This is a genomic window from Pseudomonas sp. GW821-FHT04D07 (genome assembly GCF_059420225.1).
On sequence record NZ_JBWKTH010000023.1, the window covers coordinates 55,990 to 112,402 of the forward strand.

Genomic DNA, 56,413 nt, shown 5'->3' on the forward strand with positions numbered 1-56,413 from the left:
CGTGGTCATGACCGACATTAAATGGTGCCTCATACAGCTTATTCATATTGAGTTCACTTGAAATAACTGTGGATGATTTCGATCAGTTGCTCTTTGGCATCATTCGGCTCCTTGCCGTCAGCAAAGTCCGCATCAACCAAATGCGTGCGGATATGGTCCTCCAACACCACAGTCAGGAGACCGTTCATGGCACCCCGGCAACTGGTGATTTGCTGGAGCACCTCGATGCACTCACGCTCCTCGTGCAGTGCACGCTCGATCGCTTCGAGCTGCCCACGAATACGACTGACGCGATTCAATAGCTTTTTCTTGTCCTGGATGGTGTGACTCATGATTGCACCTTGAGATCAAAATATACTATAGGGGGGTATAGTACATGTCAAATCATCCTAGCATAGGCATGCTATAGCGCTCTGATTTCCGACAGACGTAAAAAACTTGAGTGGGGTTCAGAGGGGCATTCCCGGCAACAAAGGCTGATCTGTCGACGCTGCGATTGAGGAGGGCGTAACGGAGCCGAATGGTCGAAAGCTTTTCACTTTCTGCTCTACGGCGAAGCTCAAGAAAAACGCCGCTTTCCCATTTCGGGCTGAGCGGCGTTTTTCCTTCAAAGGACGGGTTGATTGTACAAATATTGCTATCTGGAACCCTGTCCAGGTCCTGGACGATAGCCGGCGGTCATGGATTTTTGTGTCGGTCGTCGCCGATGGAGGTCCCTTCGAGGGGTGGGTGTTGAGGTGTTACATCAAGCGGATTCCCTGACATTTTCCCAAGTTTGGACGTTTTGTGGACGGAAAGCCGCTTTTTTCAGTTTTCTGGCTAGGAGTTCGATAGCAAGCAAAACGACAAAAGCCGCGCACTGCGCGGCTTTCAAGGTGGTGGGCCCACACGGACTTGAACCGTGGACCAAAGGATTATGAGTCCTCTGCTCTAACCAACTGAGCTATAGGCCCTCAGTAGGCCGCGAATTATAGCGATGGTTTCTCGCCGGTGCTATCCGAAAACTCCGAAAGCCTCATATGAAGGAAGGTCGCGGCGAATTCTTCGGCGGCCAGCGGCAGGCTGACGATGTAGCCCTGGATCTGTTCGCAACCCTCGACGGCCAGAAAATTCTGCTGCGCCTGGTTCTCCACACCCTCGGCAATCACCGTGAACTGCATGCTGCGCCCCAAGGCGATGATGGCGCGGACGATGGCCGCATCGTGGGGATCGTCCGGCAAACCGCGCACGAACGATTGGTCGATTTTCAGCACATCCAATGGCAGGCGCTTGAGGTAGCTCAGTGACGAATAGCCGGTGCCGAAGTCATCAATGGCCAGTTGCACCCCCAGGCGCTTGAGTTGGTGCAGGACCTCCAGGGCTTCCTCGGCCTGGCTCATGATGAAGTTTTCGGTGATCTCCAACTGCAGGCAGCCGGGCTCGAGCCGGTAATCCCGGAGCAACTGCTCGACCCGTGCGAGCAGGTGCGGTTGGCGCAACTGCGCGCCGGCGAGGTTGACCGAGAGTGGGCCGAAGTCGCCATGGCTCCTGTTCCAGCGCTGCATCTGTCGGCAGGCGCGCTCCAGCACCCAGTCACCAATCTGCAGGATCATGCCGTTCTCTTCGGCCAACGGAATGAAATGCTCCGGTGGTACCTCGCCCAGGGTCGGGTGTTGCCAGCGAATCAAGGCTTCGGCCCCCACCAGGTGACCGCTGGCGAGACTGATCTTCGGCTGGTAGAGCAGGTGCAGCTCCTGGCGCTCGATGGCCCGGCGCAGTTCGTGCTCCAGGGCCACGCGTTCGCTGGCCTGGGCCGTGAGGTCGCGGGTGTAGCTTTCGACCCGGTTACGGCCCTTGGCCTTGGAACGGTACATCGCCGCATCGGCGTTCTTGACCAGGGTGGCGACGTCGTTGCCGTCCTTGGGGTAGAGGCTGGTGCCGATGCTCGCACTGATGAAAAACTCGTGCTCACCGGCCTGGAACGGTGCGCTGAAGCAACCCAGCAGTTTGTTGGCCAGGTGCGTGGCGTCGCTGGCCTGCTGCAGGCCCGGCAGCAGGATGATGAACTCGTCGCCGCCCAATCGGGCCACGGTGTCGATATCCCGCAACTGCTCCTTGAGCCTGGCGGCAATGCCCTTGAGCAACAGATCACCGACCGGATGCCCGAGGCTGTCGTTGATGTGTTTGAACCGGTCGAGGTCGAGAAACAGCACCGCGCCCTGGCCGCCGTTTTCGGCCTGGTTGTTCAGGGCCGCCAGCAGGCGGTTTTCAAACAGGGTGCGGTTGGGCAGGCCGGTCAACGGGTCGTGGTGGGCCTGGTAGTCCAGGCGCGCCTGGGCATGTTTCAGGCTGGAGATATCGGCGAACACGGCAACGAAGTGGGTAGTGATGTTCTCGCGGTTACGCACGGCACTGATGGTCAGCCAACTGGGGTAGAGCTCGCCGTTCTTGCGCCGGTTGCAGATCTCGCCTTGCCAATGGCCTTCGGCGGTCAGTTGGTGCCACATGGCCGCATAGAAGGCGCTGTCATGCTGGCCGGAGGCAAGCAGGCGCGGGGTGTGGCCCAGGGCTTCGGTTTCGCTGTAGCCGGTGATTTCGCTGAAGGCCCGATTAACCGCGCTGATGTGTTGCTGGATGTCGGTGATCAGTACGCCCTCGGCGGTACTTTCGAAGACGGTGGCGGCTTGTTGCAGTTTTTCCTGCATGAGGTGGCGTTCGGTGATGTCCCGGGCGATGGTCAGCATGCAGTCCTCGCCACCGATCGGCAGTGGTCGGCTGGAGACTTCGCACAGGCGGATCTGCCCGTCGTTGCGGCGGATATGGCAGCTGAAGTCACGGACGAAACCATCGCGCTGCATCAGTTCGAGCATGTGCTTGCGTTCGTTCAGGTTGACCCAGATGCCCAGGTCAAGGGTCGAACGGTCCAGCGAGGTGGCGGCGTTGTAGCCGGTGAGGTGGCTGAAGCCGTCGTTGATCTCCAGCAGCAGGCCGTCGCTTTGCCGGCTCAGCAGCAAGCCATCGGGCGAGGCGTGGAAAGCCTTGGCGAACTTTTCTTCGGAGGTCTGCAGTTGTTGCTGGGTTTGCTTGAGCTGGCTGATGTCCCTGACCACCACCACCAGGGCCGGGGTGGTGTCGAGCTCGAAAGGCTCGGCGGAAATCAGCCCGGTAAACAATTGGCCATTGCTGCGCCTGAAGGGCATCTCCAGATTGCGGATACTGCCGCCCTGCAGACGCTGCAACAGCCCCGAGCCGACACCGTCGATGCCCCAGATGTTGAGCTCGCTGGCGGTATGCCCGATCACGTCCCTGGCGTTCAGGCCGATCTGTTCCTCGAAGGCCGTGTTGACTTCCAGCAGGTGGCCGTCGGACAGGCGGGCGATAACCAGGATGTCCGGGCACTGCCGGAAGACCGAGGCGAATTTCTGCTCGGACAGGCGCAAGGCTTCTTCGGTGCGCTTGGTTTCGCTGATGTCGATCATCAGCCCGCGTATCAGCGGCTCATGGTCATGTTCGATCAGGCTGACCAGATCGCGCACCCAGAGCGTACGACCATCGGCGCTGATCACCCGATAGTCGAGCGTGTGGTCGCGGCCTTCGATGATCTCCTTGTCACAGAAGATCTGGGCACGGGTCAGGTCGGCAGGGTGGGTGATGCTGCGCCAGAAGCCGGGGATCAGCCAATGGGCCAGCGGGTACCCGAGCAAGGCTTCGGCATGGGGCGAGACATAGGTGTAGGTGTAATCCATGCGCGCTTCCCAGGCGATGGCCGAGAGGCTCTCCACCAAGCCGCGGTAATGGTATTCGCTGCTGCGCAGTTCCTGCTCGAGGGCCTCGCGCCGGGAAATTTCCGAACTCAGGCGGCGGTTGATGCGGATGACCACGACCAGAACGCTGACCAGCAACAGGACACCGGGCAGGCCGTAGAGCAGCAGGTCGGTCCAAAATGAGGGGGCGACCAGGACGTTACCCACCCAGCGCTTCTGGATCGCCTCGGTCTCGGCGACGCTCATGTCGGCCATCACCTTGTCGAGAATCCCTACGAAGATTTTCTGATCCTGCGGCACGGCCATCGCCAATTGGTAGCGATAGGGCGTTTCGCCGCTGACGTAGAGCCCTTCGAGCTTGAGCTGGCGCAGGCTCCAGACACTGGAGGCGAGATCGCCGATGACCGCATCGACTTCGTCAGTGGCCAGGGCCTGTAGGGCCGAACTGACATTGGGCAGGGCCACGAGGTTGAGGTCCGGGTGATGGCTGCGCAGCAGCTCGTGGGGGGCGTAGTTCTCCACCACGGCGATCTTCAGGCCGTAGAGCTCTTTCATGTTATGGGGTTTGGCGCCGCCTTCGTGGGCCAGGATAACGATCGGGAAATCCAGGTAAGGACGGGTAAAGGACAGGTAGGTCTGGCGTTCCGGGGTCGACATGATGCCGGGCAGCAGGTCGACCTGGCCTGTCTTCGCCAGTTGCAGCACTTCGGTCCAGCTCACCGGCTCGATGGGGGTGAGCTTGATGTCCAGACGGTCTTCGATCAGGTGGATGTAATCGGCCGCGAGCCCCTGATAGGCGCCGCCTTCGCCTCTGAACTCAAAGGGCGGCCACGAGGCATCGACACCCAGGCGCAGTTGCGGGTGGGCTTTCAGCCAGTCACGCTCATCATCGGTAAGATTCAACGCGCCAGCCGTTGCGGTCCAGATGAGCAGCGAAAACAGAAGCAGGGCCGACAGTCTGGGCATAACGATCTCGTTATGGCTCGGAGGGATGATTCGAGTGTAGACGGGCGGCGGGCGGAGAAAAGGGAATCTGCACAAAGCAAAACCCCCGGCGAGCCGGGGGTTTTGGTGTTACTCGTCGAGGAAGGAGCGTAGATGCTCGCTTCGCGTCGGATGGCGCAGCTTGCGCAGCGCCTTGGCTTCGATCTGGCGAATCCGCTCACGGGTGACATCGAACTGCTTACCGACTTCCTCAAGGGTGTGGTCGGTGTTCATGTCGATGCCGAAGCGCATGCGCAGAACCTTGGCTTCACGGGCAGTGAGGCCAGAGAGAACTTCGCGAGTCGCTTCTTTAAGGCTCTCAACGGTGGCGACATCGATTGGCGACTGCATGGTCGAGTCTTCGATGAAGTCACCCAGATGGGAGTCTTCGTCATCACCGATCGGGGTTTCCATGGAGATCGGCTCTTTAGCGATCTTCAATACCTTGCGGATTTTGTCCTCAGGCATTTCCATGCGTTCGCCCAGCTCTTCCGGCGTCGGTTCACGACCCATTTCCTGCAACATCTGCCGGGAAATACGGTTGAGCTTGTTGATAGTCTCGATCATGTGCACCGGAATACGGATGGTGCGGGCCTGGTCGGCGATCGAGCGAGTGATCGCCTGACGGATCCACCAGGTGGCATAGGTCGAGAACTTGTAGCCACGACGGTATTCGAACTTGTCCACCGCCTTCATCAGGCCGATGTTGCCTTCCTGGATCAGGTCGAGGAATTGCAAGCCACGGTTGGTGTACTTCTTGGCGATGGAGATCACCAGACGCAAGTTCGCTTCAACCATCTCTTTCTTCGCGCGGCGGGCCTTGGCCTCGCCGATCGACATGCGACGGTTGATGTCCTTGATCTCGGCGATGGTCAGGCCGGTTTCGGTCTCGAGCGCGGTCAGCTTCTGCTGGCAACGAACGATATCGGCCTGTAAGCGACCAATGGCTTCGGCGTATTTGCTCTTGCCTTTGGCCAGGGCATCGGTCCAGCTTTCGTCGATTTCGTTGCCCGGGAACTGGCGCAGGAAGTCGGCACGCGGCATGCGCGCATCACGCACGCACAGCTGCATGATGGCGCGCTCTTGCTGACGCAGGCGATCCAGGGCACCACGAACACGCTCGACCAGGCCTTCGAATTGCTTCGGCACCAGTTTGATCGGCATGAACAGCTCGGCCAGGACCAACAGTTCGGCAATTGTCGCCTTGTTGTTGCGACCGTGCTTTTTCAGGGCCTTGCGAGTGATTTCCATCTGCTCGGCCACGGCGCCGAAGCGCTGTGCGGCAACGACAGGATCGGGACCGCTTTCGGCTTCTTCTTCGTCGTCGCTGGCTTCAGCTTCTTCGTCGTCGGTGTCGTCGTCGGCTTTCACCGCCTTGGCATCGACAGGCGGCGGTACTTCGGCGGCTGGCGGCGCAATGCCGTCGTCCGGGTCGATGTAGCCGCTCAGGACGTCGGACAGCCGACCGCCTTCGCTGGTGACGCGATTGTATTCGCTGAGGATGTGATCAACCGTGCCGGGGAAGTGCGCGATTGCGCCCATCACTTCACGGATGCCCTCTTCGATACGTTTGGCGATTTCGATTTCGCCTTCACGTGTGAGCAGCTCTACCGTACCCATTTCGCGCATGTACATGCGCACCGGGTCAGTAGTGCGACCGATGTCGGTTTCCACGGCCGCCAACGCAGCCGCTGCTTCTTCGGCAGCGGCTTCGTCGGTATCGGCTTCGGCCAACAAAAGGGCATCCGCATCCGGAGCACTCTCGAATACGTTGATCCCCATGTCGTTGATCATGCGGATGATGTCTTCCACCTGTTCCGGATCTGAAATATCCTCCGGCAGGTGGTCGTTGACCTCCGCGTAAGTCAGGTAACCCTGCTCACGACCACGGCTGATCAACTCTTTGAGGCGAGACTGCTGTTGCGCTTTTCCGGACATAACACCCTATCCACTGAAGGTCTTGGCGGGCAAAAAACAAGCCGAGGATTATACCCGAGCTATGACCTCACGCGCCAGTTGAGGTCGGGTTTGATGCAGGAAGATTGCGTTTTAGTAGATCAAGCAGCTGAATTTTGTCTTCAGCGCTCAAATCGCCCTGTCGCGACTTCCTGATGAGTTGTTCCAGCTTTCGCTCGGTTTGACGGGCTGACAAGCTGGTTATGGTGTCGAAAAACTGTTGTTCAAGGTTCTCTCCTTCAATCAGCCACTCCTTTTCCGCCAAACGGGTGAGTAATCGACCCTGGTCGGTGCCGTGCCAACGCGCAATCAGTTGAAATGAGCTTAGCCCAGGATTCTTTTGCACGGCTTCGAGCAAGGCCACGAGCAGCTGTGCATGGGTGTTTTCTTCGTCCGCGAGGTGACCAGCGGTCTCGACCTTGCCGGCCAGTTGCGGGTGATGGACCAGGGTGCGCAAGGCGGTGAGCGTCGGTGGCTCGACGGCGGCCGGGATCCGTGGGCTGCGGGGCTCGTCGCGGTCGCCGCCGCGCTTGCCGTTCCTGTCCCAGGGCTTCTTGTCCCACTTCTTGCCGCCCGCACCGGGTTTTTTCGGCGTCCACTCCTGCTGGGGCGCGTAGGCCTCCTGCTGGGGCGCATGATAGTCCGAATAATCGGGCATGGCGTCGTAGTCGATGCCCGGATCGTAGGCCGGTGGCGCTTCGCTCGGTGCGCTGTGCACCAATTGGCTGACGGTTTCGTGGGTCAGGCCGGTGATCTGGGTCAGGCGCTGACGCATCAAGGTGCGCAGGTTGGCGCCCGGTACCTTGTCGATCAGTGGCGCGGCGAGGGTCGCCATGTGCGCCTTGCCCTCCAGCGAGCGCGGGTCGGCCTCTTCGGTCAGTTGCTGGAAGAAATAATCCGCCAGCGGCTGCGCGTGCTGGTTGATCCGGGCGCGGAAGGCATCGGTGCCTTCGGCGCGAATCAGGGTGTCCGGGTCTTCGCCTTCGGGCAGGAACAGGAAGCGCGCGCGGCGGCCGTCCTGCAGGCTGCCCAGGGTTGCTTCCAGTGCGCGCCAGGCGGCATTGCGCCCGGCCTGGTCGCCGTCGAAGCAGAACAATACATTGGGTACTACGCGAAACAGGCGCTTGAGGTGTTCTTCGCTGGTGGCGGTGCCCAGGGTCGCGACGGCATTGCGCAGGCCTTGCTGGGCCAGGGCGATGACGTCCATATAGCCTTCGACGACGATGATTTCATCGAGGTTGCGGTTGTTCTTGCGCGCTTCGAACAGGCCGTAAAGTTCCTGGCCCTTGTGAAACACCGGGGTTTCCGGGGAGTTCAGGTATTTCGGCTTGTCGTCGCCCAGCACCCGGCCGCCGAAAGCGATGATCCGGCCACGGCTGTCGCGGATGGGGAACATCACGCGGTCGCGGAAACGGTCATAGCGCTTGCCGGTTTCGGCGTTCTCGATCAGCAGGCCGGCGTCGATCATGGCTTTCTGCTGCAGGGTGTCGCTGGCCAGGTGCTTGAACAGGTTGTCCCAGCCTGGCGGGGCGAAACCCAGGCCGAAATCCCGGGCGATCTCGCCGGTCAGGCCGCGGCCCTTGAGGTAGTCCACCGCCGCCTTGCGGGAGGGGTGACTTTTCAGCGCCTGGCGGTAAAAATCGGCGGCCGCGGTCAGGAGCGGGTAGAGCGGCGAATCGGTCGGCTGGCGCGGCTTGCGCGCGTGTCCGCTTTCTTCGCGGGGTATTTCCATGCCGGCGGCTTTGGCCAGGTCCTCGATCGCCTGGGGGAAATCCAGGTTGTCGTGGTCCATGAGGAAGCCGAGGGCGTTGCCGCCAGCGCCGCAGCCAAAGCAGTAGTAGAACTGCTTGTCCGGGCTGACGCTGAAGGACGGTGTCTTTTCCTTGTGGAACGGGCAGCAGGCGGTGTAGTTTTTGCCGGCTTTTTTCAGTTGCACGCGCGAACTCACCACGTCGACGATGTCGGTGCGGTTGAGTAGGTCGTCAATAAAACTTTGGGGGATTAGCCCGGCCATGGCGTTCTCATCATCGCAGAGTGCTCGATAGCTGGAACGGAAAGGGTGTGCTCGTCGTTAGCCTTGGAAGGCTCGTCAGAAAGACGCGCACCGCTGGCAAGTGCCAGGTCTGACGGGGTCAAGCAGGTTCGTCTGGGTCGCATCGGCGGCTTCGACGGTGAAGCATCAAGCGATATCCGCAAATGCCATTAGCCCGGCTGAGGGCCGGGCTTGGCAGAAGCTTGCAACGAACGTCTGTGTATTAGTACAGACGAACGGCGCGGCGCTGTTCGCGCTGAACTTTCTTGGCGTGGCGTTTGACAGCAGCTGCTGCCTTGCGCTTACGCTCCGAAGTCGGCTTCTCGTAAAATTCGCGGCTACGAACTTCAGCCAGAACACCGGCTTTTTCGCAGGAGCGCTTGAAACGACGCAGAGCTACGTCGAAGGGTTCGTTCTCTTTAACTTTGACGGCTGGCATCCAGAGCTACCTTCATTCATTACCGGGGTCAACGTCCTCAGGCAAAATCGCACTGGAGATCGTCGGTTTTTAAGGGTTGCGGATGTTAACCCCTCATGACGCGGAATGCAAAGCCTCTGATCGAAAACCGCTGGTAGGGGCCTGGAGTGACGACTATTATGCGCGCCTTCGAATCTAGCCTCTACAAGGCGCAAACCCATGCTAGTACTGGGATTAGAAACCTCCTGCGACGAAACCGGCGTCGCGCTGTACGACAGTGAGCGCGGGCTTCTCGCCGATGCGCTGTTCAGTCAGATCGACCTGCACCGCGCCTATGGTGGCGTGGTGCCGGAGCTGGCCTCCCGCGATCACGTCAAGCGCATGCTGCCGTTGATCCGCCAGGTCCTGGCCGAGGCCGACTGCGCGCCGACCGAGATCGATGCGATTGCCTACACCGCCGGTCCCGGCCTGGTCGGGGCCTTGCTGGTCGGGGCTTCGTGCGCCCAGGCCCTGGCTTTTGCCTGGGATATACCGGCCCTGGGCGTGCATCACATGGAAGGTCATTTACTGGCACCGATGCTGGAGGCACAGCCTCCGGAGTTTCCGTTCGTCGCGTTGTTGGTCTCCGGCGGGCACACCCAGCTGGTTCGCGTGGATGGCATCGGCCAATACGCGTTGCTGGGGGAAACCCTGGACGATGCGGCCGGCGAAGCCTTCGACAAGACGGCGAAGATGATGGGGCTCAATTACCCGGGGGGGCCGGAAATCGCCCGCCTGGCCGAGCAGGGCGTGGCGGGGCGTTTTGTTTTCCCGCGGCCGATGTGCGATCGCCCGGGGCTGGATTTCAGTTTCAGCGGTTTGAAAACCTTTGCCCTGAATACCTGGCAGCAGTGCAGCGGCGCTGGAGACGACGGCGAGCAAACCCGTTGCGACATCTCGCTGGCCTTCCAGCAGGCGGTGGTGGAGACTTTGACCATCAAGTGCAAGCGTGCGTTGAAGCAGGCGGGTATGAAGCGCCTGGTGATCGCCGGGGGCGTCAGTGCCAACAAGTCCCTGCGGGCTTCGCTGGAAAAAATGCTCGGCGAGATGAGGGGCGATGTGTTCTATGCCCGTCCTGAGTTCTGCACCGATAATGGCGCGATGATTGCGTTTGCCGGGTGCCAGCGTCTGCAGGCCGGGCAGAAGGAAAGCTTGGCGATCAGCGTGCAGGCACGTTGGCCGATGGAGCAGTTGTCGGCGATTTGAATGGGATCGGTGCAAGGTGGCATGTGAGCCACCTTCACGATCAGGGTCAGAAATGTCGTTCGCGCCCTGCGAAAAGGTCGCGTAGATTGCCGCGATGACGCCAGACGATCAGTCCGGTCACCACGCTCATCGGCAGCAAGGCGGCTGGCTCCTGCCAGGCCAGCAGCGGCAGGGTCAGCGGGGTGGCGATTAAGGCGGCCAGCGAGCTGGTGCGGGTGAGGTAGAAGGTCAGCAGCCAGGTCAGCAGGGCTAGCAGGGCCGCGGGGGGATACAGCCCCAGCAGCATGCCGGCGGCCGTGGCGACGCCTTTGCCGCCGCGAAAGCGGAAGTACAACGGGAACAGATGGCCGAGGACGGCGCAGAGTCCGACCCAGGCTTGCTGCTGGAGCGAGAGTCCGGCAACGCCGGCGATCAGCACCGGCAGCAGGCCTTTGCAGAGGTCGCCGAGCAAGGTCAGGATGGCCAGCTTCTTGCCGGCCAGGCGCAGCATGTTGGTCGCGCCGGCATTACCCGAGCCACTCATTCGCGGGTCGGGATTTCCCGTGAGGCGGCTGAGCAAAATGGCGAAGGACAGAGAGCCGAGCAGGTAGGCGAGGATCGCCAGTAACCAAAACATGCTAACTATTCCGGGCGGGGACGCCCTGATTCTAACGGCGCATTGCGCCCTTGTCGTGCTGCGGAGAGAAGTGCTTGGACAGAGTGTTTATCGAGGGCCTGGAAGTCGACACCGTTATCGGTGCCTATGACTGGGAGCGCGGCATCCGTCAGTGCCTGCGCCTTGATCTCAGTTTTGCCTGGGACAACCGCCCGGCGGCGGCCGGTGACGATCTGAGCCTGGCCCTCGATTATGCGAGCGTTTCCTCGCGTATCCAGCTGTTTGCCGAGCAGTCGCAGTTTCAGCTGGTGGAAACCTTCGCCGAGCGCCTGGCCCAGGTACTGATGAGCGAGTTCCAGATTCCCTGGTTGCACCTCAAACTGACCAAGCCGGGGGCCGTTGCGGCGGCCAAGGGCGTGGGCGTGGAGATCGAGCGCGGATGTCGCTAACTCAGGTTTATCTCGGGCTCGGCAGCAATATCGAGCGCGAAACTCACTTGCGTGCCGGGTTGGACGCGTTGGCTACTTTTCTGGTGGATATCCGCTGTTCGGCGGTGTTCGAAAGCCAGCCGGTGGGTATCAAGAGCGGGCCGTTCTTCAACCTGGTGGTGTCGGCGTTTACCGACCTGCCGTTGCTGGAGCTGGATCGCCGCTTGAAGTTCATCGAGGCCGACAATGGCCGCTATGCACCGGAGCGCAAGGGGCTGCCGCTGGATATCGATGTGCTGTTGTATGGTGAATGGGTCGGAAATTTCGACGGGCTGATCCTGCCGCGGGCGGAAATTCTCAAGAATGCCTTTGTGTTGTGGCCGTTGGCGTTGATTGCGCCGGATCGGCTCCATCCCGAGGCGGGGAAAACTTTCTTGACGTTGTGGGAAGAGGCGCGGATCGATCAGGTGCTGGCCCCCGTGGCGTTTGAGTGGCGTGGGGGGCAACTGACGCCCCCGGATCTGTTGTAGGGCATACGGTCAGCGCGGTCATTGTGGGAGCCAGCTTGCTGGCGATGAGGCCCGCAAGCCCTGCAGCGATTGTTCGGCCGTCATCGCCGGCAAGCCGGCTCCCACAGGATTCGTGTTTCAGCCAATACCTTTCTCCTTGTAAGCCTTGAGGGCTTTCAGGCGCTCACGTTTGAGCGCTTCACCCAATGCGGGTCCTTTGAAACCCTGCTCCAACAACGGCTGAACCGCGACCGCCTTGGCGACCGCCGCCGCCCCCCGTAAATAATCCGCCTGTGGATAAGTCCGCTCCTCCAATCCCAGGCGTCCCCGCGCATCCATCTCGCAGGCGGCGATAAATTCCTCGAAACGCTGCGGTCGTCGATAGACATCGAAACTCTGCAGCAACTCCAGCAAGGTCGAGGCCTTGAGCTCCAGGGCGCGATGACCATGGGTGTGGTATTCGCCCACCAGCAACGCCAGTTCCTGGCAGTCGCGCGGCACTTTGTAGCGTTCGTTCACCGCCTTGATCAGCTTCAGTCCCTTGAACTCGTGGGCAATGTGCTTCGGCCATTCACTTTCAGGTGTCAGCCCCTTGCCGAGGTCGTGCAGCAGGCAGGCCCAGCGCACGGTCAAGGGCTGCTGGTGGCGCGCCGCTTGCTCCAGGACGCTCAAGGTATGCACGCCGCTGTCTATTTCAGGGTGATGGGCTTCAGGTTGCGGCACTCCGAATAGCGCGTCGACCTCCGGAAACAGCACGGCGAGCGCGCCGCAGTCGCGCAGTACCTGGATGAACACCTGGGGCTGGTCTTCCATCAGTGCGCGGGAGATTTCCTTCCAGCCGCGCTCCGGCGTCAGCGCTTGCAGTTCGCCCGATTCGGCCAGTTGGCGCATCAGCGCCAGGGTTTCGGGGACCACCTTGAAACCCATGGCGGCATACCGCGCGGCAAAGCGGGCAACGCGCAGGACCCGGAGTGGATCTTCGGCAAACGCGGGGGATACGTGGCGCAAAAGACGGGCATCGAGATCGGCTTGGCCGTGGTAGGGGTCGGTCAGGTTGCCGTGCTCGTCTTCAGCCATGGCGTTGATGGTCAGGTCCCGGCGGATCAGGTCTTCTTCCAGGGTGACCTCGGGGCTGGCGTGGAAAATGAACCCGCCATAACCGCGTCCGCTCTTGCGTTCGGTCCGGGCCAGGGCGTATTCCTCGCCACTCGAGGGGTGAAGAAAAACCGGAAAGTCCGCGCCGACCGGACGAAAACCCTTGGCGAGCATGTCTTCGGCGCTGGCGCCCACCACCACCCAGTCGATATCGGTAACCGGCTGACCCAGCAGGCGATCGCGAACCGCGCCGCCGACTTTATAAATCTGCATGAAAAACCTCCGTTGGCACGACAGGATAACCTGTGGATCGCGTCAGCGGAGGTCAGGGTGCTGTTCAGAGATGAATCACGGCCAGGTCCAGTCGACCGTATTCCCCTTCGCTGTGCTCGCCCTTGGGTGGGACGTGATGGGTTTTCATGACCTGGTCGCCTTGCAGTGTCTCCAAATGAATATCGAAGCCCCAGAGGCGGTGCAGGTGCTTGAGCACTTCCTCGGTGGAGTCGCCCAGGGGTTTGCGGTCGTGTTGCTGGTGACGCAGGGTCAGCGAACGGTCGCCGCGGCGGTCGATGCTCCAGATCTGTACGTTGGGTTCGCGGTTACCCAGGTTGTACTGGGCGGCCAGGGTTTCACGGATGGTCTGGTAGCCGCCTTCGTCATGAATGGCCGGCACCAGCAGGTCGTCGCGCTGGTCGTCATCGAGGATGCTGAACAGTTTGAGGTCGCGAATCACTTTCGGTGACAGGTACTGCAGGATGAAACTCTCGTCTTTGAAGCTGCTCATGGCGAACTTGATGCTCGAGAGCCAGTCGCTGCCGGCCAGTTCCGGGAACCAGCGGCGGTCTTCTTCCGTGGGGGATTCGCAGATCCGGCGGATATCGCGGTACATGGCAAACCCCAGGGCGTAGGGGTTGATGCCGCTGTAGTAGGGGCTGTCGAAACCGGGTTGGAACACCACGCTGGTGTGGGAGGTCAGGAACTCCATCATGAAGCCGTCGGTGACCAGCCCTTCGTCGTAGAGATCGTTCATCAGGGTGTAGTGCCAGAACGTTGCCCAGCCTTCGTTCATCACCTGGGTCTGGCGTTGCGGGTAGAAGTACTGGGCGATCTTGCGCACGATCCGGACGATTTCCCGCTGCCAAGGCTCCAGCAACGGCGCGTGCTTTTCGATGAAGTAAAGGATGTTCTCCTGAGGTTCGGAGGGGAAGCGCGCGTTGTCCTTGTCGCTGAACTTGTCCGCGCCCTTGGGAATGGTGCGCCACAGGTCGTTGATCTGCTTTTGCAGGTGTTCTTCGCGGTCCTTCTGCCGCCGGCGTTCCTCTTCGGCGGAAATCGGGTAGGGCCGTTTGTAGCGGTCGACACCGTAGTTCATCAGGGCGTGGCAGGAGTCGAGCAGGTCTTCGACCGCATCGATGCCGTGGCGCTCCTCGCATTGCATGATGTACTGCTTGGCGAAGACCAGGTAGTCGATGATCGAGCTGGCATCGGTCCAGGTGCGGAACAGGTAATTGCCCTTGAAGAAGCTGTTATGGCCATAGCAGGCATGAGCCACCACCAGCGCCTGCATGCAGATGGTGTTTTCTTCCATCAGGTAGGCGATGCATGGGTCGGAGTTGATCACGATCTCGTAGGCCAGGCCCATCTGGCCGCGGCTATAGGATTTTTCCGTGCTGAGGAAGTGCTTGCCATAGGACCAGTGGTGATAACCCAGCGGCATGCCGACGGAGGCGTAGGCGTCCATCATCTGCTCGGCGGTGATGACCTCGATCTGGTTGGGGTAGGTATCCAGGGCATAACGGTTGGCGATACGGCTGATTTCGCGGTCGTAGGCCTGGATCAGTTCAAAGGTCCACTCCGATCCGGTGGAGATGGGCTGGCGCTTCTGTTGTTTCTGCTCTCTGGCGGTCATGTCACTAACCTGCGCTGGAAGAGTTCACGGAAGACCGGGTAGATATCACCGGCCGACACCAGCTGCTGCTGGGCAAACGTATCGCTGAACGCTTCGCTGATGCGCTCGTATTCGTACCACAGGGCCTGGTGTTCGCGGGGGGTGATCTCTACGTAAGTGTAGTACTGCACGAACGGCATGATCTGGTTGATCAGGATATCGCGGCAGATCGGTGAGTCATCGTTCCAGTTGTCGCCGTCGGAGGCCTGGGCGGCGTAGATGTTCCACTCGTTGGTAGGGTAGCGTTCGGCCATGATTTCCTGCATCAGCTTCAACGCACTGGAAACAATGGTGCCGCCGGTTTCCCGCGAGTAGAAGAACTCTTCTTCGTCGACTTCCCGGGCGCTGGTGTGATGGCGGATGAATACCACTTCGATCTTGTCGTAGTTCCGTTTGAGGAACAGGTACAGCAGGATGAAGAAGCGTTTGGCGATGTCCTTGGTCGCCTGAGTCATGGAGCCGGACACGTCCATCAGGCAGAACATCACCGCCTTGGAGCTGGGGTTGGGCTGCTTGATCAGCAGGTTGTACTTGAGGTCGAAGGTGTCGAGGAAGGGAATGCGATGGATGCGCGCACTGAGTTTCTCGATTTCCGCCTCGATTTCCTGGATATCGCCGAAGTTGTCCGGCTCTTCGCGTTTCAGGCGCTCCAGTTCGTCCTTGGCTTCCTTGAGTTTGGCCCGGCTGCTGCCGGACAGGGCGATCCGCCGGGCGTGGGCCGAACGCAAGGTGCGGATGATGTTGATACGTGAGGGGTTGCCCTCGTTGCTGATCCCGGCGCGGACGGTCTTGAAGGTGTCGGTGCCGGTGAGGTTGCGTTTGACCAGGTTCGGCAGCTCCAGGTCCTCGAACATGAACTCGAGAAACTCTTCCTGGGTGATCTGGAAGACAAACTCGTCCATCCCTTCGCCCGAGTTGCCGGCCTTGCCCGGGCCGCGACCGCCGCCGCCGCCGGGAGGCCGAGGGATGTGCTCGCCGCTGGTGAACTCCTTGTTGCCGGGATGAACCACGGTTTGCTTGCCGCCACGACCGTGGTGCAGCACGGGCTCATCAATGTCGCGGCCGGGGATGCTGATTTGCTCGCCGTGTTCCATGTCGGTGATGGAGCGCCGGCTCACGGCTTCCTCGACAGCCTTTTTGATATGGTCACGGTAGCGCCGCAGGAAGCGCTGACGGTTCACCGTACTCTTGTTCTTGCCATTGAGACGTCGGTCGATCACATAGCTCATGAGGAGCCCTCCGGACAGCTTCAAGTTACAAGCTTCAAGCACCAAGCTGGAAGCTTAAAGACAAGCGGTCAGCTCCTGCACCGCAAGCACGTCGGTAAACGCGCCTGCGGCTTGTCGCGTGCCGCTTGCAGCTGCCGTTACTACTGCGATTTTCTGACGCGCAGATACCACTCGGAGAGCAGTCGTACCTGTTTGTCGGTGTAGCCACGTTCGACCATGCGGGTGACGAAGTCGTTGTGCTTCTGTTGATCCTCTTTGCTGGCTTTGGCGTTGAAGCTGATGACCGGCAGCAGATCCTCGGTGTTGGAGAACATTTTCTTCTCGATCACCACCCGCAGCTTCTCGTAGCTGAGCCAGGTCGGATTCTTGCCGTTGTTGTTGGCTCGGGCGCGCAGGACGAAGTTGACGATTTCGTTGCGGAAATCCTTCGGATTGCTGATGCCCGCCGGTTTTTCGATTTTCTCCAGCTCTTCGTTCAGGGCTACGCGGTTGAGGATCTCGCCGGTTTCCGGGTCGCGGTATTCCTGGTCCTGAATCCAGAAATCCGCATACAGCACGTAGCGGTCGAAGATGTTCTGGCCGTACTCGCTGTAGGACTCCAGGTACGCGGTCTGGATTTCCTTGCCGATGAACTCGATATAGCGCGGTGCCAGGTACTCCTTGAGGAAGCGCAGGTAGCGTTCGCGGGTTTCGGCCTGGAACTGTTCCTGTTCGATCTGCTGCTCCAGTACGTAGAGCAGGTGCACCGGGTTGGCGGCAATCTCGTGAGGATCGAAGTTGAAGACTTTCGAGAGGATTTTGAAGGCAAAGCGGGTCGAGAGGCCATTCATGCCTTCGTCGACACCGGCGCTGTCGCGGTATTCCTGGATCGATTTGGCCTTCGGATCGGTGTCCTTGAGATTTTCGCCGTCATAGACCCGCATTTTCGAGTAGATGTTCGAGTTCTCCGGCTCCTTGAGGCGCGAGAGCACGGTGAACTGGGCAAGCATCTTCAGGGTGTCGGGCGCGCAGTGGGCCTTGGCCAGGGAGCTGTTGAACAAGAGTTTGTCGTAGATCTTCACTTCGTCGCTGACCCGCAGGCAATACGGGACCTTGACGATGTAGATCCGATCGATGAAGGCTTCGTTGTTCTTGTTGTTGCGGAAGGTGTGCCACTCCGATTCGTTGGAGTGGGCCAGCAGGATGCCGGTGAACGGAATCGCGCCCAGGCCTTCGGTACTGTTGTAGTTGCCTTCCTGGGTGGCGGTCAGCAGCGGGTGCAGCACCTTGATCGGTGCCTTGAACATTTCCACGAATTCCATCAGGCCCTGGTTGGCCCGGCACAGGGCGCCCGAGTAGCTGTAGGCGTCGGCGTCGTTCTGTGGAAACTCTTCGAGCTTGCGGATATCGACCTTGCCCACGAGGGCAGAGATGTCCTGGTTGTTTTCGTCGCCAGGTTCGGTCTTGGCCACGGCGATCTGGTTGAGGATCGAGGGGTAGAGCTTGACCACCCGGAACTGGCTGATGTCACCGCCGAACTCGGCCAGGCGCTTGGTGGCCCAGGGCGACATGATGGTGTTCAGATAGCGTCGGGGAATCCCGAAGTCTTCCTCCAGAATCGCGCCATCTTCGGTGGCGTTGAACAGCCCAAGGGGTGATTCGAAGACCGGCGAACCCTTGATGGCATAGAAGGGGACTTTCTCGATCAGCTGTTTCAGCTTTTCGGCCAGGGACGATTTACCGCCACCCACCGGGCCGAGCAGATAGAGGATTTGTTTCTTCTCTTCCAGGCCTTGGGCGGCGTGGCGGAAATACGAAACGATCTGGTCGATGCATTCTTCCATCCCGTGGAAGTCTTCAAAGGCCGGATAGCGCCGGATCACCTTGTTCGAGAAGATGCGCGACAACCGTGAGTTGGTGGACGTATCCAGCAGTTCGGGTTCGCCGATTGCCAGTAGCAGCCGTTCCGCTGCTGACGCGTAAGCGCTGCGATCCTTTTTGCACAGTTCGAGGTACTCCTGCAGCGTGAGTTCTTCTTGCCGTGTGGATTCGAAGCGTTGTTGGAAATGGCTGAAAATGCTCATGACGTCACCTCGCTCGATACGTGGAGCCGGTGCCGGATCAATCAGTCCAGTGCTGGCATGCAACCGCAAAAAGCCGTTGCCGTTTACCCCCCAGAACACCTTCAAAGCGACGCTCACTTTGAAAATTACTACCGATGACCCGTACGCCGGTGTACCGGCTCTCCCCTGATTTGGATGGCCTGCGCTTAAGGATAGTTCGGAATCGGCGGGGTCAAGTCAAGATGAGCAATTAGTTACACCTGACCGTTCGTCAGGAAAGGCTCTAGCCCGCGAATCCTGCGGGCTTCAGCAAAGGAAAAAAATTATTCGGAAATATCTTGAGCAATTTCTGACGGATAGGTCGTGCGCCACAGCTCAAAGCCGCCGTCCAGGCTGTAGACGTCGCTGAAGCCTTGGCTGACCAGGTAGGCGGCCGCGCTCTGGCTCGAATTGCCGTGGTAGCAGCACACCACCAACGGTGCGTCGAGGTCGGCGGCGCGAATGAAATCGGCGATGTTGAGGTTGTCCAGATGCCGGGCGCCGCTGATGTGATTCAGGGCGAAAGCCTGTGGGTCGCGGACGTCGACGACCACGGCGCCGTGCTCGCGCAGGGCCTGGGCTTGTTCGGGGGGGATACGTTTGAACTCGGTCATGATGGGCTCCATCTGGGGCAGGTAGGTCGTACAGTCTAGCGATATAGCCAGGCCCGGAAGCGCTCGGCCAGGGTCGGTGGCGGAGCGACGCCACCCAGGGCATCGCATTGGCAACCCAGGCGTTCGCCGGTGTCGACGTTCATCAGGGTCATGGCACCGCCCCAGACACAACCGGTATCGAGGGCGAAGATGCCGGGTTCGTCGCATTGGCCTTCAAGGGCGGCCCAGTGGCCGAAGATGATCTTCAGGTCCTGGGTCTTGCGCCCCTTGTAGCTGAACCAGGGGGCGTAGCCGCGGGGGGCGGTGTCGGCGCCTTCCTTGCCCTTGAGGTCGAGCTTACCGTCGGCGGTGCAGAAACGCATCCGGGTGAAATAGTTGGTGATCACCCGCAAGCGGGTCACGCCCTGCAGATCGCTATCCCATTTGTTCGGTTCGTTGCCGTACATGCCGTCGAGGAAGGGCGTCAGCAGGTTGTCGTCGCGCAAGGCGGTTTCCACTTCCGCGGCATATTTGAGCGCTTTCTTCAGCGTCCACTGGGGTGGAATGCCGGCGTGGACCAGGGCCACATTGCGCTCTGCGTCGTGGTGCAGCAGCTTCTGGCGGCGCAACCAGTCCAGCAGTTCGGCGCGATCCGGGGCGTCGAGAATCTCGCGTAGCGTATCGCTTTTTTTCAGCCGCTCGACATTGTGGCCGACGGCAAGCAGGTGCAGGTCATGGTTGCCCAGCACACAGACCAGCGACTCGCGCATGCGGTAGAGAAAACGCAGGGTCTCCAGGGATTGCGGGCCCCGGTTGACCAGGTCGCCCACCAGCCACAGTTTATCCTGGGCCGGGTCGAACCTGACGCGTTCGAGCAGGCATTTGAGCGGTTCCAGGCAGCCTTGCAGGTCGCCGACGGCATACACCGCCATCAGTGCAGGGCCCCGGGCACGGCCAGGCGGAAGGGCGCGATCACGGCGTCGAAGTGCTTGCCGTCCTCGGCCACCATCTGGTAACTGCCCTGCATGTTGCCGACTTTCGTCGTCATCACCGTGCCGCTGCTGTAGGTGTGGCTCTGGCCGGCTTCGATCAGCGGTTGCTGGCCGACGACGCCGGCGCCGCGGACTTCTTCCACATGACCGTCGCCATCGGTGATCACCCAGTGCCGCGACATCAACCTGGCAGGCAGTTCGCCGTTGTTCTGCACCGTGATGGTGTAGGCGAAGGCAAAGCGGTTCTGCTCGGGTTGCGATTGTTCTGCAAGGAAGCGGGTGACGACGCTGACGTCGACCTGATAACGAGGATCGGACATGCAAGAGGCCTTGGAAGCTGAAGCGCAAGAGACGCTGGACGAAGCCCAGTCTAGGTCAAGTCCCGGGTAGTAGGCCAGACATGCACGCTGGCCGGCTACCCGTGAGATCAATCGACGTCGGCGACGGTGACGGCCTGCTCACTGAGTTTGTCGGCCAGGCGCACGAAGGCGGCCAGGTCGAGTTGTTCCGGGCGCAGGCTGCCATCGACACCGGCGGCTTCGATCTCGGCATTGCTGAGCAGCAACTTGAGGGTGTTGCGCAAGGTTTTGCGGCGCTGGTTGAAGGCTTCGCGAACGACGCGCTCCAGCAGGCGGTGATCCTTGGCTGGGTGGGGCAGGACGGCGTGGGGCACCAGGCGCACGATGGCCGAATCGACCTTGGGTGGTGGGTTGAAGGCCCCAGGGCCGACATTGAACAGGTGTTCCACGCGGCAATGGTACTGGACCATGATCGACAGACGACCCCAGTCGCCGCCGCCAGGGCCCGCGGCCAAGCGCTCGACCACTTCCTTTTGCAGCATGAAGTGCATGTCGCGAATCAGGCTGGCGTTGTGCAGCAGGTGGAAGATCAGCGGCGTGGAGATGTTGTAGGGCAGGTTGCCGACCACCCGCAGGCTGTTGGGCGCCGGGTTCAGACTGGTGAAGTCGAACTTCAGCGCGTCGCCCTGGTGCAGGTTGAAATTCGGCCGGCTACCGAATTGCTGGTTGAGGATCGGGATCAGATCCTTGTCCAGTTCGACGACATCCAGTTGTGCGCCACTGTTGAGCAGGCCTTCGGTCAAGGCGCCCTGGCCCGGGCCGATTTCCAGCAGGCGGTCTTCGGCCTTGGCATGGATGGCGCGCAGGATGCGGTCGATCACGCCGGCGTCGTGCAGGAAGTTTTGCCCGAAGCGCTTGCGCGCCCGGTGTTGGTATTGCTCGGTCATAAACGGGTCTCGGCCATCTGGTAGGCGGTTTCCAGGGCGACTTGCAGGCTGCCGGTGTCGATGTTGCCGCTGCCGGCCAGGTCCAGGGCAGTGCCGTGGTCGACCGAAGTGCGGATGATCGGCAAGCCCAGGGTCACGTTGACTGCGGCACCGAAACCTTTGTATTTCAGCACGGGCAGGCCCTGGTCGTGGTACATCGCCAGCACCGCGTCGCAGTGCTCCAGATATTTGGGGGTAAACAGAGTGTCGGCAGGCAGCGGGCCACGCAGGTCCATGCTCTCGCCGCGCAGGCGCTCCAATGTCGGTTCGATGATGTCGATTTCTTCGTGGCCCAGGTGCCCCCCTTCGCCGGCATGGGGGTTGAGCCCGCAAACCAGGATACGCGGGTGGGCGATGCCGAACTTTTCCCGTAGGTCGCCATGCAGGATGCGGGTGACCCGCTCCAGGCGCTCCGGGGTAATCGCATCGGCGACTTGCCGCAGGGGCAGGTGGGTGGTCACCAGGGCCACGCGCAGTCCTCGGGTTGCCAGCATCATCACCACCTGGGCGGTGTGGGTCAGGTCAGCGAGGAATTCGGTGTGGCCGGAAAAGGCGATCCCGGAGTCGTTGATCACGCCTTTGTGCACCGGGGCGGTGATCATGCCGGCGAAGTCGCCGTCCAGGCAGCCTTGGCCGGCCCGGGTCAGGGTTTCCAGGACAAAGGCGGCATTGGCCTGGTTCAGTTGCCCGGCAACAACCGGGGTTGCCAGCGGGGTGTCCCAGACGTACAGGCTGCCCGCCGCTGCCGGTTGATCAGGCCATTGGCCCGGCGCCACAGGCAGCAGATCGATCGCCACACCCAGTTGCGTGGCCCGCTCACGGAGCAGGTCACGACTGGTAATGGCGATCAGGGGGTAGGGCTGGGACTGCGAGGCGAGCAGCAGGCAAAGGTCTGGACCAATGCCCGCCGGCTCGCCGGGTGTCAATGCGAAACGCCGCGGTTTCACTTTGGCGCCTGTTCCGCGCCAGGGAGCTTGATTTCAACGTAGGCTTCGTCGCGGATCTGACGCAGCCAGGTTTGCAGCTCTTCATCGTATTTGCGGTTACGCAGCACGGTCATGGCTTGTTGTTCGCGAGCCTGGGTAGTGCTGTCGGTGGCGCGACGGCCAAGGACTTCCAGTACGTGCCAGCCGTATTGGCTCTTGAACGGTTTGGACAGGACGCCTTGCGGGGTCTTTGCCATCACTTCGCGGAATTCCGGTACCAGTGCGTTCGGGTCGACCCAGTTCAGGTCGCCGCCGTTGAGCGCCGAGCCCGGGTCTTCCGAGAAGCTCTTGGCCAGGGTGGCGAAATCTTCGCCGTTGGAGATCCGCTCGTAGAGCTTCTGTGCCAGGGCTTGGGTTTCGGCTTCGCTGCGAATGGCGTTGGGTTTGATCAGGATGTGACGGACATGCACTTCGTCACGCATCTGCGTCTCGCCACCGCGCTTCTCCAGGACCTTCAGGATGATGAAACCACCTGGGGTGCGTGCCGGTTCGCTGATGTCGCCAACCGCCATGCTGTTGAGCATGCGGTCGAACGGAGGTGGCAACTGGGCCGGCTTGCGCCAGCCCATGTCGCCGCCTTCCAGGGCGTTGTCGCTGCCGGAGCGGGCAATGGCCAACTGACCGAAGTCAGCGCCTTGCTTGAGCTGCCGGTAGACGTCCTGGGCCTGGGCCGCCGCGGCCTGGATGGCTTGCGAGCTGGCGCTGTCCGGGGTCGAAATCAGGATATTGGCCAGGTGCAGCTCTTCGGAGAGCTGCATCTTGCCCAGGTCCGAGGCGAGGAAGTTCTTCACTTCCTGTTCCGACACCTGGACGCGCTCGGCGACACGGCGCTGACGCACACGGCTGATGATCATTTCCCGGCGAACCTGGTCACGGGCGTCCTCATAAGAGAGGCCGTCGTGCGTCAGGGCAGCGCGGAATTGATCGATGCTCATGTTGTTGCGCTGGGCAATGGTGCCGATGGCCTGGTTCAACTCATCATCGCTGATGCGAATACCCGAGCGTTCGCCGATCTGCAGTTGCAGGTTTTCGACGATCAAGCGGTCCAGGACCTGTTGGTCGAGGACGCTGGTGGGTGGCACGCCGCCGCCACGTTTGGCGATGGTCTGCTGAACCTCGTGGACGCGCTGGTCCAGTTGGCTCTGCATGATCACATCGTTGTCGACGATGGCCACGACGTTGTCGAGGGGCCGCACGGCGGCGTGAACCGCCGCGCTCAGGACCAGCGCGCCCAGCATCAGCGGGCGCAGACAATCAGAAAGCTTGATCTTCACGTTCACGATAACCTTGGATGCCTTTGTCGAGGAAGCTCTCGACCTTGTTGCCCATGACGCCACCCAGGCCCTTCAGGACAAACTGAAGGAAGATGCCGTGGTCGCCTCGTTCGTTTTGCGGAGCTTGTTGGCTGAACTCGTCATACTGGACCCAGTAGCGGTTGATCAGGCGCATTTTCCAGCAGCAGTTGTCGTACTCGAAGCCACCGAAGGCTTCCAGCGTACGGTTGCGGTTGTAGTCGTACTGCCAGCGGCTGATGACGTTCCACTGAGGCACGACCGGCCAGATGACCGAGAAGTCGTGCTGCTCGATCTTGTAGTAGTCCTTCACGAAGTTCGCGGTACCTGGGGTGCCGTAGTCGCCGCCGAACTGCCATTGGCCGGTGTTCTGGTTGTAGATCACCTGGTCGTTGCGATAGCGATAGCCGGCGTTGACCACCTTGTTCGGGTTGTCTTCAGGCTGGTAGTGGAACATCGCACTGCCGGAACGCGGCTGGTGGCTGACCGGATCCCAGTTGTAGTCGGCGGTTGCACGCCAGTCACGGTTGAAGTTGTAGGCGTATTCCAGGGCGTATGGCGAGACATTGGTCTTGGCGTCGGCGCGGGTCGTGAAATCAACCCCCGGCAACTGCACGGTACGATCCTTGAAGTAGTACGCCTGGCCAATACTTACGCGCTGACGTTCGAAACCGTTGTCTTCGATCCAGCGGCTGGTGACGCCCAGGGACAGCTTGTTCTCGTCACCGACGCGGTCGCTGCCGGAGAAACGGTTTTCGCGGAACAACGAGGCATAGTTGAAGCTGTATTCGCTGGTGTCGAACACGGGAATGTCTTGCTGGTTCTTCTCTGGAACATAGAGATAGAACAGGCGCGGTTCCAGGGTCTGGCGATAGTTGGTGCCGAACAGCTCGGTGTTGCGGTCGAAGTACAGGCCGCTGTCGACGCTGGCGATGGGAACGCCCCGGCTTTGTGAGCTGCTGAAGGTTCCGCCGACGTAATTCGTGCCAGCCTGGGCCGCAGCGAACTGGGCATTCACGATATCAGCCTTGCCCTGCGAACCCAGATCCAGTTCGTACTGGGTGTACTGGTACTTGAGCGACGGCGTGACAAAACCGTACGTCCAGTTGAGTGGCAGGTTGACCCCCGGCTTGAGGTTCAAACGGTCGCCGTTGGAACGGGCCAGGCCGATGACGTTGGTGTCCAGGCGTGGCGCGGTGACGCCATCCTTGTCAGCGAAGGTGCCGGTTTCCAGACTCCGCTCGAAGCGAGTGGCTTCAGTTTCGTAGGTGAAATTGAGGCCTTCCGGATGATAAGGCAGGTTGCCGTTGAAGGTGACCTGTGGCAGGCGGTTATACGGCGTGATAACGGCCACGCTCGCCAACTCATAAGCCTGCACGTTCAGCTGGGCGGTGAAGTCGTCACCGCGATAGCTCGTCGTTGCCTGTTGATTCACATAGTCGACGCTTCTGACGCCGACCTGGTTGCTCTGCAGATCCTGGAAGTAGTACGGGTCGCTGATTTTGGTGTAGTCGACGGTGGTCAGTACACGCGAATCCAGCCCGCCCTTGTGCTGCCAGTTGACCATGTAGCGATCTTTCGTAGAGTCCGATTGCAGGGCGCGATCGTTGCTCTCGTCGCTCAGGAACGCACCGCCGAACTGCCCTTCGGTGGACTTGGTCAGGTAGCGGAACTCGCCTTCGGTCAACATGCCGCGCTTGCTCATGTAGTGCGGATACAACGTGGCATCGTAGTTCGGTGCCAGGTTGAAGTAGTAAGGCGTGGTCAGGTTGAAGCCTGAAGTACTGTCGCTGGAGAAACTCGGCGGCAGGAAGCCGGACTGGCGACGATCGTCGATCGGGAAGTAGATATACGGGGTATAGAGGACTGGAATGTCCTTGACCCGCAAGGTCACGTTGGTTGCCGTACCGAAACCGGTCGCCGGGTTCAGGGTGATGTTATTACCCTTGAGCTGCCAGGCGTTGCTGCTTGGTTCGCAGCTGGTGTACGTACCGTCCTTGAGACGGATGATCGCGTTCTCGGCACGTTTGGCGTACAGCGCGCTACCGCGGATATGCGACTTGTGCATCACGTATTCGGCGTTGTCGACCTTGGACTCGCCCGTGTCCAGCTGCACTTCGGCATGGTCACCGACCAGCAGGGCGCCCTGGTCGCGAACGCGCACGTTGCCGTTCAGCTCTCCACGGTTTTCGGCCTGGTACAGGCTGGCTTCGTCGGCCTCGACCTGCATGCTGCCCTGGCGCATGACAACGTCGCCGGCCAGCGTGGCGACTTGCTTGTCTTGTTCATAACGCGAGGCTTTGGCGCCGATAAAGGTCGGTGCATCACTTTTATTCGTCGTGTCATTCATGCCAGGACGAATGGGTTCGATATAGGAACCAGAGCAATAAGGACCTGCTTCGGCCAACTGCGCGGCAGTCAGCTTGTCACGCGGGACCCAGTCGAGGTGACTGTAGTCGGCACTGCGCGACTTCAGGCCGCGACCCTTGGCCTCGGTGACCAGCACCGGTCCGGCAGCCTTCTCGCCGCTGGAACCGCTGTCCGCCGTGGCATCGCCGCCCACAGCCTCGGCATTGCCGTCATGCACGGGACGTGGCGGCAGCTGGGCCGTGGTGGTCTTGGGCGCGCAATCCCAGGAGCCGGAAGCAGAGACAGAACAGTCATACTGTTCCGCGGCGACCGCGAAGGGGGTGGCAAGAGGTTGCAGAGCCAGCAAACCGCCGGTAACCAGCAACGGGAATTTTTTACGAAACGCGGGGGATTTCAATGCCATCTTATTAGTCCGGGCTTCCTGCGTGCCATCTGCCCGCGGTGGGGGTCACACGCCTATCGATGGTCAGAAAAAGATGCTGGATAATAAAGCAACACCCGCTTGACGGCTAGCGTCGTCGGAGACCCATGTAATGCCTGATCAAGATGTACGCTTGCAACACCTGAAAGTTTGGCTGGATCGGCAGTTGGAAACGCTTTTTCTGGCCGAAGGCTGGGGCGTCATCCCCCCGGCCACGTTGACTCCGGCCAGTAGTGACGCGAGTTTTCGGCGCTATTTCCGCTGGGAGGGCGAGGGCCGTAGTCTGATCGTGATGGACGCTCCGCCACCCCGGGAAAACTGCAAACCCTTTGTGGATATCGCCCATTTGCTGGCGAAATCCGGAATTAACGTGCCGAAAATTCACGCACAGGATCTGGAAAACGGTTTTCTTTTGCTCAACGACCTGGGCAACCAGACCTATCTGGATGTGATCGACAGCGACAATGCCGATGCGTTGTTCGCCGATGCCATCGATGCCTTGCTGGCTTTCCAGCAACTGCCAATGGACAGCGAACTGCCGAGTTATGACGTGGCTTTGCTGCGCCGTGAGCTGGAGCTGTTTCCCGAGTGGTACGTGGGGCATGAGTTGGGTCGCACTTTCGATCCGGCGCAACTGGCCATGTGGCAACGGGTCAGCAGCCTGTTGATCGACAGTGCCCTGGCCCAGCCGAAAGTGCTGGTCCACCGTGACTATATGCCGCGTAACCTGATGGCCAGCGAGCCCAATCCCGGCGTGCTGGATTTCCAGGACGCGGTCTACGGGCCGGTGACCTACGACATTACCTGCCTGTTCAAGGACGCCTTCCTCAGTTGGCCCGAAGCCCGGGTGCGCGGCTGGCTGCAGGACTACTGGCAGCGGGCGGCTGACGTTGGTATCGCGGTACAGGGTGACTTCGAGGCGTTCCTCCGGGCCAGCGATCTGATGGGCGTGCAACGTCATCTGAAAGTGATCGGGATCTTTGCACGGATCTGCCATCGCGACGGTAAGCCACGTTACCTGGCGGACGTGCCACGCTTCTTCGCTTATATAGAAGCTGTGGTCGCGCGTCGGCCTGAGCTGGCCGAGCTGGGTGAGTTGCTGACCAGCCTGCGTCAGCCGGTGGGGGCCGTGCTATGAAGGCGATGATCCTGGCCGCCGGCAAAGGCGAGCGGATGCGTCCGTTGACCTTGCACACCCCCAAGCCATTGATCCGGGCCAACGGTACGCCGCTGATCGACTATCACCTGTACGCGCTGGCGGCTGCCGGTTTCAAGGAGGTGGTGATCAACCACGCCTGGCTGGGCGAGCAGATCGAGGACTACCTGGGCGACGGCTCGCGCTATGGCCTGAGCATCGTCTATTCGCCCGAGGGCGAGCCGTTGGAAACCGGTGGTGGTATTTTTCGGGCGTTGCCGCTGTTGGGGGCGGAGCCCTTCCTGGTGGTCAATGGCGATATCTGGACCGACTATGATTTTGCCGCGTTGCGTCGGCCGATCGCCGGTCTGGCGCACCTGGTCATGGTTGACAATCCGCCGCATCACCCGGCTGGGGGCGACTTCAACCTGCTCGACGGCCAACTGCATGACGGTGGGGCGCTGGGCGAGAAACTGACCTACAGCGGTATTTCGGTCCTGCACCCGAAACTGTTTGCCGCCTGCTCGGATGGCGCCTTCAAGATCGCGCCGCTGTGGCGCGAGGCAATGGCGCGGGGGTTGGTGAGTGGCGAGCATATGCGCGGACACTGGGTGGATGTCGGCACCGTGGAGCGCCTGGCGCAAGTCGAACAACTGTTGAAAGAGAGACACTGATTATGTTGTGGCCAGGGACTCTGATTGGAGCCGGGGCGGGTTTTGCCATCGCCAGTATTCCGGGGGCCATGCTGGGCGCGTTACTCGGTCAGGCGCTGGATCGGCGCTTGCAGTTGCATAGCTTTGCCCATTTGCGTGAACGCCTGGGGGGCAAGCCGGCGCTGCGCAACGACGAATTGCTGTTTGTCTTGCTGGGCCGACTGGCCAAGAGTGATGGGCAGGTGGTCGACGGACATATCCTGCAGGCGCGTGAGGAAATGCGCCAACTGGACATGCACGATGCGGCGCGACGGCGGGCGATTGCCGCGTTCAACCGCGGCAAGTCGGGGCGTGATCGCCTGCACGGCTACCTGAACCATCTGAAGGCGCAACCTCATGCCGCCGAAGGCGTTTTGCGGGCGTGCTGGCGGATGGTCTGGGCCGATGGTCGGGTCGGGGTGAAGGAGCGTGAGCTGATCATGCTCTGGGGCAAATGGCTGGGCTGGACGAGCCATCAGGTCCAAGCCCTGGCCAATGACTACGAGCCGGGGCGCAAGGTGCTGTCGAGCACGACCGGGACTTACGAGGAGGCGCTGGTGCTACTGGGCGTGGCGGCCAACAGTGAGCCCGCGCAAATCAAGCGGGCTTATCGACGCCTGCTCAGTCGCCATCATCCTGACAAGGTCGCGGGCAGTGGGGCGACGCCATTGCAAGTGCGCGAGGCCACGGAGAAAACCCGTGACCTGCACAATGCCTATGTGTTGATTCGCGAGCGAAGGGATTTTCGTTAGCTCCGGGAGAGGCCGCCGTCTTTACGGAAAAACATCGCACCTGTGGGCGCCGGCTTGCTGGCGCTGGCATTCGGATAGGCGCCGCAAGGCTCAAGGGCCTCATCGCCGCCAAGCCAGCCCACAGTGACCGCGTTGGCCGCAGTTGCGCGGCAGGGGCAAGACGGTTTCTACAGGTCTTAGAGACCGCCGACATCCTGGGGGTTCAACCAGCCGCGAATACGCCTGAACAATTGCTCCTGCCCGGCATTGCCCGGCAGGGTTTTCAGGGCAATCTGGTTGTAGCTCGAGGTTTTCTGTCGCTTGCTGGCCTGCAACCGTTCCAGCGCGGCTTTGCGATCCAGCGGCCGGTCCTGGTAGAAGAAGTCCGCCGTCGCCAGCTTCAGCCCTGGCGTGATCTGGGCCAGGCTCTGTGGGGCGGTGGTCGGCGTCTGCGCGGCCACCAGGAGCAGTCTCTGGATCTGCGGCGAGGGCTTCTCGCTCATGTAACGGGCGGCCCAGTAAGCGCCGGTGCCATGACCCAAGAGGACCACGTTGCGGGCATTTTGCTGCTTGGCGTAGGCAATGGCTGCATCGATTCGTGCGAAGATCCGGTCGGCATCGGCCTTCAACTGATCTTCAGCGGTTTGCGCGGCGGCCTGGTCGACCACCTCGGCTTCGGCGCTGGCCGCCTGTTCGATGGGCTTGGCCGTGGTGCTGGCGTCCTTGCTATTGCTGGTGGTTGCTGCCGGTGCCTTGGGCGCTTCGGCCACCCGCGGCTGGATCGCATCGCTTTGCAGGTCCGGTAGGGTCAGGCTCAGGCTGCTCCACTGGGCATCCGGGAACTTGCGCCGCAACGGACCGATTGCCTGGGGCCAGTCAGCGCTTTCGCCGGCACCGGGAATCAGGATCACGGCGCCCATGGGCGAAGGCGTGTTGGCCGGTTTCCACAAGGCCAGGAAGCTGTCGCCGCCGGCTTGCAGTTGCTGTTGTTCCTGCTGGGGCAATTGGCGCTCCAGCGCGGTCGCGTCTTCCTGGCTACGCTCGAGCAGGGGCTGGCGCTCCACCGGCTTGTCGGCGGGCTTCTGCGCCGGAGCTGGCGTCGGCTCGGCGGCCATGACGGGCGCGGTACAAGGTAGTATCAGCGACAGGCACAGCGCAGGCAGTGCCAGGCGGTAGAGAAGGGGCATCGGATTTTCCAGGCCAGAGTCATCCTGGCAGCCTAATGGGTTGGTCAGCATTTGTCAGTGTGTGAGCGTCGGATGATACGATTTTGCTGCCTGTGGGTTATCGGCTGTTTGTATTTTCCCTTGATTGCCTGGGCGGCACCTGCTGCCCATGGGCAGGGGATTGGCTTGTCCGGCGAACAGCGCGAGTGGCTCGACCAGCACCGCGAACTGCGGGTCGGCCTGGTTCTGCAGGCGCCGTATGCACAATACGACCGTCGGCTGCAGCGCTTGTCCGGGGCCAATGTGGAACTCATGGCCTGGGTTGCCAAGAGCCTCGATATCGAGCTGACCTGGCGTAACTTTCCCGATCAGGCACAACTGGAAAAAGCCTTGCACGAGGGCGAGATCGACCTGGCGCCGGGGCTGACCCAGACCCCGGCGGGGTTGCGCCTGTGGCTGTTCTCCGACCCTTACATGCGCGTACCGCAACTGGTGGTGGGTGAACGCAACGGTGCCGGCGTCGTGGAGCTGGAAAAGCTCGACAGCCACACCCGCGTGGCCGTGCGCATGCCCAGTACGGTCGCCGATTACCTGCGTAACACCTACCCCAATCTCAATCTGCAGGGCGTGCCGCTGGAGCGCCAGGCCCTGCAATTGTTGGTGAGCCAGCAGGCCCGTTATGCGGTGATCGATGAAGCGCAGCTCAGCCGCCTGTCCAATGAAGAAGAGTTCGCCGGATTGGCGGTGGTCGGCGATATCGGTTTGCCGCAGCTGTTGCGGGTCGCGACACGGCGTGACTGGCCGGAACTGGCTGCTGTCGTGGAAAAGGCCCTGCACGCCATCCCCGCACGGGATCTGGAACAATTGCATGCGCGCTGGCTGCAACCGAAGTATCCGCGCCTGGCCGAGTCGCCGGGCTTCTGGCAGAACCTCTGCCTGCTGTTGGCGGTGCTGCTGCTGGCCGGCCTGGCCATTGTCTTCTGGTTGCGTCGCCAGCAGCACAGCCTGGAGCATGAGTTGCTTGCGGCCCGGGAAGCCCTCGCCCGGCGTGAGGCGAGCGAAGAAGCCCTGCGCCTGACCCAGTTCTCCATCGACCAGAGCACGGTGGGGATTCTCTGGGTCAACTGGGACAGCCATGTCCGTTATGCCAACCGGGCGGCGGAAGAGATGCTCGGCTATCCGCCGGGCGGGTTGTTCGACCGGCCCCTGATCGACTTCGAGCCGAACCTGCACATGGACCGTTGGCTGAACCTGTGGCGGCGCGCCCGGGCCAGCGAGGACGGGCCGCAAAGCCTGGAAACCCAGTGTGTTCGCGCCGATGGCAGCATTCTGCCGGCCGATGTGTCCTTGAGCTTCCTGCGCTTTCGCGAGGGCGAATATCTGGTGGTCTACCTCAACGACGTCACCGAGCGCCGTCGCGCGCTGGCGGCGGTGCAGGAAAGCGAAGCGCGCTTGAAGGCGATCGCCGCCAATGTGCCGGGCCTGGTGTTTCGTCTGGAACGTGTACCGCTGACCGGCGCGCTGCATTTTCCCTACATCAGCGAAGGCAGCGAGAGCCTGGTCGGTTATGCCCCGGCGACCCTGCGCCGGCAGGACATCGGCTTGCGCAGCCTGGTGCATCCGGATGACCGGGCCAGCTACCACCAGATCCAGGATCGGGCGCTTGATTCAGACAGCGACTGGTCCTGGCAGGGGCGGATCATGACGCGCGAAGGTCAGCAACGCTGGGCCGAGATCAAGGCCATCACCCGTCGGCTGGAGGATGGCAGCGTGGTTTGGGACGGTATTGTCTGGGATATCAGCGAAAGCAAGCGTATCGAGTTGGAACTGGCCGCGTCCCGTGAACAGTTGCGCGAGCTGTCGGCCCATCTGGAAAGCGTTCGCGAAGAGGAAAAGGCCCGCATCGCCCGGGAAGTTCACGACGAGTTGGGTCAGATGCTGACCGTGCTCAAGCTGGAAACTTCCATGTGCGAGCTGGCTTATGCCCAGCTCGATCCCGGCTTGAATGATCGGCTCAACAGCATGAAAAAGCTGATTGCCCAGTTGTTCCAGCTGGTCCGGGATGTGGCGACGGCCTTGCGCCCGCCGATTCTCGATGCCGGGATTGCCTCGGCCATCGAGTGGCAGGCCCGGCGGTTCGAGGCGCGGACCCAGATTCCCTGCCTGGTGCAAGTGCCGGAGCATTTGCCGGCCCTCAGCGATGCGAAAGCCATTGGCCTGTTCCGTGTCCTCCAGGAAGCACTGACCAATGTCATGCGTCATGCCCAGGCGCATACTGTTGAACTGACCCTGGCTATTGAGGGCGAGGATTTATGCCTGACCATCAGTGATGATGGCGTAGGATTCGTTCCCGCGATCGGTAGGCCGACCTCCTTTGGGGTGGTTGGTATGCGTGAGCGAGTGTTGATGCTCGGCGGCACGTTGCGGCTGGAAAGCGTGGTGGGCGAGGGGACGACCCTTAGCGCACGGGTGCCGTTGGATGTGTAGGCTTTGATGGCCCCATCGCTGGCAAGCCAGCTCTCACAGTGTTCGCGTCAAATGGCGATCTTGCATACAGCCGATACCCTGTAGGAGCTGGCTTGTCGGGACGCCGCACTGCAGCGATAGCGGTTCAACTGACTCAACCTGGAGATAAATGTGATTCGCGTACTGGTAGCCGAAGACCACACGATTGTCCGCGAGGGCATCAAGCAGTTGATCGGTCTGGCCAAGGATCTGTCCGTGGTGGGTGAGGCCAGCAATGGCGAACAACTGCTTGAAGTCCTGCGCCAGACGCCTTGCGAAGTGGTCCTGCTGGATATCTCCATGCCCGGCGTCAATGGCCTGGAGGCGATCCCGCGGATTCGCGCGTTGAACAATCCACCGGCAATCCTGGTGCTATCCATGCACGACGAAGCGCAGATGGCGGCGCGTGCGCTCAAGGTCGGTGCCGCCGGCTACGCCACCAAGGACAGCGATCCGGCGTTGTTGCTGACGGCCATCCGCAAGGTCGCGGCCGGCGGTCGCTACATTGATCCGGACCTGGCCGACCGGATGGTCTTCGAAGTCGGCCTGACCGATTCGCGGCCATTGCACGCCTTGCTCTCGGAGCGTGAGTTCTCGGTCTTCGAGCGCCTGGCCCAGGGCGCCAACGTCAACGACATCGCCCAGCAACTGGCCTTGAGCAGCAAGACCATCAGCACCCACAAGGCGCGCTTGATGCAGAAACTCAACATCACTTCCCTGGCCGAACTGGTGAAATACGCGATGGAGCACAAGCTGCTCTGAGCCCGCGGACCCTCTGTAGGAGCGAGCTTGCTCGCGATGGGCGCCAAGGATAACGCGAGGTACCTGATAGATACCCCGCGGGGTCTGTACCACCATCGCGAGCAAGCTCGCTCCTACAAAAAAACCGCGCACATATCCATTTGCGACAGATTCGGGTTGTCTGCTGACCCTGTTCCGGGCCTCGCCGTTGGGAACCGCCCGCGGGCTTATCCAATCCCGCCATCCTTGTAGGGCAATCCCTACCCCAAATCTTCCAGGCGGCTGAGGTCAATCTCTCCCGCCCCCCGATTTGCGCTGCCGCGAGCCTTCACTAGGCTTAGCCCACGGCAGTCCAAAACAAAAAGGTGAGGGTATGAGCGAGGTTGATTCAAGCGCTGGGGCGAACGATGTACTGGTCAGCTTTCGTGGCGTACAAAAAAGCTACGACGGTGAGAACCTGATCGTCAAAGACCTCAACCTGGACATTCGCAAGGGCGAATTCCTGACCCTGCTCGGGCCTTCCGGCTCTGGCAAGACCACCAGCCTGATGATGCTGGCCGGGTTCGAAACCCCGACCGCTGGCGAGATCCTGCTGGCTGGCCGCTCCATCAACAATGTCCCGCCACACAAACGCGACATCGGCATGGTGTTCCAGAACTATGCCCTGTTCCCGCACATGACCGTCGCCGAGAACCTGGCGTTCCCACTGACCGTGCGCGGCTTGAGCAAGACCGACGTCAGCGAGCGGGTCAAGCGGGTACTGGGCATGGTCCAGCTCGACAAGTTCGCCCAGCGCTACCCGGCGCAGTTGTCCGGTGGCCAGCAGCAGCGGGTCGCGTTGGCCCGGGCCCTGGTGTTCGAACCCCAGCTGGTGCTGATGGACGAGCCCCTCGGTGCGCTGGACAAACAGTTGCGTGAACACATGCAGATGGAAATCAAGCACCTGCACCAGCGCCTCGGTGTGACCGTGGTCTACGTGACCCACGACCAGGGCGAAGCCCTGACCATGTCCGACCGCGTGGCGGTGTTCCACCAGGGCGAGATCCAGCAGATCGCGCCGCCACGGACCCTCTACGAAGAACCGAAGAACACCTTTGTCGCCAACTTCATCGGCGAGAACAACCGCCTCAACGGCCGCCTGCACAGTCACACCGGCGATCGCTGCGTGGTCGAGCTCGGCCGTGGTGAGAAGGTCGAGGCACTGGCGGTGAACGTCGGTAAGACCGGCGAGCCGGTGACCCTGTCGATCCGTCCGGAACGCATCAGCCTCAACGGCTCCAGCGAGTCCTGCGTGAACCGCTTCTCGGGCCGGGTGGCCGAGTTCATCTACCTGGGCGATCACGTGCGCGTGCGCCTGGAAGTCTGCGGCAAGACCGACTTTTTCGTGAAACAGCCGATTGCCGAGCTGGACCCAGCCCTGGCGGTCGGCGACGTCGTACCTATCGGCTGGCAGGTGGAGCACGTTCGCGCGCTCGATCCGTTACTGGACGCCAGCTGACCGCGGTAACCCAAGAGGCGAATCCATCGCCCCGTGCTTCACCAACCTGCACTGTGGAGAGAAGAATAAATGCTTAAATCCCTGAAATTCAGCGCCCTGACCCTTGGGCTGATGTGCGCGGCAAATGCCATGGCGGCGACCGACCTGACCGTGGTGTCCTTTGGTGGCGCGAACAAGGCCGCACAGGTCAAGGCGTTCTATGCGCCGTGGGAGGCGGCGGGCAAGGGCAAGATCGTTGCCGGCGAGTACAACGGTGAGATGGCCAAGGTCAAAGCCATGGTCGACACCAAGAGCGTGTCCTGGGACCTGGTGGAAGTCGAATCGCCCGAGCTGTCCCGCGGTTGCGACGAAGACATGTTCGAACCCCTCGACCCGGCGCTGTTCGGCAAGGGCGAAGACTACGTCAAGGGTGCGATCCAGCCTTGTGGTGTTGGCTTCTTCGTCTGGTCGACGGTTCTGGCCTACAACGCCGACAAAGTGAAAACCGCACCGACCAGTTGGGCCGATTTCTGGGACACCAAGAAATTCCCGGGCAAGCGTGGCCTGCGCAAGGGTGCCAAGTACACCCTGGAATTCGCCCTGATGGCTGACGGCGTGGCGCCGAAAGACGTCTACAAGGTGCTGGCCGGCAAGGATGGCCAGGACCGTGCGTTCAAGAAGCTCGACGAGCTGAAGCCGAATATCCAGTGGTGGGAAGCCGGCGCGCAGCCGCCGCAGTACCTCGCTTCCGGTGACGTGGTGATGAGCTCGGCCTACAACGGTCGGATCGCCGCGGTACAGAAAGAAAGCAACCTGAAAGTGGTCTGGAACGGCGGCGTCTATGACTTCGACGCCTGGGCAATTCCAAAAGGCCTGAAGGGCGAGCGTCTTGAAGCGGCGAAAAAATTCATCGCCTTCTCGGTGATGCCGCAGCAGCAGAAGGTCTACTCGGAAAACATCGCCTACGGCCCGGCCAACACCCAGGCGGTACCGTTGCTCGACAAGGCCATTCTGAAAGATATGCCGACCACCCCGGAAAACATCGCCAACCAGGTGCAGATCGACGTGGCCTTCTGGGCGGATAACGGTGAGCAGCTGGAGCAGCGTTTCAACGCCTGGGCTGCCAAGTAATACGGCACGTCCCAAGCCCGACGCGGCATAACCTGTGGGGCCTCGGTCTTGCAGGCGCCGCGTAACCTGTAGGAGCTGGCTTGCCAGCGATGAGGCCTGTGAGTCTTGCATCGTCTGACCGGCCGTCATCGCCGGCAAGCCGGCTCCCACAAGGGACCGCGTTGAGCCCGTTGGGTTTGTGTGTTTCAGAAGAACAGGAGGGGCGTCCGGAAACGCGGCGCTGCCTTCTGTAACAATAAAAGAATTCCGGAGTTCGCCATGGCCCTCACCGTTCCTCTGAACGAGGTCACCAGTCCCACCTTGAAGCAGCGCCTGGCGCGTGCCGAGCGGGTCAACCGCTGGAAGGCCCAGGCCTTGATTGCACCGCTGGTGCTGTTTCTGTTGCTGGTGTTCCTGGTGCCCATCGTGGCGCTGCTCTATAAAAGTGTCGGTAACCCGGAAGTGGTCGGCGCCATGCCGCGCACCGTGGCCGCCGTCGCCGCCTGGGACGGCAAGAGCCTGCCCGGCGAACCGGTCTACAAGGCCTTGAGCGAAGACCTCGGCGACGCCCGCAAAAATCAGACCCTGGGCGATCTGTCCAAGCGTCTGAACATGGAACTGGCCGGCTATCGCAGCCTGTTGACCAAGACCGCGCGGGCCTTGCCGTTCAAGACCGAACCAGCCTCCTATAAAGAAGCCCTGGAAGCCCTCGACGAACGTTGGGGCGATCCGGCGTACTGGCAGGCGATCCGGCGCAATACCAGCAGCATCACCCCTTATTACCTGCTGGCGGCCGTCGACCATCGGATCGACGACCTTGGCGAACTGGCCCCGGCCACGCCGGACCAGGCGATCTACCTCGACATCTTTGCCCGCACCTTCTGGATGGGCCTGGTGATCACCGCCATCTGCCTGGTGCTGGCCTACCCGCTGGCCTACCTGCTGGCGAACCTGCCGTCACGGCAAAGCAACCTGTTGATGATCCTCGTCCTGCTGCCGTTCTGGACCTCGATCCTGGTGCGGGTTGCGGCCTGGATCGTGCTGTTGCAGTCCGGTGGCCTGATCAACAGCGCGCTGATGGCCATGGGCGTGATCGACAAGCCCCTCGAGCTGGTGTTCAACCGCACCGGCGTCTACATCTCCATGGTGCACATCCTGCTGCCGTTCATGATCCTGCCGATCTACAGCGTGATGAAAGGCATTTCGCCGACCTATATGCGCGCCGCGATTTCCCTGGGCTGTCATCCGTTCGCCAGCTTCTGGCGGGTGTATTTCCCGCAGACCTATGCCGGCGTCGGCGCCGGGTGCCTGCTGGTGTTCATCCTGGCGATTGGTTACTACATCACCCCGGCGTTGCTCGGTAGCCCTAACGACCAGATGGTCAGCTACTTCGTGGCCTTCTACACCAACACCAGCATCAACTGGGGCATGGCGACCGCACTGGGTGGCCTGCTGCTGCTGGCGACCGTGGTCCTGTACTTGATTTACAGCCGGTTGGTGGGTGCCAGTCGCCTGCGCCTGAGCTAAGGAGAATAAGAAATGCTGAGCCCCTACATGTCGCCCGTCGAGCGGGTCTGGTTCTACAGTTCGCGTATTCTGTGCGGGCTGATCCTGCTGTTCCTGATCCTGCCGGTGCTGGTGATCATCCCGCTGTCGTTCAACTCGGGCAGTTTCCTGGTCTATCCGCTGCAGGGCTTCTCGTTGCACTGGTACCAGGACTTCTTTGCCTCGGCGGAATGGATGCGGGCCTTGCGCAACAGCATCATCGTCGCCCCGGCGGCCACGGCGCTGGCGATGGTCTTCGGGACCCTGGCGGCGATCGGCCTGACCCGCGGCGATTTCCCGGGCAAGCCGCTGGTGATGGCCCTGGTGATCTCGCCCATGGTGGTGCCGGTGGTGATCATCGGTGTCGCCAGCTACCTGTTCTTCGCCCCCCTGGGGCTGGGCAACAGCTTCTTTTCGCTGATCGTGGTGCATGCGGTGTTAGGTGTGCCGTTTGTGATCATCACTGTGTCGGCGACCTTGCAGGGTTTCAATCACAACCTGGTGCGCGCCGCCGCCAGCTTGGGCGCGTCGCCACTGACAGCGTTCCGTCGGGTGACCCTGCCGCTGATCGCGCCGGGGGTGATTTCCGGAGCCCTGTTTGCCTTTGCGACTTCCTTCGATGAAGTGGTGGTGACGCTGTTCCTCGCCGGTCCCGAACAAGCGACCCTGCCCCGGCAGATGTTCAGTGGCATCCGCGAGAACCTCAGCCCGACCATCGCCGCGGCGGCGACCTTGCTGATTGCCTTCTCGGTGATCCTGCTGCTGACCCTGGAGTGGTTGCGCGGGCGTAGCGAGAAAATGCGCACCACCCAGGTATAAGACGGACGCCTGGATTGTGCGGCTAAACCCTGTAGGAGCTGGCTTGCCGGCGATTGCGATGCAAGCTTCACTGACGCCATCGCTGGCAAGCCAGCTCCTACAAGGTTCGTGGCGTTCATGGGCGCGCCTTTCCTATTCACAACCTGAATTCATCTTCCGCATGACAGCGGAAAGCCAATCCCGGTTATGCTTGCCCGTGCCCTGATCATCACGACAAGAAGGCTGCGAGCATGAGCATTTCCTCATTCAAGATCGCCCATAAACTGATCACCGGCCGTGGCGCCATCGAGCAATTGGCCGATGAGCTGACCCGGCTGAATGTCGACCATCCGTTGATCGTGACCGATGCGGCACTGGTCAAATCAGGGACTGTCGAACTGGCACTGGCCCACCTGGGTGGGCGCAATTATCAAATCTTCGACCGTGTGCTACCCGACCCGGAAATCGCCATTGTCGAGGACTGCATGCGGGTCTACCGCGAAGGTGGGCATGACGGCCTGATCGGCCTGGGCGGTGGCAGCGCCATCGACATCGCCAAAAGCGTCGGTGCCTACGCCGGTTATCACGGGGCCCTGGAGGACCTGTTCGGCAGCGACCAGGTGCCACGCAAAGGACCACCGCTGATCGCGATTCCCACCACCGCGGGCACCGGCTCCGAGGTGACCAATGTCGCCATTCTTTCCGACAAGCAGGCCCAGCTGAAAAAGGGCATCGTCAGCGACTACCTGCTGCCGGACGTGGCGCTGGTCAGCCCGCAGATGACCCTGACCTGTCCGCGCAGCGTGACTGCAGCCAGTGGTGTGGATGCCATGGTCCACGCGATTGAAGCCTACCTGTCACTCAATGCCTCGCCGATTACCGATGCTCTGGCCATTGGTGCGATCAAGCTGATTGCCACGGCGCTGCCCAAAGCCTACGCCAACCCCTCCAACCTCCAGGCCCGTGAAGAAATGGCCACCGCCAGCCTGATGGCCGGAATGGCCTTCGGCAATGCCGGCGTCGGTGCCGTACATGCCTTGGCCTACCCGTTGGGCGGGCGCTTCAATATCGCTCATGGGGTCAGCAATGCCCTGTTGCTGCCCTATGTCATGAACTGGAACAAGATCGCCTGTGTTGAACGCATGCAGGAGATTGCCGTCGCCATGGGCGTCAATGTGACCGGTTTGAGCCTGATCGAAGCCGCCGACAAGGCCGTCGCCGCCATGACCGATTTATGCGCCGCCGTGGAAATTCCCGCTGGCCTCTCCAGCTTCGGCGTACCCCTGGACGCGATCCCGAGCATGGCCGAAGAGGCGTCGAACACCGAGCGGTTGATGCGCAACAACCCCCGTCGCCTGAGTGCGATAGATATCGAAAAGATCTATCGCGCGGCTTATTGACGGCATTAGCTCAAGCATTCTGGGCTTCCACGGCCAATCGTCGCGGTCACGGTGGGCGGGGCAAAGCGGGCGGTATACAATGCCCGCCATCGTGATTCTGCTCAAAAAAGGTGCGTCATGCAGCCCTTCGCCATTGCTCCGTCGATTCTCTCCGCCGATTTCGCCCGCCTGGGCGAGGAAGTGGACAACGTGCTCGCTGCCGGAGCCGACATCGTGCACTTCGATGTCATGGACAACCACTATGTACCCAACCTGACCATCGGCCCTATGGTCTGCACGGCGTTGCGCAAGTACGGCATCACCGCGCCCATCGATGCGCACCTGATGGTCAGCCCGGTGGACCGTATCATCGGCGACTTCATCGAGGCCGGGGCGACCTACATCACCTTCCACCCGGAAGCTACCCTGCACGTCGACCGCTCCCTGCAAATGATCCGCGAAGGCGGTTGCAAGGCCGGCCTGGTGTTCAACCCGGCCACGCCCCTGGACGTGCTCAAGTACGTGATGGACAAGGTCGACATGATCCTGCTGATGAGCGTCAACCCGGGTTTTGGCGGGCAGAAGTTCATCCCCGGCACCCTCGACAAGCTGCGTGAAGCGCGGGCGCTGATCGATGCCTCGGGCCGCGATATCCGCCTGGAAATCGACGGCGGCGTGAACGTCAACAACATCCGCGAAATTGCCGCGGCCGGTGCCGACACCTTTGTCGCCGGTTCAGCGATCTTCAATGCGCCGGACTACCGTGAAGTCATCGAGAAAATGCGCGCCGAGCTGGCGCTGGTTCGATCATGACGGTGTTCGAGCAGCTTTTTCCGGGCCGTCTGCCCAGGCTGGTCATGTTCGATCTGGATGGGACACTGGTGGACTCGGTGCCCGACCTGGCCTTGGCGGTGGATAAAATGCTGCTTGCCCTGGGGCGTCCGGTGGTCGGGCTGCACGGGGTTCGCGAGTGGGTCGGCAATGGCGTGCAGGTATTGGTGCGCCGGGCGCTGGCCGGTGGCCTCGATCATTCGGGGGTCGATGACGGCGAAGCCGAGCAGGCATTGGCGATCTTCATGGAGGCCTATTCCGGTGGCCATGAGCTGACCCAGGTCTATCCCGGTGTCGAGGAAACCCTGAGCTGGATGCAGAAGCAGGGCATGGAAATGGCCCTGATCACCAACAAGCCGGAACAGTTCGTCGCACCCTTGCTCGATGAAATGAAACTGGGGCGGTTTTTTCGCTTGATCATCGGCGGCGATACCCTGCCGCAGCGCAAGCCCGACCCGGCGGCGCTGTTCCATGTGATGAAAATGACCGGTATCCCGGCCTCGCAGTGCCTGTTCATCGGCGACTCGCGCAGTGATGTGCAGGCCGCCAAGGCCGCCGGCGTTACCTGCGTGGCCCTCAGCTATGGCTACAACCATGGCCGGCCGATCGCCGAAGAAGAGCCGGCGCTGGTCATCGACGATCTGCGCGCGCTGATTCCCGGTTGCCTGGAAGCTGGCGCTGAGCTAATGTCGGCGGACTGTGTTCAATCCCCTCCTGGAAACGCCATCGTGGTGGTCACTCGCAAACTCTGGATGAAAGTCATCAAGGCCCTGGCCCGCTGGCGTTGGCGCGCCTGACTTGATCCTGGCCGGTTATCCGGCGCGTTTGCATACCTGACTGTTCGACCCTCAAGCCACGAGGCATATCATGACCCGCGAAGAATTCCTGCGTTTGGCCGCTGCCGGCTACAACCGCATTCCGCTTGCCTGCGAAACCCTGGCCGACTTCGATACCCCGTTGTCGATCTACCTGAAACTGGCCGATCAGCCCAACTCCTACCTGCTGGAGTCGGTGCAGGGCGGCGAGAAATGGGGCCGTTATTCGATCATCGGCCTGCCATGTCGCACCGTGCTACGGGTGCATGACCACCAGGTCAGCGTCACTCACGACGGCGTCGAGATCGAGCGCTGCGAAGCCGAGGATCCGCTGGCCTTCGTCGAAACCTTCAAGGCGCGCTACAACGTGCCGACCATCGCCGGGCTGCCGCGTTTCAACGGTGGGTTGGTGGGGTACTTCGGTTATGACTGCGTGCGCTATGTGGAGAAGCGTCTGGGCAAGTGCCCGAACCCGGACCCGCTGGGCGTGCCGGATATCCTGTTGATGGTTTCCGATGCCGTGGTGGTCTTCGACAACCTGGCGGGCAAGATGCACGCCATCGTCCTCGCCGATCCATCCCAGGACAACGCCTACGAACAAGGCCAGGCGCGCCTGCAGGAACTGCTTGAGCAACTGCGTCAGCCGATCACTCCGCGTCGCGGCCTGGAGCTCGATCGACCGCCGGCCGCCGACCCGCTGTTCCGTTCGAGCTTCACCCAGGGTGACTATGAGCGGGCGGTCGATACCATCAAGGAATACATCCTCGCCGGTGACTGCATGCAGGTCGTGCCGTCGCAGCGCATGTCCATCGACTTCAAGGCCGCGCCCATCGACCTGTATCGGGCGCTGCGTTGCTTCAACCCGACGCCGTACATGTACTTCTTCAATTTCGGTGACTTCCATGTGGTTGGCAGTTCGCCGGAAGTGCTGGTGCGGGTCGAAGACAACCTGATCACCGTGCGCCCCATCGCCGGTACCCGTCCGCGTGGCGCTACCGAGGAGGCCGATCGGGCACTGGAAGATGACCTGCTGTCCGATGCCAAGGAAATCGCCGAGCACCTGATGCTTATCGACCTGGGCCGTAACGACACCGGTCGGGTGTCCGAGATCGGTTCGGTGAAGCTGACCGAGAAGATGGTGATCGAGCGTTACTCGAATGTGATGCACATCGTTTCCAACGTCACCGGGCAATTGAAGAGCGGTCTGACCTCGATGGACGCCTTGCGCGCGATCCTGCCGGCGGGCACCTTGTCCGGCGCGCCGAAGATCCGCGCCATGGAAATCATCGATGAGCTGGAACCGGTCAAGCGCGGAGTGTATGGCGGCGCGGTCGGCTACTACGCCTGGAACGGCAACATGGACACCGCGATCGCCATTCGCACCGCGGTGATCAAGGACGGCGAGCTGCATGTGCAGGCCGGTGGCGGCATCGTCGCCGACTCGGTGCCGGCGCTGGAGTGGGAAGAAACGCTGAACAAGCGCCGTGCGATGTTCCGTGCGGTCGCCCTCGCTGAACAAACCCCCGCGTCCGACGCCTGAGGAGCTTTTTGTCATGTTGCTGATGATCGATAACTACGACTCGTTTACCTACAACGTCGTGCAATACCTCGGTGAGTTGGGCGCGGACGTCAAGGTCGTGCGTAACGACGAATTGAGCGTGGCCGAAATCGAAGCCCTCAAGCCGGAACGCATCGTGGTCTCGCCAGGCCCTTGCACGCCGACCGAGGCGGGTATTTCCCTTGAGGCGATCAAGTACTTCGCCGGCAAGCTGCCGATCCTCGGCGTCTGCCTCGGCCATCAATCCATCGGCCAGGCCTTTGGCGGCGATGTGGTGCGGGCCCGCCAGGTGATGCACGGCAAGACCAGCCCGCTGTTCCATGAAGGCAAGGGCGTGTTCGCCGGCCTCAACCTGCCCTTGACCGTGACCCGCTATCACTCCCTGATCGTCAAGCGCGAAACCTTGCCGGACTGCCTGGAGCTGACCGCCTGGACCCAGTTGGAAGACGGCTCGGTCGACGAGATCATGGGCTTGCGCCACAAGACCCTGAACATTGAAGGGGTGCAATTCCACCCCGAGTCGATTCTCTCCGAGCAGGGCCACGAGCTGTTCGCCAACTTTCTCAAACAGACCGGCGGCACGCGCTAAGGAGTTTTCATGGATATCAAGACCGCCCTGGGCCGTATCGTCGGCCATCTGGACCTGAGCACTGACGAAATGCGCGATGTCATGCGTGAAATCATGACCGGGCAATGCACCGAGGCGCAGATTGGCGCCTTTATGATGGCCATGCGCATGAAGAGCGAAAGCATCGACGAAATCGTCGGCGCGGTCTCGGTGATGCGCGAGTTGGCCGACAAGGTCGAACTCAAGACCCTCGACGGTGTGGTCGATGTGGTCGGCACCGGCGGTGACGGCGCGAATATTTTCAACGTGTCCACGGCGTCCGCCTTTGTCGTGGCCGCTGCCGGCTGCACCGTGGCCAAGCACGGCAACCGTGCGGTGTCGGGTAAAAGTGGCAGCGCCGACCTGCTCGAAGCCGCCGGTATCTACCTGAACCTGACGCCGGTCCAGGTGGCGCGCTGCATCGACAATGTCGGGATCGGCTTCATGTTCGCCCAGACCCACCACCGTGCAATGAAGTATGCCGCCGCGCCGCGCCGTGACCTGGGCCTGCGCACCCTGTTCAACATGCTCGGCCCGCTTACGAATCCGGCCGGTGTGAAACACCAGGTGGTTGGGGTGTTCAACCAGGCCTTGTGCCGGCCCTTGGCCGAAGTGCTGCAGCGCCTGGGCAGCAAGCATGTGCTGGTGGTGCATTCCCAGGATGGCCTGGATGAATTCAGCCTTGCCGCACCGACCTTCGTGGCGGAGCTGAAAGATGGTGCAATAACTGAATACTGGGTCCAGCCTGAAGACTTGGGTATAAAAAGCCAGAGTCTGTTTGGCTTGGTGGTCGAGAGTCCGGCGGCATCCCTGGAACTGATCCGTGACGCCCTGGGGCGTCGCAAGACCGAGAACGGCCAGAAAGCCGCGGAAATGATCGTGCTCAATGCCGGTGCCGCGCTGTATGCCGCCGACCATGCCAGCAGCCTCAAAGAAGGTGTTGCGTTGGCTCACGATGCGCTGCACACCGGTCTCGCCCGGGAAAAACTCGAAGAACTGGGCGCGTTCACCGCCGTATTCAAGCAGGAGAATGAAGGATGAGTGTGCCAACCGTGCTGGAGAAGATCCTCGCCCGCAAGGCCGAGGAAGTGGCCGAGCGTAGCGCCCGCGTGAGTCTGGCCGAGCTTGAGGCCATGGCTCGGATCGCCGACGCGCCGCGCGGTTTCGCCCAGGCGCTGATCGCGCGGGCGAAGCAGAAGCAGCCGGCGGTGATTGCCGAAATCAAGAAGGCTTCGCCGAGCAAGGGCGTGATCCGCGAGAACTTCATTCCGGCCGATATCGCCCGCAGCTACGAAAAGGGCGGGGCGACCTGCCTGTCGGTGTTGACCGATGTCGACTATTTCCAGGGCGCCGACCTCTACCTGCAGCAGGCGCGCGCGGCGTGCAAGCTGCCGGTGATCCGCAAGGATTTCATGGTCGACCCGTATCAAATCGTCGAAGCCCGTGCCCTCGGCGCCGATTGCATCCTGCTGATCGTCGCGGCGCTGGACGATGGGCTGATGGCTGAATTGGCGGCGGTGGCCAAGGGTGTCGGTCTCGATGTGCTGGTGGAGTCCCATGACGCTGCCGAACTGGAGCGGGCGTTGAGGGTACTGGATACGCCGCTGATCGGTATCAACAACCGCAACCTGCATACTTTTGAGGTCAGCCTGGAAACCACCCTCGACCTGTTGCCGATCGTTCCTCGTGATCGTCTGGTGATTACCGAGAGCGGTATCCTCAACCGGGCGGACGTCGAGCTGATGGAAATCAGCGAGGTCTATTCGTTCCTGGTGGGCGAGGCATTCATGCGTGCGGACAGCCCGGGCGATGAATTGCAGCGGCTGTTTTTCCCGGAGCGTGGTGCGCCGGCAATCAGTGGCTCGACCCTCGACTAAGCGTGGCTCGTGATCAGGATGACCTCGATGTCGCTGCCCATTGCCCTTACCGTCGAAGCCGGCCTGCGTGCCGAGCAGGATTTGCTGGCCGCGGTCTGTGCCGGTGAGCAGGATTGGGGGCTGTTGTTCTGGCAGCCCAGCGACCGCGCCCTGGTCATGCCTCGGCGTTTGAATCGGTTGCCGGGTTTCGACACCGCTTGCGACGCCCTGGCGGCCAGCGGCTGGCCTGTATTGCTGCGTGAAACCGGCGGTGAGCCGGTGCCGCAGTCCGGCGCCACCGTGAATATCGCCCTGGTGTATGCCCCGCCCCGTCACGAAGGTGACCAGACTCGTATCGAGACTGGCTATCGGCGCCTGTGCCAGCCGATCTGCGCTGCGCTCGATGAGCTGGGCGGCGTTTCATCCCTGGGCGAAATCGACGGTGCGTTTTGCGACGGCCGCTTCAACGTCAATCTCAATGGCCGCAAGATGGTCGGCACCGCCCAGCGCTGGCGTCAGAGCCAGGGTGGTACTCGGCCCGTGGGCCTGGTGCATGGCGCGATGTTGATCGATAACGAGCGCGGCTCGATGGTGGCAGCGGTCAATCGCTTCAACCAGGCCTGCCAGTTGGATGCCCGGGTTCGGGCGCAAAGCCATGTCGCCTTGCATGAGGTGTACACCGCGCCGCTATTCCTTGAGCGGCTCAGCGAGCTGTACCAACAGCTGTTGCAGGACATCTTCCACCCTTAACGGGTGCCGAACACCACCATGGTCTTGCCTTTGACGTGTACCAGGTTCTGCTCTTCCAGATCCTTGAGCACGCGCCCGACCATTTCCCGCGAGCAACCGACGATCCGGCCGATTTCCTGACGGGTGATCTTGATCTGCATGCCGTCGGGGTGGGTCATGGCATCGGGTTGCTTGCACAGTTCCAGCAGGCAACGGGCAACACGACCGGTGACGTCGAAGAACGCCAGGTCACCGACCTTGCGTGTGGTGTTGCGCAGGCGCTGGGCAATCTGGCCGCTGAGGGCGTAGAGAATATCCGGGTCTTGCTGGGCCAGTTCGCGGAACTTGCAGTAGCTGATCTCCGCGACTTCGCACTCGATCTTGGCGCGCACCCAGGCGCTGCGCTCCTGCTCCAGGCCAGCCTGCTCGAACAAGCCGAGTTCGCCGAAAAAATCCCCAGCATTGAGGTAGGCGATGATCATTTCCCGTCCATCGTCATCTTCGATCAGGATCGTGACCGAGCCCTTGATGATGAAAAACAGGGTTTGCGAGCGATCACCGGCACAAATGATATTGCTCTTGGCCTGGTACCGGCGGCGCTGACAATGCATCAGCAGTTTGTCGAGGTTCTTGATCTTGGGGGCGGAAGCGGAAGCCAGAGCAACCATGGTTGTATCCCGAAAAGACTGCGCGGTGTGGTTTGTTTTTTTAGGCATAGCTGCAAGGCTGGCAGAACGCCAGTGATTTGGCGCCAGCATAGCAGAGGCATTGTGTGGAAAATGGGGAATTTATGGGGCTGACTAACCAGTCGTCGCCCGTTGCCGGTTTCCTGCCAGGGCGAGCTGCTGTGCTAAGCTGGCTCCCTTTTTTCAGCAGTGGAGTCTAGGTGATGAAGGCACGCATCCAATGGGCTGGCGAAGCCATGTTCCTCGGAGAGTCCGGTAGCGGGCATGTGGTGGTCATGGACGGTCCGCCGGAAAGCGGTGGCCGTAACCTGGGCGTTCGCCCCATGGAAATGCTGCTGTTGGGCCTGGGTGGTTGCAGCAACTTCGACGTGGTCAGCATCCTGAAGAAGTCCCGTCAGCCGGTTGAAAGCTGCGAAGCCTTTCTCGAGGCCGAGCGTGCCACTGAGGATCCCAAGGTGTTCACCAAGATCCACCTGCATTTCGTGGTCAAGGGCCGTGGCCTGAAGGAAGCCCAGGTCAAGCGGGCGATCGAGCTGTCGGCGGAGAAATACTGCTCGGCTTCGATCATGCTCGGTGCCGCTGGCGTTGCCATCAGCCATGACTACGAGATCATCGAACTCGGCTGAGTCGACATTCAACTATCATAAAGTCCATGCAGACTCTGGTGATCAGTCGTTCAGGTCTGCATAATGCGCCACTTTTTTCAGGGCGCCTGGCCAGCAGCAAACCTGCGACCACGGACCCGAACAGACAACCAAAATCGCCATCGCGAAGAGGTGTTAACCGTCCTACGCAGCTGTGTCGTTCACAACTGACGGGCATGCTTGATCACGCGGCGGTGCCGCATCGATATAGAGAGTTTTTAACGGTGAAAAGCAAACTCAAGCTCCACGGGTTCAATAACCTGACCAAGACCTTGAGCTTCAACATCTATGACATCTGCTATGCGGAAACCCCGCAGGACCAGCAGGCTTACGTCGAGTACATCAACCAGGAATACGACGCGGAACGCCTGACGCAGATCCTCACGGAAGTAGTGGATATCATTGGTGCCAACATCCTGAACATCGCGCGTCAGGATTACGATCCTCAAGGTGCCAGTGTCACGATCCTGATCTCCGAACAGCCGGTGACCCCGACCGACAGTCAGATCGAAGAATCGCCGGGCCCGTTGCCCGAGACCATCCTGGCTCACCTCGACAAGAGCCATATCACGGTGCATACCTATCCGGAAATCCATCCGGTCGACGGTATCGCGACGTTCCGTGTGGACATCGATGTGTCGACGTGCGGCGTCATTTCACCGCTCAAAGCCCTCAACTACCTGATCCACCAGTTCGACTCGGACATCGTCACGGTCGATTATCGCGTGCGGGGTTTCACTCGTGATATCGAAGGCAAGAAGCACTTCATCGACCATGAGATCAACTCGATCCAGAATTATCTCTCGGAAGACAGCCGCAAGAGCTATCAGATGACGGACGTGAACGTGTACCAGGAGAACATGTTCCATACCAAGATGCTGCTCAAGGAGTTCGAACTGGACAACTACCTGTTCGGCGACGCTACCAGCAACCTATCGGCGCAGCAGCGTGCGCAGGTGAGCGAGCGGGTGAAACACGAAATGCTGGAGATCTTCTACGCGCGCAATATGCCAACGTAAGTTTCCCGGCCAAATAAAGAAGGGCGCCCCAGTGGCGCCCTTCTTTTTACCTGCTCCCTGGCGGAGCCGCGGTGGCTCAGATGCGGTAGGTGCTCTTGGTCATGACCTTGGCCAGCAGGCTCATGCCGAACTTCAGCGGTGCCGGGAAACGGAAACCGCCGGCGTCCAGCGCGGACTCGGCGTGTTGTTCTTCGTCGATGCGCATCTGTTGGAGAATCGCCCGGGACTTTTCGTCTTCGGCTGGCAACTGTTCCAAGTGTTCGTTCAGGTGTTTGCACACCTGGTCTTCGGTAGCGGCGACAAAGCCCAGGCTGATCTTGTCGCTGATCAGCCCGGCGGCGGCACCGATGCCGAAGGACAGACTGTAGAACAGTGGATTTAGCACGCTGGGATGGCTGCCCAACTGGCGGATGCGTTGTTCGCACCAGGCCAGGTGGTCGATTTCTTCTTCGGCGGCCTTTTCCATCGCGGCACGCACGTGGGGCAGCTTGGCGGTCAGGGCCTGGCCCTGATAGAGCGCCTGGGCACAGACTTCCCCGGTATGGTTGATGCGCATCAGGCCGGCGACGTGACGGCTGTCGTCTTCGCTCATCGGCGCGTCGGGCTGCACGATTGCCGGCGAGGGACGGTAGGGCTGGCCGCTGAACGGCAGCAAGGTGCGCATCGCGGTATCGGCTTGCAGCAGAAGACGGTCAATCGGCGAGTAGTGACGTTGGGTAGTCATGCTGACCTCCGGGAAAAATCTCGGCCTGCAGTTTACCGCAATCGAGGGAATAAGGTTTGCGTTGGGTCATGGCGCCGAGATGAGGAACACAATCTTGCCGGCGCTGTTGTTGAACCTGTAGGCGCGAGCTTGCTCGCGATGGTCGCCCAGGCATCGCGGGGCCCAGGCCTTGCGCGTTATCATTGACGTCCATCGCGAGCAAGCTCGCTCCTACATTAGGGGGCTGGGGGTATCAGCCCGGTGGCCAGTGCATCTGGCGCTGACCCAGCACATGCATATGAATGTGATAGACGGTTTGCCCGCCTTCTTCATTGCAGTTCATCACCACGCGAAAGCCTTTTTCGCAGCCCAGCTCCAGGGCCAGGCGCTGGGCGGTGAACAGCATATGCCCGGCCAGGGCCTTGTCGTCTTCGGTCAGGTCATTGAGCGTGCGTACCGGCTTTTTCGGAATAACCAGGAAATGCACCGGCGCCTGTGGGGCGATATCGTGGAAGGCCAGGACCTGGTCATCCTCGTAGATGATTTTCGCGGGTATTTCTCTGTTGATGATCTTGGTGAACAGAGTATCCACAGCTGTTTCTCCGTTGAGTGGTTCGGGCCAGAGTCTGTACGGACACGACCGTGAGTTCAAGTTTCAGCGCGGGCAATAGGTCTTGGTAACGACACCGGCGAGCTTGCACATCGCCCAGCGCGGCATCAGGCGCGGGGCACGGGCCAGCCAGCGATTACGCCAGCCAGGAATGATCACTGCGCGGTTCTTGTCCAGGGCGCGCACGGCATATAGCGCCACTTCTTCGGGGCTCATCATCAGCCGGCTGCGTGAAAGCTTTTCGACTGCCAGTTGTGCCGTGTGGAAGAACGCAGTGCGGGTCAGCCCCGGGCAGAGCACCGAGACCTTGATACCTGATTTCTTAAGCTCTTCGCGCAGGCCTTCGGAGAAGTGCAGCACGTAGGCCTTGCTCGCATGATAGCTGCTCATCCAGGGCGCCGGGTGAAAGGCGGCCATCGACGCCACATTGAGGATCTGCCCGCCACCCTGTATCGCCATGAGATTGCCCAGGGTATGACAAAGTCGGGTCAGGGCGAGGATGTTGACTTCGATCAGGTCCTGCTCCGTCCCCCAATCCTGGGCCAGGAAGGGGCCGCAAGTGCCGAGGCCGGCGCAGTTGACCAGCAGGTCGATCTGCCGCTCACCTTCTTCCAGTTCCAGCAGAAAGCCGGAAAGGCGCAGCGGCTCGCTCAGGTCACAGGCGCGAAACAGCACTTCGACGCCGAAGCGCTGGGTCAGTTCCAAGGCAATGGTTTCCAGCTGATCACGCTGGCGGGCCAGCAGAATCAGGCTGCGGCCACGGCGCGCCAGGGCTTCGGCCAGAGCCAGGCCAATGCCGCTGGAGGCGCCGGTGATCAGGGCGTAACGGGTCATGCAGTTCTCCATCACACCGGCTCCGAGCCTTGGGACAGAGGGTCGCAGGCTCAGAAACGGTTATTCTTTTTCATCTTTGTCATAGTCTACAGCGGGTGGGGCGGATTCGGCTGCCGCTGCCGCATCGCTGGGGCTGTCGGCCTCGTCGGTGCTGACGGCGTCACCACTTTCGGAATAACCGGCCGATTCGTTGTTGTAGTTTTTTTCCAGGTTGGCCAGGCCGCCGGTCACGGCAACGACGCCAACGATGACCCCGAAGACGACCGAGAGCACGGCCAGGGCCTTGACCGCGGTGCTGTTGGGTGGTGGTGGGGCGCCGTATTGGTTGGCGCCGCTATTGCCAGGGCAGAACATCAGCACGAGGGGGAACAGGCTGCCCACGAAGGGGACCAGGGTCAGTAGCCAGAGCCAGCCGGACCAGCCGATATCGTGCAAGCGCTGTACGGCGATCTGGATGGAAAAGACCACGAAGGCGATCAGGGCCGCGCCGCCGAGTACAACGCCGATGGTGATCGCCGTATTCAGGGAAGCTGCCGCGGTGCCCATGGCGATGGCGAAGATTGCTCCGGCCACCGGCAGGGTCACGAACATCAGTACGATGCTCCAGGCCAGATAGCGCAGCCGACCGATACGCCCGCGGGTGGTGAACGCCTGGAGTTGGCCAAAGGTGGGGAGGGCGTCGCCGACCCGGGCTTGCGGTGGCGCATAGGGTGATTGGTCAGTGGCGCTGTCTGCTGGTGCGGTACTGGCCGGCAGATCATCGATATCCGCCAGGCTCAGTTCGACGGCCGCCGACTCGGCTTCCAGGCGGGCTTCGATGCCGGTCTTGCGCAAGGCTTGCAGATAGGACTCGGCCTCGGCGGCCGAAAGGTCGCGTTTCAGGGCGACAGGCTGGCCGCTGAACAAGCGTTCCAGCGAAGCGACGTCGGTCTTGAACAGCGCGGCCAGGTTGAACTGGGCGGTGGTTTTGTCCACACCGGCCTGCAAGGCGCCGTCGAACACGATTTTGAAGCGGTTTTCGCTCATGAAGGGCGTCCTTGTCACAAGTCATTGGCGTTGCAGGTTAAGCCTGCAACACGGATGTTACGGTCTCGGCCAGTGCCTAGGCAACTCCGCGGCCAGTGCCTGGGCCTTGCGGTACTCGGCATCGAGCCGGGCGACCAATTGGTCGACGCTGGGCAGGTCACCGATCTCACCGACCCCCTGGCCGGCCGACCAGACGGTTTTCCAGGCCTTGGCCTCGTCACTGAGCGGCTTGAGCTTGGAGCCGAAGTTCACTTCGCCCTTGCCTTGCAGCGCGGCGAGGTCGAAGCCGGCGTTTTCCAGGCTCTGGCGCATAAAGCTCGCGGGCACGCCGGATACCGCCGCAGTGTGCACGATATCGGCCGCCTGGGATGTGAGCAGCATCTCTTTATAAGCGTCAGGCGCATGACTTTCCGAGGTTCCGATAAATCGTGTGCCGAAGTAGGCCAGATCCGCGCCGAGCACCTGGGCGGCGAGAATTTCGTGACCGTGGTTCAGGCAACCAGCCAGCAGCAGGGTCTTGTCGAAGAACTGGCGGATTTCGCCGATCAGGGCGAACGGGCTCCAGGTGCCGGCATGGCCGCCCGCACCGGCCGCCACGGCAATCAACCCGTCGACACCTGCCTCGGCGGCTTTTTCGGCATGGCGGCGGGTGGTCACGTCGTGGAACACCAGGCCGCCGTAGCTGTGCACGGCATCCACCAGCTCCTTGACCGCGCCCAGGCTGGTGATGACGATTGGCACCTTGTGCTCGATACAGATCTGCAGATCCGCCTGCAGCCGCGGATTGCTGTGGTGCACGATCAGGTTGACGGCATAAGGCGCCGGATTGTCGAGGGTCGCCAGGCCCGCTTCGATTTCCTCGAGCCAGGCCTTGAAGCCGCTGCTCTCGCGTTGGTTCAGGGCCGGGAAGCTGCCCACCACCCCATTGCGGCAGCAGGCGAGCACCAGCTGCGGGTTGGAAATCAGGAACATCGGCGCGGCCACCACGGGCAAGCGCAGGCGTTGTTCGAGCAGGGCGGGCAGCGACATGGAGAGTGCTCCGATCAGGGGTGAGTGACTTGTGGCTAGAACGGTCGGACAACGACCAGAATGACAATAGCCAGCAATAGCAGAACCGGCACTTCATTGAACCAGCGATAAAAGACATGACTGCGGGTGTTTTCGCCACGGGCAAAACGTTTCACCTGGGCGCCGCACATATGGTGATAGCCGATCAGCAGCACCACCAGGGTCAGCTTGGCGTGGATCCAGGCGCCTTGGCTGAAGACGCTTGGGTTGAGGGCGATCAGCCAGCCGCCGAAGATCAGCGTGGCGATCATCGCCGGGCCCATGATCCCGCGATACAGCTTGCGCTCCATGACGCTGAAGCGCTCTTTGCTGACGCTGTCCTCGCTCTGGGCATGGTAGACGAACAGGCGCGGTAGATAGAACAGGCCGGCAAACCAGCAGATGACACTGACGATATGCAAGGCTTTGACCCACAAGTAGAGCATTTTTGGTGATTCCCAGGTTCACGGTAGGCCGAATAGTAGAGGCTTGAGCGCCCGCACGTCACCTTGACGGTTGTCGCAGGCGCGCGTGGCCCCTATTATCGTGGGCTTTCCAGTGGTTTCGTTGAGGGCAGGTCATGGTCAAGGTCGGTATCGTCGGCGGCACGGGTTACACCGGTGTCGAATTGCTGCGTCTGTTGGCGCAGCATCCGCAGGCAGAAGTGGCAGTCATCACTTCGCGATCCGAGGCCGGTCTGGCCGTGGCCGATATGTACCCGAACCTGCGCGGTCACTACGACGGCCTGGCCTTCAGCGTGCCGGACATCAAGACCCTCGGCGCCTGCGACGTGGTGTTCTTCGCCACGCCCCATGGTGTGGCCCATGCCCTGGCCGGTGAGCTGCTGTCCGCCGGCACCAAGGTCATCGACCTGTCCGCCGATTTCCGTCTGCAGGACGCCGAAGAGTGGGCCAAGTGGTATGGCCAGCCGCACGGTGCGCCAGCGTTGCTGGAAGAGGCGGTCTACGGTCTGCCGGAAGTGAACCGCGAGCAGATCAAGCAAGCCCGTCTGATTGCCGTGCCGGGTTGCTATCCGACCGCAACCCAGCTGGGTTTCCTGCCGCTGCTTGAGGCGGGCCTGGCGGATACCACGCGGCTGATCGCCGACTGCAAGTCCGGCGTCAGCGGTGCCGGTCGCGGTGCCAGCGTCGGTTCGCTGTACTCGGAAACCTCCGAAAGCCTGAAGGCCTATGCGGTCAAGGGCCATCGTCACCTGCCGGAAATTCGCCAGGGGCTGCGCCGTGCGGCGGGCCAGGATGTGGGCCTGACCTTCGTGCCGCACCTCACGCCGATGATCCGGGGTATCCATTCCACGCTTTACGCGACCGTGGTCGACCGTTCGGTGGATCTGCAGGCGCTGTTCGAGAAGCGTTATGCCAACGAGCCATTCGTCGATGTAATGCCGGCCGGCAGCCATCCGGAAACCCGTAGCGTGCGTGGCGCCAACGTCTGCCGGATTGCCGTGCACCGTCCGCAGGATGGCGATCTGGTGGTGGTGTTGTCGGTGATCGACAACCTGGTCAAGGGCGCTTCGGGCCAGGCGGTACAGAACCTGAACATCCTGTTCGGCCTGGACGAGCGTCTGGGCCTGTCCCATGCGGGCATGCTGCCGTAAGGCATCGATCCCCTTGTAGGAGCGAGCTTGCTCGCGATGGTAGCCCAGGCGGTGCGGGGCGTCAGATGTCCCGCGTCATCATTAACGACCCTCGCGAGCAAGCTCGCTCCTACCGCCATGGTATGAGGTGATGTTGGTTGATATATCGTAACAACAATAGTTGACCGCTTTTCTAGGAGAAGCGGATAATGCCCGTCATCACGCATTATGGCGGCGTAGCGCCGGGAGATAGTCAGCATGAGCGTCGAATCCTTCACCCCCACGGCTTTGCAATTCACCCACGGTGCCGCGCACAAGGTGAAGAGCCTGGTCGATGAAGAGGGCAATGATCGCTTGAAGCTGCGCGTATTCGTTACGGGTGGCGGTTGTTCAGGGTTTCAGTACGGCTTCACCTTCGATGAGGAAGTGGCCGATGATGACACCATCGTTGAGCGCGAAGGCGTCAGCCTGGTGGTTGATCCGATGAGCTTCCAGTACCTGGCAGGCGCCGAGGTGGATTACCAGGAAGGTCTGGAAGGCTCGCGGTTCGTGATCAAGAACCCGAATGCCACCACCACCTGTGGTTGCGGGTCGTCGTTCTCGATCTGATCGTAGAGTGTGTTTTACCCTCAGCGCCGCGAATTTCGCGGCGTTTTGCTGTGTCTCAGGCCGGGTAGATCGCGCCCAGCACCCGCAGGCCGCGGGCACCGGTGACGCTGGGGCGATTGGCGGCGATGCCGTCAAGGCAGCATCGGGCCAGCCAGGCGAAGGCCATGGCTTCCACCCAGTCGGGGTCCACACCATGGCTGGCGGTGCTGGCAACCCGGGTGGCGGGCAGCAGTTGGCCGAGTCGAACCATGAGTGTCGCGTTATGGGCGCCGCCGCCACAAACCAGCAATTCTTCCGTGTTCTCCTGGGCGCCAGTCAGCGACTCGACGATGGTTCGTGCGCTGAGTTCGAGCAGGGTGGCCTGAATATCTTCGGCCGCCAGGCTGGGCAGGCGACTCAGGTGTCGCTTCAGCCAGGTCAGGTTGAAGACCTCGCGACCGGTGCTTTTCGGGCCCTTGGTCTGGAAGAACGGATCGCTGAGCAGTGCCTGCAGTAGTCGGGGCTCGACCTGACCGCTGGCCGCCCATCGGCCATCGCGGTCGTAGGGCTCGTTGCGTTGATCCTGGATCCAGGCATCGAGCAGTACGTTGCCGGGGCCGCAGTCGAAGCCGGATACCGCCTGGCCCGGCTCGATCAGGCTCAGATTGCTGAAGCCGCCGACATTCAGCACGGCGCGATGGCCTTCGCGCTCTTCGAAAAGTGCTTCATGGAACGCCGGAACCAGTGGCGCGCCCTGGCCGCCGGCGGCCACATCGCGACGGCGGAAGTCGCCGACGACAGTGATGCCGGTCAGTTCGGCCAATAAGGCCGGGTTGCCGATCTGCACGGTAAAGCCGCGTGCCGGCTCGTGGCGGATGGTCTGGCCGTGGCTGCCGATGGCGCGAATCGACTCGGGGCCGAGTTGCTGTTGCTCCAGCAGCGTATTGATGCCCTGGGCGGCCAGGGTCACCCAGTTCTGCTCGGCGATGGCGGTGCGGGCAATTTCGTCGGGGCCGCTGGCGCACAGGCCAAGCAGCTCGGCGCGCAAGGCTTCGGGCATGGGAATGTAGTGGCTGGCCTGCAGCCGGATGGAGCCGTCGAGCGCTACCAGGGCAATGTCCAGCCCATCAAGACTGGTTCCGGACATCACACCTATGTAGAGCATCGTGGTTTACCGTTTGGCCGAGGCGACTTTGCTGGATTTTTCCTGGTTCATGCGTGCCATCAGTGGCTGGCTCTGTTGCAGGAAACGGGCACGTTCGGACTTGGCGATCGGGTCGGCCATGGGCAGCTTCTGGCCCAGGGGGTCGACATGTACGCCATTGACCTGGAATTCGTAGTGCAGGTGCGGGCCAGTCGATAGCCCGGTGGTACCGATATAGCCAATCACCTGGCCCTGCTTGACGGTGCTGCCGGTCTGGATGCCCTTGGCAAAACCTTGCATGTGGCCGTACAGGGTCCGGTAGGTATTGCCGTGCTGGATGATCACGGTGTTGCCATAGCCGCCGCGACGACCGGCCAACAGCACTTTTCCGTCGCCGGCGGCCTTGATCGGCGTACCGCGCGGGGCGGCATAGTCGACGCCTTTGTGGGCGCGGATCTTGTTCAGGATCGGGTGTTTGCGGCCCATGGAAAAGCGCGAGCTGATACGGGCGAAATCCACGGGGGTGCGGATAAAGGCCTTGCGCATGCTGTTGCCGTCAGCCGTGTAGTAGCTGCTGTTGCCCTGCTTGTTGGTGTAGCGCACCGCGGTGTAGGTCTTGCCGCGGTTGGTGAAGCGCGCGG

Annotated in this window: 52 protein-coding genes and 1 tRNA gene (2 of these 53 running past the window's edge); 24 read left to right on the forward strand and 29 right to left on the reverse strand. The window is 61.4% G+C overall.

Going from position 1 to position 56,413, the window contains the following annotated elements; genetic code table 11:
* From dmeF to rpsU, 7 genes are all read right to left on the reverse strand, one after another.
* Window positions 1–46: the 5' portion of a CDF family Co(II)/Ni(II) efflux transporter DmeF gene (dmeF, locus tag AC07T0_RS23185; RefSeq protein ID WP_495003382.1), read on the reverse strand. The gene continues 1,235 nt to the left of window position 1, outside the view; the window shows 46 of its 1,281 coding nt (coding positions 1–46); its start codon is at window positions 44–46; the stop codon falls past the left edge of the window.
* A 7-nt stretch (window positions 47–53) separates the two neighbouring features.
* Window positions 54–332, reverse strand: coding sequence for a metal/formaldehyde-sensitive transcriptional repressor (locus AC07T0_RS23190; protein ID WP_495003383.1), 279 nt, complete (start codon window positions 330–332; stop codon window positions 54–56).
* 544 nt (window positions 333–876) lie between these two features.
* A tRNA-Ile gene (locus AC07T0_RS23195) sits at window positions 877–953 on the reverse strand.
* Window positions 954–968: 15 nt separating this feature from the next.
* On the reverse strand, window positions 969–4,709 hold the full coding sequence (locus AC07T0_RS23200) for a bifunctional diguanylate cyclase/phosphodiesterase (protein WP_495003384.1): 3,741 nt from the start codon (window positions 4,707–4,709) through the stop codon (window positions 969–971).
* Window positions 4,710–4,817: 108 nt separating this feature from the next.
* Complete coding sequence (rpoD, locus tag AC07T0_RS23205) at window positions 4,818–6,665, reverse strand: RNA polymerase sigma factor RpoD (protein WP_495003385.1); 1,848 nt, start codon at window positions 6,663–6,665, stop codon at window positions 4,818–4,820.
* A 67-nt stretch (window positions 6,666–6,732) separates the two neighbouring features.
* Window positions 6,733–8,697: a DNA primase gene (gene dnaG / locus AC07T0_RS23210; protein ID WP_495003386.1), complete on the reverse strand. Its 1,965-nt coding sequence runs from the start codon at window positions 8,695–8,697 to the stop codon at window positions 6,733–6,735.
* A gap of 241 nt (window positions 8,698–8,938) precedes the next feature.
* Entirely contained in the window at window positions 8,939–9,154 is a 216-nt protein-coding gene (gene rpsU, locus AC07T0_RS23215; protein WP_002551877.1) for a 30S ribosomal protein S21, read from the reverse strand.
* 198 nt (window positions 9,155–9,352) lie between these two features.
* Between rpsU and tsaD the strand changes: the two genes are divergently transcribed.
* Window positions 9,353–10,378, forward strand: coding sequence for a tRNA (adenosine(37)-N6)-threonylcarbamoyltransferase complex transferase subunit TsaD (gene tsaD / locus AC07T0_RS23220; RefSeq protein ID WP_495003387.1), 1,026 nt, complete (start codon window positions 9,353–9,355; stop codon window positions 10,376–10,378).
* A gap of 46 nt (window positions 10,379–10,424) precedes the next feature.
* Here tsaD and plsY read toward each other — a convergent pair whose 3' ends face one another.
* Complete coding sequence (gene plsY, locus AC07T0_RS23225; protein WP_121135138.1) at window positions 10,425–10,994, reverse strand: glycerol-3-phosphate 1-O-acyltransferase PlsY; 570 nt, start codon at window positions 10,992–10,994, stop codon at window positions 10,425–10,427.
* 74 nt (window positions 10,995–11,068) lie between these two features.
* Here plsY and folB point away from each other — a divergent pair, with 74 nt between their 5' ends.
* Window positions 11,069–11,422, forward strand: a complete 354-nt coding sequence (folB, locus tag AC07T0_RS23230; RefSeq protein ID WP_121135137.1) for a dihydroneopterin aldolase — start codon at window positions 11,069–11,071, stop codon at window positions 11,420–11,422.
* The gene (folK, locus tag AC07T0_RS23235; RefSeq protein ID WP_495003388.1) at window positions 11,413–11,931 is read left to right on the forward strand and encodes a 2-amino-4-hydroxy-6-hydroxymethyldihydropteridine diphosphokinase; all 519 of its coding nucleotides are present in this window, start codon (window positions 11,413–11,415) and stop codon (window positions 11,929–11,931) included. The genes folB and folK overlap by 10 nt, the downstream gene beginning before the upstream one ends.
* A 117-nt stretch (window positions 11,932–12,048) precedes the next feature.
* Here the strand turns inward: folK and AC07T0_RS23240 are convergent, their stop codons facing one another.
* The 11 genes from AC07T0_RS23240 to AC07T0_RS23290 form a co-directional block, all read right to left on the reverse strand.
* The gene (locus AC07T0_RS23240) at window positions 12,049–13,278 is read right to left on the reverse strand and encodes a multifunctional CCA addition/repair protein (RefSeq protein ID WP_495003389.1); all 1,230 of its coding nucleotides are present in this window, start codon (window positions 13,276–13,278) and stop codon (window positions 12,049–12,051) included.
* A 64-nt stretch (window positions 13,279–13,342) separates the two neighbouring features.
* On the reverse strand, window positions 13,343–14,914 hold the full coding sequence (locus tag AC07T0_RS23245) for a SpoVR family protein (protein WP_495003390.1): 1,572 nt from the start codon (window positions 14,912–14,914) through the stop codon (window positions 13,343–13,345).
* Window positions 14,911–16,182, reverse strand: a complete 1,272-nt coding sequence (locus tag AC07T0_RS23250) for a YeaH/YhbH family protein (RefSeq protein ID WP_495003391.1) — start codon at window positions 16,180–16,182, stop codon at window positions 14,911–14,913. Before AC07T0_RS23250 ends, AC07T0_RS23245 begins: the two co-directional genes overlap by 4 nt.
* A gap of 140 nt (window positions 16,183–16,322) precedes the next feature.
* Window positions 16,323–18,245: a PrkA family serine protein kinase gene (locus AC07T0_RS23255; RefSeq protein ID WP_248803894.1), complete on the reverse strand. Its 1,923-nt coding sequence runs from the start codon at window positions 18,243–18,245 to the stop codon at window positions 16,323–16,325.
* A gap of 302 nt (window positions 18,246–18,547) precedes the next feature.
* Window positions 18,548–18,877, reverse strand: a complete 330-nt coding sequence (glpE, locus tag AC07T0_RS23260) for a thiosulfate sulfurtransferase GlpE (protein WP_495003392.1) — start codon at window positions 18,875–18,877, stop codon at window positions 18,548–18,550.
* Window positions 18,878–18,912: 35 nt separating this feature from the next.
* The gene (locus AC07T0_RS23265; RefSeq protein WP_495003393.1) at window positions 18,913–19,788 is read right to left on the reverse strand and encodes a symmetrical bis(5'-nucleosyl)-tetraphosphatase; all 876 of its coding nucleotides are present in this window, start codon (window positions 19,786–19,788) and stop codon (window positions 18,913–18,915) included.
* The gene (apaG, locus tag AC07T0_RS23270) at window positions 19,788–20,168 is read right to left on the reverse strand and encodes a Co2+/Mg2+ efflux facilitator ApaG/CorD (protein WP_495003394.1); all 381 of its coding nucleotides are present in this window, start codon (window positions 20,166–20,168) and stop codon (window positions 19,788–19,790) included. The genes AC07T0_RS23265 and apaG overlap by 1 nt, the downstream gene beginning before the upstream one ends.
* 107 nt (window positions 20,169–20,275) lie before the next feature.
* Window positions 20,276–21,094 (reverse strand): 16S rRNA (adenine(1518)-N(6)/adenine(1519)-N(6))-dimethyltransferase RsmA, encoded by an 819-nt coding sequence (gene rsmA / locus AC07T0_RS23275; RefSeq protein WP_495003395.1) that lies wholly within the window; start codon window positions 21,092–21,094, stop codon window positions 20,276–20,278.
* Window positions 21,091–22,080: a 4-hydroxythreonine-4-phosphate dehydrogenase PdxA gene (gene pdxA / locus AC07T0_RS23280; protein WP_495003396.1), complete on the reverse strand. Its 990-nt coding sequence runs from the start codon at window positions 22,078–22,080 to the stop codon at window positions 21,091–21,093. The genes rsmA and pdxA overlap by 4 nt, the downstream gene beginning before the upstream one ends.
* Window positions 22,077–23,393, reverse strand: a complete 1,317-nt coding sequence (locus AC07T0_RS23285; RefSeq protein ID WP_495003397.1) for a peptidylprolyl isomerase — start codon at window positions 23,391–23,393, stop codon at window positions 22,077–22,079. The genes pdxA and AC07T0_RS23285 overlap by 4 nt, the downstream gene beginning before the upstream one ends.
* Complete coding sequence (locus AC07T0_RS23290; protein ID WP_495003398.1) at window positions 23,374–26,184, reverse strand: LPS-assembly protein LptD; 2,811 nt, start codon at window positions 26,182–26,184, stop codon at window positions 23,374–23,376. The genes AC07T0_RS23285 and AC07T0_RS23290 overlap by 20 nt, the downstream gene beginning before the upstream one ends.
* 130 nt (window positions 26,185–26,314) lie before the next feature.
* Between AC07T0_RS23290 and AC07T0_RS23295 the strand changes: the two genes are divergently transcribed.
* Genes AC07T0_RS23295 through AC07T0_RS23305 form a run of 3 tightly spaced genes read left to right on the forward strand, consistent with a single transcriptional unit; the run spans window position 26,315 to window position 28,781 of the window.
* Window positions 26,315–27,340: an aminoglycoside phosphotransferase family protein gene (locus tag AC07T0_RS23295; protein ID WP_495003399.1), complete on the forward strand. Its 1,026-nt coding sequence runs from the start codon at window positions 26,315–26,317 to the stop codon at window positions 27,338–27,340.
* Window positions 27,337–28,011 (forward strand): N-acetylmuramate alpha-1-phosphate uridylyltransferase MurU, encoded by a 675-nt coding sequence (murU, locus tag AC07T0_RS23300; protein ID WP_495003400.1) that lies wholly within the window; start codon window positions 27,337–27,339, stop codon window positions 28,009–28,011. The genes AC07T0_RS23295 and murU overlap by 4 nt, the downstream gene beginning before the upstream one ends.
* Before the next feature lie 2 nt (window positions 28,012–28,013).
* Entirely contained in the window at window positions 28,014–28,781 is a 768-nt protein-coding gene (locus AC07T0_RS23305; protein ID WP_495003401.1) for a TerB family tellurite resistance protein, read from the forward strand.
* A gap of 176 nt (window positions 28,782–28,957) precedes the next feature.
* Here the strand turns inward: AC07T0_RS23305 and AC07T0_RS23310 are convergent, their stop codons facing one another.
* Window positions 28,958–29,947, reverse strand: coding sequence for an alpha/beta hydrolase family protein (locus AC07T0_RS23310; protein ID WP_495003402.1), 990 nt, complete (start codon window positions 29,945–29,947; stop codon window positions 28,958–28,960).
* Window positions 29,948–30,019: 72 nt separating this feature from the next.
* On the opposite strand from AC07T0_RS23310, the gene AC07T0_RS23315 reads away from it, so the two are divergent.
* The 14 genes from AC07T0_RS23315 (at window position 30,020) to AC07T0_RS23380 (ending at window position 45,898) form a co-directional block, all read left to right on the forward strand.
* Window positions 30,020–32,413 carry a PAS domain-containing sensor histidine kinase gene (locus AC07T0_RS23315; RefSeq protein WP_495003403.1) on the forward strand — a complete coding sequence of 798 codons (2,394 nt, stop codon included), beginning with the start codon at window positions 30,020–30,022 and terminating at the stop codon, window positions 32,411–32,413.
* 150 nt (window positions 32,414–32,563) lie between these two features.
* Complete coding sequence (locus AC07T0_RS23320; RefSeq protein WP_495003404.1) at window positions 32,564–33,193, forward strand: response regulator; 630 nt, start codon at window positions 32,564–32,566, stop codon at window positions 33,191–33,193.
* Window positions 33,194–33,545: 352 nt separating this feature from the next.
* Complete coding sequence (locus AC07T0_RS23325) at window positions 33,546–34,670, forward strand: ABC transporter ATP-binding protein (RefSeq protein ID WP_495003405.1); 1,125 nt, start codon at window positions 33,546–33,548, stop codon at window positions 34,668–34,670.
* 69 nt (window positions 34,671–34,739) lie between these two features.
* Window positions 34,740–35,780, forward strand: a complete 1,041-nt coding sequence (locus tag AC07T0_RS23330) for an ABC transporter substrate-binding protein (RefSeq protein ID WP_495003406.1) — start codon at window positions 34,740–34,742, stop codon at window positions 35,778–35,780.
* A 258-nt stretch (window positions 35,781–36,038) separates the two neighbouring features.
* Complete coding sequence (locus AC07T0_RS23335; protein WP_248795378.1) at window positions 36,039–37,286, forward strand: ABC transporter permease; 1,248 nt, start codon at window positions 36,039–36,041, stop codon at window positions 37,284–37,286.
* Window positions 37,287–37,298: 12 nt separating this feature from the next.
* Complete coding sequence (locus tag AC07T0_RS23340) at window positions 37,299–38,123, forward strand: ABC transporter permease (RefSeq protein ID WP_191489633.1); 825 nt, start codon at window positions 37,299–37,301, stop codon at window positions 38,121–38,123.
* Between the two features lie 230 nt (window positions 38,124–38,353).
* Window positions 38,354–39,502, forward strand: coding sequence for an iron-containing alcohol dehydrogenase (locus AC07T0_RS23345; RefSeq protein WP_495003407.1), 1,149 nt, complete (start codon window positions 38,354–38,356; stop codon window positions 39,500–39,502).
* Window positions 39,503–39,619: 117 nt separating this feature from the next.
* Entirely contained in the window at window positions 39,620–40,294 is a 675-nt protein-coding gene (rpe, locus tag AC07T0_RS23350; RefSeq protein ID WP_495003408.1) for a ribulose-phosphate 3-epimerase, read from the forward strand.
* Entirely contained in the window at window positions 40,291–41,109 is an 819-nt protein-coding gene (locus AC07T0_RS23355; RefSeq protein ID WP_495003409.1) for a phosphoglycolate phosphatase, read from the forward strand. Before rpe ends, AC07T0_RS23355 begins: the two co-directional genes overlap by 4 nt.
* A 70-nt stretch (window positions 41,110–41,179) precedes the next feature.
* Complete coding sequence (gene trpE, locus AC07T0_RS23360; RefSeq protein WP_495003410.1) at window positions 41,180–42,667, forward strand: anthranilate synthase component I; 1,488 nt, start codon at window positions 41,180–41,182, stop codon at window positions 42,665–42,667.
* 13 nt (window positions 42,668–42,680) lie between these two features.
* Entirely contained in the window at window positions 42,681–43,274 is a 594-nt protein-coding gene (locus AC07T0_RS23365) for an aminodeoxychorismate/anthranilate synthase component II (protein WP_495003411.1), read from the forward strand.
* A gap of 9 nt (window positions 43,275–43,283) precedes the next feature.
* Window positions 43,284–44,333, forward strand: a complete 1,050-nt coding sequence (trpD, locus tag AC07T0_RS23370; protein ID WP_495003412.1) for an anthranilate phosphoribosyltransferase — start codon at window positions 43,284–43,286, stop codon at window positions 44,331–44,333.
* On the forward strand, window positions 44,330–45,169 hold the full coding sequence (trpC, locus tag AC07T0_RS23375; RefSeq protein ID WP_495003413.1) for an indole-3-glycerol phosphate synthase TrpC: 840 nt from the start codon (window positions 44,330–44,332) through the stop codon (window positions 45,167–45,169). Before trpD ends, trpC begins: the two co-directional genes overlap by 4 nt.
* A 27-nt stretch (window positions 45,170–45,196) precedes the next feature.
* Entirely contained in the window at window positions 45,197–45,898 is a 702-nt protein-coding gene (locus AC07T0_RS23380) for a lipoate--protein ligase family protein (RefSeq protein ID WP_495003414.1), read from the forward strand.
* Here the strand turns inward: AC07T0_RS23380 and crp are convergent.
* Window positions 45,895–46,545, reverse strand: a complete 651-nt coding sequence (gene crp, locus AC07T0_RS23385; RefSeq protein ID WP_495003415.1) for a cAMP-activated global transcriptional regulator CRP — start codon at window positions 46,543–46,545, stop codon at window positions 45,895–45,897. The genes AC07T0_RS23380 and crp overlap by 4 nt on opposite strands.
* 221 nt (window positions 46,546–46,766) lie before the next feature.
* On the opposite strand from crp, the gene AC07T0_RS23390 reads away from it, so the two are divergent.
* Both AC07T0_RS23390 and speD read left to right on the forward strand, forming a co-directional pair.
* A complete protein-coding gene (locus AC07T0_RS23390; RefSeq protein WP_121135108.1) occupies window positions 46,767–47,189 on the forward strand; it encodes an OsmC family protein in 423 nt (140 codons plus the stop codon).
* 242 nt (window positions 47,190–47,431) lie between these two features.
* Window positions 47,432–48,226 carry an adenosylmethionine decarboxylase gene (gene speD, locus AC07T0_RS23395; protein WP_495003416.1) on the forward strand — a complete coding sequence of 265 codons (795 nt, stop codon included), beginning with the start codon at window positions 47,432–47,434 and terminating at the stop codon, window positions 48,224–48,226.
* 76 nt (window positions 48,227–48,302) lie between these two features.
* On the opposite strand, the gene coq7 is transcribed toward speD, so the two are convergent.
* The 6 genes from coq7 to hemJ all read right to left on the reverse strand — a co-directional run bounded on the left by coq7 (window position 48,303) and on the right by hemJ (window position 52,892).
* Window positions 48,303–48,950, reverse strand: a complete 648-nt coding sequence (coq7, locus tag AC07T0_RS23400) for a 2-polyprenyl-3-methyl-6-methoxy-1,4-benzoquinone monooxygenase (protein ID WP_495003417.1) — start codon at window positions 48,948–48,950, stop codon at window positions 48,303–48,305.
* Window positions 48,951–49,182: 232 nt separating this feature from the next.
* Window positions 49,183–49,521 (reverse strand): histidine triad nucleotide-binding protein, encoded by a 339-nt coding sequence (locus tag AC07T0_RS23405; RefSeq protein WP_495003418.1) that lies wholly within the window; start codon window positions 49,519–49,521, stop codon window positions 49,183–49,185.
* A gap of 63 nt (window positions 49,522–49,584) precedes the next feature.
* On the reverse strand, window positions 49,585–50,373 hold the full coding sequence (locus tag AC07T0_RS23410; RefSeq protein WP_495003419.1) for an SDR family NAD(P)-dependent oxidoreductase: 789 nt from the start codon (window positions 50,371–50,373) through the stop codon (window positions 49,585–49,587).
* Window positions 50,374–50,433: 60 nt separating this feature from the next.
* Window positions 50,434–51,399, reverse strand: coding sequence for a DUF805 domain-containing protein (locus AC07T0_RS23415; protein WP_495003420.1), 966 nt, complete (start codon window positions 51,397–51,399; stop codon window positions 50,434–50,436).
* Between the two features lie 57 nt (window positions 51,400–51,456).
* Window positions 51,457–52,428, reverse strand: coding sequence for an NAD(P)H-dependent flavin oxidoreductase (locus AC07T0_RS23420; RefSeq protein WP_495003421.1), 972 nt, complete (start codon window positions 52,426–52,428; stop codon window positions 51,457–51,459).
* Between the two features lie 35 nt (window positions 52,429–52,463).
* Entirely contained in the window at window positions 52,464–52,892 is a 429-nt protein-coding gene (hemJ, locus tag AC07T0_RS23425) for a protoporphyrinogen oxidase HemJ (RefSeq protein ID WP_495003422.1), read from the reverse strand.
* A gap of 134 nt (window positions 52,893–53,026) precedes the next feature.
* Between hemJ and argC the strand changes: the two genes are divergently transcribed.
* Both argC and erpA read left to right on the forward strand, forming a co-directional pair.
* Window positions 53,027–54,061: an N-acetyl-gamma-glutamyl-phosphate reductase gene (gene argC / locus AC07T0_RS23430; RefSeq protein WP_495003423.1), complete on the forward strand. Its 1,035-nt coding sequence runs from the start codon at window positions 53,027–53,029 to the stop codon at window positions 54,059–54,061.
* Between the two features lie 237 nt (window positions 54,062–54,298).
* Complete coding sequence (gene erpA, locus AC07T0_RS23435) at window positions 54,299–54,649, forward strand: iron-sulfur cluster insertion protein ErpA (RefSeq protein WP_007906865.1); 351 nt, start codon at window positions 54,299–54,301, stop codon at window positions 54,647–54,649.
* 55 nt (window positions 54,650–54,704) lie between these two features.
* Here erpA and AC07T0_RS23440 read toward each other — a convergent pair whose 3' ends face one another.
* Together AC07T0_RS23440 and AC07T0_RS23445 are read right to left on the reverse strand one after the other, a co-directional pair.
* Window positions 54,705–55,793 carry an anhydro-N-acetylmuramic acid kinase gene (locus tag AC07T0_RS23440; protein WP_495003424.1) on the reverse strand — a complete coding sequence of 363 codons (1,089 nt, stop codon included), beginning with the start codon at window positions 55,791–55,793 and terminating at the stop codon, window positions 54,705–54,707.
* A gap of 6 nt (window positions 55,794–55,799) precedes the next feature.
* On the reverse strand, window positions 55,800–56,413 hold the end of the coding sequence (locus AC07T0_RS23445) for a peptidoglycan DD-metalloendopeptidase family protein (protein WP_495003425.1). Its footprint extends 799 nt past the window's final position; 614 of the gene's 1,413 nt are visible here — the last part of the coding sequence; its start codon lies beyond the right edge, outside the window; its stop codon occupies window positions 55,800–55,802.

Excerpts from the sequence above, each read along its gene's own strand:
- AC07T0_RS23190 (WP_495003383.1), bottom strand. The coding sequence starts at position 332 with ATGAGTCACACCATCCAGGACAAGAAAAAGCTATTGAATCGCGTCAGT.
- AC07T0_RS23200 (WP_495003384.1), bottom strand. The coding sequence starts at position 4,709 with ATGCCCAGACTGTCGGCCCTGCTTCTGTTTTCGCTGCTCATCTGGACC.
- rpoD (WP_495003385.1), bottom strand. The coding sequence starts at position 6,665 with ATGTCCGGAAAAGCGCAACAGCAGTCTCGCCTCAAAGAGTTGATCAGC.
- dnaG (WP_495003386.1), bottom strand. The coding sequence starts at position 8,697 with ATGGCCGGGCTAATCCCCCAAAGTTTTATTGACGACCTACTCAACCGC.
- rpsU (WP_002551877.1), bottom strand. The coding sequence starts at position 9,154 with ATGCCAGCCGTCAAAGTTAAAGAGAACGAACCCTTCGACGTAGCTCTG.
- tsaD (WP_495003387.1), top strand. The coding sequence starts at position 9,353 with ATGCTAGTACTGGGATTAGAAACCTCCTGCGACGAAACCGGCGTCGCG.
- plsY (WP_121135138.1), bottom strand. The coding sequence starts at position 10,994 with ATGTTTTGGTTACTGGCGATCCTCGCCTACCTGCTCGGCTCTCTGTCC.
- folK (WP_495003388.1), top strand. The coding sequence starts at position 11,413 with ATGTCGCTAACTCAGGTTTATCTCGGGCTCGGCAGCAATATCGAGCGC.
- AC07T0_RS23240 (WP_495003389.1), bottom strand. The coding sequence starts at position 13,278 with ATGCAGATTTATAAAGTCGGCGGCGCGGTTCGCGATCGCCTGCTGGGT.
- AC07T0_RS23245 (WP_495003390.1), bottom strand. The coding sequence starts at position 14,914 with ATGACCGCCAGAGAGCAGAAACAACAGAAGCGCCAGCCCATCTCCACC.
- AC07T0_RS23250 (WP_495003391.1), bottom strand. The coding sequence starts at position 16,182 with ATGAGCTATGTGATCGACCGACGTCTCAATGGCAAGAACAAGAGTACG.
- AC07T0_RS23255 (WP_248803894.1), bottom strand. The coding sequence starts at position 18,245 with ATGAGCATTTTCAGCCATTTCCAACAACGCTTCGAATCCACACGGCAA.
- glpE (WP_495003392.1), bottom strand. The coding sequence starts at position 18,877 with ATGACCGAGTTCAAACGTATCCCCCCCGAACAAGCCCAGGCCCTGCGC.
- AC07T0_RS23265 (WP_495003393.1), bottom strand. The coding sequence starts at position 19,788 with ATGGCGGTGTATGCCGTCGGCGACCTGCAAGGCTGCCTGGAACCGCTC.
- apaG (WP_495003394.1), bottom strand. The coding sequence starts at position 20,168 with ATGTCCGATCCTCGTTATCAGGTCGACGTCAGCGTCGTCACCCGCTTC.
- rsmA (WP_495003395.1), bottom strand. The coding sequence starts at position 21,094 with ATGACCGAGCAATACCAACACCGGGCGCGCAAGCGCTTCGGGCAAAAC.
- AC07T0_RS23290 (WP_495003398.1), bottom strand. The coding sequence starts at position 26,184 with ATGGCATTGAAATCCCCCGCGTTTCGTAAAAAATTCCCGTTGCTGGTT.
- AC07T0_RS23295 (WP_495003399.1), top strand. The coding sequence starts at position 26,315 with ATGCCTGATCAAGATGTACGCTTGCAACACCTGAAAGTTTGGCTGGAT.
- murU (WP_495003400.1), top strand. The coding sequence starts at position 27,337 with ATGAAGGCGATGATCCTGGCCGCCGGCAAAGGCGAGCGGATGCGTCCG.
- AC07T0_RS23305 (WP_495003401.1), top strand. The coding sequence starts at position 28,014 with ATGTTGTGGCCAGGGACTCTGATTGGAGCCGGGGCGGGTTTTGCCATC.
- AC07T0_RS23310 (WP_495003402.1), bottom strand. The coding sequence starts at position 29,947 with ATGCCCCTTCTCTACCGCCTGGCACTGCCTGCGCTGTGCCTGTCGCTG.
- AC07T0_RS23315 (WP_495003403.1), top strand. The coding sequence starts at position 30,020 with ATGATACGATTTTGCTGCCTGTGGGTTATCGGCTGTTTGTATTTTCCC.
- AC07T0_RS23325 (WP_495003405.1), top strand. The coding sequence starts at position 33,546 with ATGAGCGAGGTTGATTCAAGCGCTGGGGCGAACGATGTACTGGTCAGC.
- AC07T0_RS23330 (WP_495003406.1), top strand. The coding sequence starts at position 34,740 with ATGCTTAAATCCCTGAAATTCAGCGCCCTGACCCTTGGGCTGATGTGC.
- AC07T0_RS23335 (WP_248795378.1), top strand. The coding sequence starts at position 36,039 with ATGGCCCTCACCGTTCCTCTGAACGAGGTCACCAGTCCCACCTTGAAG.
- AC07T0_RS23340 (WP_191489633.1), top strand. The coding sequence starts at position 37,299 with ATGCTGAGCCCCTACATGTCGCCCGTCGAGCGGGTCTGGTTCTACAGT.
- AC07T0_RS23345 (WP_495003407.1), top strand. The coding sequence starts at position 38,354 with ATGAGCATTTCCTCATTCAAGATCGCCCATAAACTGATCACCGGCCGT.
- rpe (WP_495003408.1), top strand. The coding sequence starts at position 39,620 with ATGCAGCCCTTCGCCATTGCTCCGTCGATTCTCTCCGCCGATTTCGCC.
- AC07T0_RS23355 (WP_495003409.1), top strand. The coding sequence starts at position 40,291 with ATGACGGTGTTCGAGCAGCTTTTTCCGGGCCGTCTGCCCAGGCTGGTC.
- trpE (WP_495003410.1), top strand. The coding sequence starts at position 41,180 with ATGACCCGCGAAGAATTCCTGCGTTTGGCCGCTGCCGGCTACAACCGC.
- AC07T0_RS23365 (WP_495003411.1), top strand. The coding sequence starts at position 42,681 with ATGTTGCTGATGATCGATAACTACGACTCGTTTACCTACAACGTCGTG.
- trpD (WP_495003412.1), top strand. The coding sequence starts at position 43,284 with ATGGATATCAAGACCGCCCTGGGCCGTATCGTCGGCCATCTGGACCTG.
- trpC (WP_495003413.1), top strand. The coding sequence starts at position 44,330 with ATGAGTGTGCCAACCGTGCTGGAGAAGATCCTCGCCCGCAAGGCCGAG.
- AC07T0_RS23380 (WP_495003414.1), top strand. The coding sequence starts at position 45,197 with ATGTCGCTGCCCATTGCCCTTACCGTCGAAGCCGGCCTGCGTGCCGAG.
- crp (WP_495003415.1), bottom strand. The coding sequence starts at position 46,545 with ATGGTTGCTCTGGCTTCCGCTTCCGCCCCCAAGATCAAGAACCTCGAC.
- AC07T0_RS23390 (WP_121135108.1), top strand. The coding sequence starts at position 46,767 with ATGAAGGCACGCATCCAATGGGCTGGCGAAGCCATGTTCCTCGGAGAG.
- coq7 (WP_495003417.1), bottom strand. The coding sequence starts at position 48,950 with ATGACTACCCAACGTCACTACTCGCCGATTGACCGTCTTCTGCTGCAA.
- AC07T0_RS23410 (WP_495003419.1), bottom strand. The coding sequence starts at position 50,373 with ATGACCCGTTACGCCCTGATCACCGGCGCCTCCAGCGGCATTGGCCTG.
- AC07T0_RS23415 (WP_495003420.1), bottom strand. The coding sequence starts at position 51,399 with ATGAGCGAAAACCGCTTCAAAATCGTGTTCGACGGCGCCTTGCAGGCC.
- AC07T0_RS23420 (WP_495003421.1), bottom strand. The coding sequence starts at position 52,428 with ATGTCGCTGCCCGCCCTGCTCGAACAACGCCTGCGCTTGCCCGTGGTG.
- hemJ (WP_495003422.1), bottom strand. The coding sequence starts at position 52,892 with ATGCTCTACTTGTGGGTCAAAGCCTTGCATATCGTCAGTGTCATCTGC.
- argC (WP_495003423.1), top strand. The coding sequence starts at position 53,027 with ATGGTCAAGGTCGGTATCGTCGGCGGCACGGGTTACACCGGTGTCGAA.
- erpA (WP_007906865.1), top strand. The coding sequence starts at position 54,299 with ATGAGCGTCGAATCCTTCACCCCCACGGCTTTGCAATTCACCCACGGT.
- AC07T0_RS23440 (WP_495003424.1), bottom strand. The coding sequence starts at position 55,793 with ATGCTCTACATAGGTGTGATGTCCGGAACCAGTCTTGATGGGCTGGAC.